This is a genomic window from Micromonospora craterilacus (assembly GCF_003236315.1).
GTDB lineage: Bacteria > Actinomycetota > Actinomycetes > Mycobacteriales > Micromonosporaceae > Micromonospora > Micromonospora craterilacus.
This window is the reverse complement of record NZ_POTY01000016.1, coordinates 1-47,293: the sequence shown is the minus strand read 5'-3', so window position 1 is coordinate 47,293 and position 47,293 is coordinate 1. Positions and strand designations below refer to the sequence as shown.

At 73.5% G+C, this 47,293-nt stretch carries 47 protein-coding genes and 1 pseudogene; 10 read left to right on the top strand and 38 right to left on the bottom strand.

All coding sequences use genetic code 11. The features are described 5' to 3' along the window. Window positions 1–24 precede the first annotated feature (24 nt). Complete coding sequence (gene trpC / locus C1I95_RS37430; RefSeq protein ID WP_199523608.1) at window positions 25–822, bottom strand: indole-3-glycerol phosphate synthase TrpC; 798 nt, start codon at window positions 820–822, stop codon at window positions 25–27. A gap of 443 nt (window positions 823–1,265) precedes the next feature. On the opposite strand from trpC, the gene C1I95_RS04855 reads away from it, so the two are divergent. Continuing rightward, window positions 1,266–1,517 carry a hypothetical protein gene (locus tag C1I95_RS04855; protein ID WP_111212558.1) on the top strand — a complete coding sequence of 84 codons (252 nt, stop codon included), beginning with the start codon at window positions 1,266–1,268 and terminating at the stop codon, window positions 1,515–1,517. 122 nt (window positions 1,518–1,639) lie between these two features. Here C1I95_RS04855 and C1I95_RS04850 read toward each other — a convergent pair whose 3' ends face one another. From C1I95_RS04850 to C1I95_RS36150, 4 genes and pseudogenes are all read right to left on the bottom strand, one after another. Then, on the bottom strand, window positions 1,640–2,200 hold the full coding sequence (locus tag C1I95_RS04850; protein ID WP_111212552.1) for a Trp biosynthesis-associated membrane protein: 561 nt from the start codon (window positions 2,198–2,200) through the stop codon (window positions 1,640–1,642). Window positions 2,201–2,375: 175 nt separating this feature from the next. Beyond that, complete coding sequence (locus C1I95_RS04845; protein ID WP_111212551.1) at window positions 2,376–3,929, bottom strand: anthranilate synthase component I; 1,554 nt, start codon at window positions 3,927–3,929, stop codon at window positions 2,376–2,378. Further along, on the bottom strand, window positions 3,926–4,357 hold the full coding sequence (gene hisI, locus C1I95_RS36155; RefSeq protein WP_111212557.1) for a phosphoribosyl-AMP cyclohydrolase: 432 nt from the start codon (window positions 4,355–4,357) through the stop codon (window positions 3,926–3,928). Before hisI ends, C1I95_RS04845 begins: the two co-directional genes overlap by 4 nt. A gap of 186 nt (window positions 4,358–4,543) precedes the next feature. Beyond that, a pseudogene (locus tag C1I95_RS36150) lies at window positions 4,544–4,861 on the bottom strand (phosphoribosyl-AMP cyclohydrolase); the annotation flags it as partial. Between the two features lie 594 nt (window positions 4,862–5,455). Here C1I95_RS36150 and C1I95_RS04835 point away from each other — a divergent pair. The 3 genes from C1I95_RS04835 to C1I95_RS04825 all read left to right on the top strand — a co-directional run bounded on the left by C1I95_RS04835 (window position 5,456) and on the right by C1I95_RS04825 (window position 7,609). Continuing rightward, a complete protein-coding gene (locus C1I95_RS04835) occupies window positions 5,456–6,193 on the top strand; it encodes an ABC transporter ATP-binding protein (RefSeq protein WP_111212550.1) in 738 nt (245 codons plus the stop codon). Next, the gene (locus tag C1I95_RS04830; protein WP_111212549.1) at window positions 6,190–6,945 is read left to right on the top strand and encodes an ABC transporter permease; all 756 of its coding nucleotides are present in this window, start codon (window positions 6,190–6,192) and stop codon (window positions 6,943–6,945) included. The genes C1I95_RS04835 and C1I95_RS04830 overlap by 4 nt, the downstream gene beginning before the upstream one ends. Window positions 6,946–7,012: 67 nt before the next feature. After that, a complete protein-coding gene (locus C1I95_RS04825) occupies window positions 7,013–7,609 on the top strand; it encodes a TetR/AcrR family transcriptional regulator (RefSeq protein WP_111212548.1) in 597 nt (198 codons plus the stop codon). Window positions 7,610–7,622: 13 nt separating this feature from the next. On the opposite strand, the gene C1I95_RS04820 is transcribed toward C1I95_RS04825, so the two are convergent. The 3 genes from C1I95_RS04820 to C1I95_RS04810 form a co-directional block, all read right to left on the bottom strand. Beyond that, on the bottom strand, window positions 7,623–8,363 hold the full coding sequence (locus tag C1I95_RS04820) for a DUF2470 domain-containing protein (protein WP_111212547.1): 741 nt from the start codon (window positions 8,361–8,363) through the stop codon (window positions 7,623–7,625). Between the two features lie 64 nt (window positions 8,364–8,427). Continuing rightward, on the bottom strand, window positions 8,428–10,212 hold the full coding sequence (locus tag C1I95_RS04815) for an ABC transporter ATP-binding protein (RefSeq protein WP_111212546.1): 1,785 nt from the start codon (window positions 10,210–10,212) through the stop codon (window positions 8,428–8,430). Then, window positions 10,209–12,077 (bottom strand): ABC transporter ATP-binding protein, encoded by a 1,869-nt coding sequence (locus tag C1I95_RS04810; protein ID WP_111212545.1) that lies wholly within the window; start codon window positions 12,075–12,077, stop codon window positions 10,209–10,211. Before C1I95_RS04810 ends, C1I95_RS04815 begins: the two co-directional genes overlap by 4 nt. A gap of 114 nt (window positions 12,078–12,191) precedes the next feature. Between C1I95_RS04810 and C1I95_RS04805 the strand changes: the two genes are divergently transcribed. The 3 genes from C1I95_RS04805 to C1I95_RS04795 all read left to right on the top strand — a co-directional run bounded on the left by C1I95_RS04805 (window position 12,192) and on the right by C1I95_RS04795 (window position 15,846). Continuing rightward, the gene (locus tag C1I95_RS04805; RefSeq protein ID WP_111212544.1) at window positions 12,192–12,821 is read left to right on the top strand and encodes a TIGR03085 family metal-binding protein; all 630 of its coding nucleotides are present in this window, start codon (window positions 12,192–12,194) and stop codon (window positions 12,819–12,821) included. Window positions 12,822–12,943: 122 nt separating this feature from the next. Beyond that, window positions 12,944–13,882 (top strand): terpene synthase family protein, encoded by a 939-nt coding sequence (locus C1I95_RS04800; RefSeq protein ID WP_111212543.1) that lies wholly within the window; start codon window positions 12,944–12,946, stop codon window positions 13,880–13,882. A gap of 140 nt (window positions 13,883–14,022) precedes the next feature. After that, window positions 14,023–15,846, top strand: a complete 1,824-nt coding sequence (locus tag C1I95_RS04795) for an AMP-dependent synthetase/ligase (protein ID WP_111212542.1) — start codon at window positions 14,023–14,025, stop codon at window positions 15,844–15,846. A gap of 80 nt (window positions 15,847–15,926) precedes the next feature. Here C1I95_RS04795 and C1I95_RS04785 read toward each other — a convergent pair whose 3' ends face one another. Beyond that, window positions 15,927–17,237, bottom strand: coding sequence for a low temperature requirement protein A (locus tag C1I95_RS04785; RefSeq protein ID WP_233513365.1), 1,311 nt, complete (start codon window positions 17,235–17,237; stop codon window positions 15,927–15,929). Window positions 17,238–17,306: 69 nt separating this feature from the next. Then, a complete protein-coding gene (yczR, locus tag C1I95_RS04780) occupies window positions 17,307–18,764 on the bottom strand; it encodes a MocR-like transcription factor YczR (protein WP_111212541.1) in 1,458 nt (485 codons plus the stop codon). Window positions 18,765–18,822: 58 nt separating this feature from the next. Between yczR and yczE the strand changes: the two genes are divergently transcribed. Both yczE and C1I95_RS04770 read left to right on the top strand, forming a co-directional pair. Continuing rightward, window positions 18,823–19,533 carry a membrane protein YczE gene (gene yczE / locus C1I95_RS04775; protein WP_233513364.1) on the top strand — a complete coding sequence of 237 codons (711 nt, stop codon included), beginning with the start codon at window positions 18,823–18,825 and terminating at the stop codon, window positions 19,531–19,533. A 168-nt stretch (window positions 19,534–19,701) separates the two neighbouring features. Next, a complete protein-coding gene (locus C1I95_RS04770; protein WP_111212539.1) occupies window positions 19,702–20,163 on the top strand; it encodes a hypothetical protein in 462 nt (153 codons plus the stop codon). A 20-nt stretch (window positions 20,164–20,183) separates the two neighbouring features. Here the strand turns inward: C1I95_RS04770 and hisF are convergent, their stop codons facing one another. The 8 genes from hisF to hisD all read right to left on the bottom strand — a co-directional run bounded on the left by hisF (window position 20,184) and on the right by hisD (window position 26,081). After that, window positions 20,184–20,951, bottom strand: coding sequence for an imidazole glycerol phosphate synthase subunit HisF (gene hisF, locus C1I95_RS04765; RefSeq protein WP_111212538.1), 768 nt, complete (start codon window positions 20,949–20,951; stop codon window positions 20,184–20,186). A gap of 28 nt (window positions 20,952–20,979) precedes the next feature. Next, a complete protein-coding gene (priA, locus tag C1I95_RS04760; RefSeq protein WP_111212537.1) occupies window positions 20,980–21,705 on the bottom strand; it encodes a bifunctional 1-(5-phosphoribosyl)-5-((5-phosphoribosylamino)methylideneamino)imidazole-4-carboxamide isomerase/phosphoribosylanthranilate isomerase PriA in 726 nt (241 codons plus the stop codon). Between the two features lie 22 nt (window positions 21,706–21,727). Further along, window positions 21,728–22,048: a hypothetical protein gene (locus C1I95_RS04755; RefSeq protein ID WP_111212555.1), complete on the bottom strand. Its 321-nt coding sequence runs from the start codon at window positions 22,046–22,048 to the stop codon at window positions 21,728–21,730. 84 nt (window positions 22,049–22,132) lie between these two features. Then, window positions 22,133–22,810 (bottom strand): imidazole glycerol phosphate synthase subunit HisH, encoded by a 678-nt coding sequence (gene hisH, locus C1I95_RS04750; protein WP_233513363.1) that lies wholly within the window; start codon window positions 22,808–22,810, stop codon window positions 22,133–22,135. After that, window positions 22,807–22,980 (bottom strand): CG2302 family histidine operon protein, encoded by a 174-nt coding sequence (locus tag C1I95_RS35690; protein WP_171023236.1) that lies wholly within the window; start codon window positions 22,978–22,980, stop codon window positions 22,807–22,809. Before C1I95_RS35690 ends, hisH begins: the two co-directional genes overlap by 4 nt. Window positions 22,981–23,038: 58 nt before the next feature. Next, window positions 23,039–23,650, bottom strand: coding sequence for an imidazoleglycerol-phosphate dehydratase HisB (gene hisB, locus C1I95_RS04745; protein WP_111212536.1), 612 nt, complete (start codon window positions 23,648–23,650; stop codon window positions 23,039–23,041). Next, a complete protein-coding gene (locus tag C1I95_RS04740; protein WP_111212535.1) occupies window positions 23,647–24,765 on the bottom strand; it encodes a histidinol-phosphate transaminase in 1,119 nt (372 codons plus the stop codon). Before C1I95_RS04740 ends, hisB begins: the two co-directional genes overlap by 4 nt. After that, window positions 24,762–26,081: a histidinol dehydrogenase gene (gene hisD / locus C1I95_RS04735; protein WP_111212534.1), complete on the bottom strand. Its 1,320-nt coding sequence runs from the start codon at window positions 26,079–26,081 to the stop codon at window positions 24,762–24,764. Before hisD ends, C1I95_RS04740 begins: the two co-directional genes overlap by 4 nt. A 107-nt stretch (window positions 26,082–26,188) precedes the next feature. Between hisD and C1I95_RS04730 the strand changes: the two genes are divergently transcribed. Then, on the top strand, window positions 26,189–26,890 hold the full coding sequence (locus C1I95_RS04730; RefSeq protein ID WP_111212533.1) for an LON peptidase substrate-binding domain-containing protein: 702 nt from the start codon (window positions 26,189–26,191) through the stop codon (window positions 26,888–26,890). On the opposite strand, the gene C1I95_RS04725 is transcribed toward C1I95_RS04730, so the two are convergent. The 20 genes from C1I95_RS04725 to C1I95_RS04630 form a co-directional block, all read right to left on the bottom strand. Next, window positions 26,802–27,611: a DUF2567 domain-containing protein gene (locus tag C1I95_RS04725; protein WP_111212532.1), complete on the bottom strand. Its 810-nt coding sequence runs from the start codon at window positions 27,609–27,611 to the stop codon at window positions 26,802–26,804. The genes C1I95_RS04730 and C1I95_RS04725 overlap by 89 nt on opposite strands. Window positions 27,612–27,680: 69 nt before the next feature. Next, window positions 27,681–29,063, bottom strand: a complete 1,383-nt coding sequence (locus tag C1I95_RS04720) for a MinD/ParA family ATP-binding protein (protein WP_111212531.1) — start codon at window positions 29,061–29,063, stop codon at window positions 27,681–27,683. 96 nt (window positions 29,064–29,159) lie between these two features. Then, complete coding sequence (locus tag C1I95_RS04715) at window positions 29,160–30,179, bottom strand: hypothetical protein (RefSeq protein WP_111212530.1); 1,020 nt, start codon at window positions 30,177–30,179, stop codon at window positions 29,160–29,162. A gap of 43 nt (window positions 30,180–30,222) precedes the next feature. Then, window positions 30,223–31,167 carry an RluA family pseudouridine synthase gene (locus C1I95_RS04710; RefSeq protein WP_111212529.1) on the bottom strand — a complete coding sequence of 315 codons (945 nt, stop codon included), beginning with the start codon at window positions 31,165–31,167 and terminating at the stop codon, window positions 30,223–30,225. Then, window positions 31,164–31,799: a signal peptidase II gene (lspA, locus tag C1I95_RS04705; RefSeq protein ID WP_111212528.1), complete on the bottom strand. Its 636-nt coding sequence runs from the start codon at window positions 31,797–31,799 to the stop codon at window positions 31,164–31,166. Before lspA ends, C1I95_RS04710 begins: the two co-directional genes overlap by 4 nt. Before the next feature lie 66 nt (window positions 31,800–31,865). Beyond that, window positions 31,866–32,285 (bottom strand): TraR/DksA family transcriptional regulator, encoded by a 420-nt coding sequence (locus tag C1I95_RS04700; protein WP_111212527.1) that lies wholly within the window; start codon window positions 32,283–32,285, stop codon window positions 31,866–31,868. A 275-nt stretch (window positions 32,286–32,560) separates the two neighbouring features. Beyond that, on the bottom strand, window positions 32,561–32,866 hold the full coding sequence (locus C1I95_RS04695) for a DUF167 domain-containing protein (RefSeq protein ID WP_111212526.1): 306 nt from the start codon (window positions 32,864–32,866) through the stop codon (window positions 32,561–32,563). A gap of 11 nt (window positions 32,867–32,877) precedes the next feature. Further along, window positions 32,878–33,477: a hypothetical protein gene (locus C1I95_RS04690; RefSeq protein WP_111212525.1), complete on the bottom strand. Its 600-nt coding sequence runs from the start codon at window positions 33,475–33,477 to the stop codon at window positions 32,878–32,880. 77 nt (window positions 33,478–33,554) lie between these two features. Next, window positions 33,555–34,361, bottom strand: coding sequence for a DivIVA domain-containing protein (locus tag C1I95_RS04685; RefSeq protein ID WP_111212524.1), 807 nt, complete (start codon window positions 34,359–34,361; stop codon window positions 33,555–33,557). 44 nt (window positions 34,362–34,405) lie between these two features. Further along, the gene (locus tag C1I95_RS04680) at window positions 34,406–34,711 is read right to left on the bottom strand and encodes a YggT family protein (protein ID WP_111212523.1); all 306 of its coding nucleotides are present in this window, start codon (window positions 34,709–34,711) and stop codon (window positions 34,406–34,408) included. A gap of 29 nt (window positions 34,712–34,740) precedes the next feature. Beyond that, complete coding sequence (locus C1I95_RS04675) at window positions 34,741–35,430, bottom strand: cell division protein SepF (protein WP_111212522.1); 690 nt, start codon at window positions 35,428–35,430, stop codon at window positions 34,741–34,743. Window positions 35,431–35,625: 195 nt separating this feature from the next. Then, on the bottom strand, window positions 35,626–36,372 hold the full coding sequence (locus tag C1I95_RS04670; protein ID WP_111212521.1) for a YggS family pyridoxal phosphate-dependent enzyme: 747 nt from the start codon (window positions 36,370–36,372) through the stop codon (window positions 35,626–35,628). A 9-nt stretch (window positions 36,373–36,381) separates the two neighbouring features. After that, window positions 36,382–37,497, bottom strand: coding sequence for a cell division protein FtsZ (gene ftsZ, locus C1I95_RS04665; RefSeq protein ID WP_111212520.1), 1,116 nt, complete (start codon window positions 37,495–37,497; stop codon window positions 36,382–36,384). Window positions 37,498–37,751: 254 nt separating this feature from the next. Continuing rightward, the gene (locus C1I95_RS04660; protein ID WP_199523607.1) at window positions 37,752–38,531 is read right to left on the bottom strand and encodes a cell division protein FtsQ/DivIB; all 780 of its coding nucleotides are present in this window, start codon (window positions 38,529–38,531) and stop codon (window positions 37,752–37,754) included. 32 nt (window positions 38,532–38,563) lie between these two features. Then, complete coding sequence (gene murC / locus C1I95_RS04655; RefSeq protein ID WP_111212518.1) at window positions 38,564–40,096, bottom strand: UDP-N-acetylmuramate--L-alanine ligase; 1,533 nt, start codon at window positions 40,094–40,096, stop codon at window positions 38,564–38,566. 58 nt (window positions 40,097–40,154) lie between these two features. Beyond that, entirely contained in the window at window positions 40,155–41,261 is a 1,107-nt protein-coding gene (gene murG / locus C1I95_RS04650) for an undecaprenyldiphospho-muramoylpentapeptide beta-N-acetylglucosaminyltransferase (protein ID WP_111212517.1), read from the bottom strand. Beyond that, window positions 41,261–42,679: an FtsW/RodA/SpoVE family cell cycle protein gene (locus C1I95_RS04645; RefSeq protein WP_111212516.1), complete on the bottom strand. Its 1,419-nt coding sequence runs from the start codon at window positions 42,677–42,679 to the stop codon at window positions 41,261–41,263. The genes murG and C1I95_RS04645 overlap by 1 nt, the downstream gene beginning before the upstream one ends. A gap of 396 nt (window positions 42,680–43,075) precedes the next feature. Next, on the bottom strand, window positions 43,076–44,209 hold the full coding sequence (gene mraY, locus C1I95_RS04640; protein WP_111212515.1) for a phospho-N-acetylmuramoyl-pentapeptide-transferase: 1,134 nt from the start codon (window positions 44,207–44,209) through the stop codon (window positions 43,076–43,078). Continuing rightward, on the bottom strand, window positions 44,206–45,627 hold the full coding sequence (locus C1I95_RS04635; protein WP_111212514.1) for a UDP-N-acetylmuramoyl-tripeptide--D-alanyl-D-alanine ligase: 1,422 nt from the start codon (window positions 45,625–45,627) through the stop codon (window positions 44,206–44,208). The genes mraY and C1I95_RS04635 overlap by 4 nt, the downstream gene beginning before the upstream one ends. Continuing rightward, complete coding sequence (locus C1I95_RS04630; RefSeq protein WP_111212513.1) at window positions 45,624–47,183, bottom strand: UDP-N-acetylmuramoyl-L-alanyl-D-glutamate--2,6-diaminopimelate ligase; 1,560 nt, start codon at window positions 47,181–47,183, stop codon at window positions 45,624–45,626. Before C1I95_RS04630 ends, C1I95_RS04635 begins: the two co-directional genes overlap by 4 nt. Window positions 47,184–47,293 lie beyond the last annotated feature (110 nt).

The window sequence follows — 47,293 nt, the reverse complement described above, 5'->3', positions numbered from 1 at the left end:
ACACTTCTGCGATCGTCGGCAGCGTCAGATGTGTAGAAGAGACAGGTGGTTGCCGGCGTTGACCAACTCGGCCACTGCCTCCCGGGGGCTCTTCTGGGTGACCAGGCCCTCGCCGACGAGCACCGCGTCGGCGCCGGCCGAGGCGTACCGGATGAGGTCGTGCGGGCCACGCACGCCGGACTCAGCGATCTTGACGATGCTGCTCGGCAGACCGGGCGCGATCCGCTCGAACACGGACCGGTCGACCTCCAGGGTACGCAGGTCACGGGCGTTGACCCCGATCACCTGCGCGCCGGCCTCCAGGGCCCGGTCGGCCTCCTCCTCGTCGTGCACCTCGACCAGCGCGGTCATGCCCAGCGACTCGATCCGCTCCAGCAGGCCGACCAGCGCGTTCTGCTCCAGCGCGGCGACGATCAGCAGCACCAGGTCGGCGCCGTGGGCGCGGGCCTCGTGCACCTGGTAGCTGGAGACCACGAAGTCCTTGCGCAGCACCGGGATGTTCACCGCGGCCCGTACGGCGGCGAGGTCGTCCAGCGAACCGCCGAACCAGCGCCCCTCGGTGAGCACGCTGATCGCGCGGGCGCCACCGGCGGCGTAGTCGCCGGCCAGGTCCGCCGGATCGGCGATCTCGGCCAGCTTCCCCTTGGACGGCGAGGAGCGCTTCACCTCGGCGATGACGGCGACGCCGGGCCGGCGCAGCGCCGCGTACGCGTCCAGCGGCGGTGGAGCGGCGGCGGCCAGTTCGCGGATCCGCTCCAGCGGAACCTGCTCCTGCCGCCGGGCCACGTCCTCCCGGACGCCGGCCAGGATCTCGTCGAGCACGCTGACGGGCGCCGACGGGCCGGCCTCGTCCCCTTCCGCGTGCGCATGCTCAGCAGTCACCAACGGACTCCCCTCTCCGGGTGTCATGGGCCGATGCTAGGGGGCCCTACCTGGCACCGACCGCCGGGGGTATGGCGCTCCTCACGAAATGGGCTGCGGCATAATGGCCGACTTGCGCGAACGCGTTGTGACTCTGCGTCACTGCGCCATCGACGGTCGCTCATATAGATGATTATCCGGAGGCGACCGGTCGATCGCGACTCGACCGGCGTCGATGCTGTGAGCAAGCTCAAGGACGAAGGTCCCTTTGCCTGCTCAGGGGGCCTGCCGGAGAGTTGATGGCGCGGTCATCACCACGAAACGTGAGCCGGGCAGCATCTTCCTCGGGCAGACTCGATGGCGCGCCTGCCCGACCACCACGACGATCTCTCCCCGGGGTGATCATGAATTCCTCCGCGTCGCACCAAACCATCGGCCTCACCACCATCTCCCGCACCGTCGCGTCGCTCGCCGTCGGGGTCGTCCAGACGCTGGAGCGCGCCGTGGTCGGGCCGGCCCGGATGCGGACCGCGCAGGGCAACGCCTGGGAGGCCATCTGCGCCGACCGCGCCCGGGCCGACCAGCGGGTCGCGCTGGAACGACTCGTGGCGGAACTCGCCGCTGCGGGCGCCCGCGACCGCCAGCCGGTCAACTGACCGTCACACCCCGCCCGCACCCGCCACCGCCCCATGATCGCGCTCGATCTGTGATCGAGTGGTCTCGGGGCGGTTGCCAGGCCACTCGATCCCGGATCGAACCCGATCCGGCGCAGGCGGCCTCAGCGCACCGTCGGGTCCTCGCCCCGGTCCAACGCGTCCCACGCATCCACCGTGCCGGCCCCCTGGATCGGGCCGGCCGTCTCGACCGGCTGCCGTGACCGGCGCTCGTATCGGGCGCTCATCGCCGGCCAACGCTTCCCGCGCACCGCGGTGAACAGCCCACCGGCCGCTGCGATCAGGCCACCGACCAGCGTGAGCGCCGGCCACTGCCGGCTCACCTGGTCACCGATCTCCGCCACCAGCCCGTAGCCCCCGCCGGCGGCGAGAGCCAGGCCCAGCAGCGCCAGCAGCCCACCGAGCACCCGACGAAGCCAGCCACCGGTGGCCAGCACCGCACCGCCGCCGGCCAGCCCCACCAGGGCGAGCGCCGGCAGCCACGGCAGCAGTCGCGCGCCGGTCCGCCCCTCGTCGAGGGTCGACGCCGCGGCGGCGTCGACCACCCAGGTGCGGGTCGCCGCCCACAGCGCCAGGCCCGCGCCGGCCAGGCAGAGCAGCACGGCGTACGCCAACTCGCGCCGACCGGCCGCCGGCCGCGGCTCGGTGCCCGACCCCTCGCTCACCGGGTCCGCCTTCCGCTCGCGACCGCGGCACTCCGCAGCCCTGCGTTCCTCGCGCTCACCGAGCCCGCCCTCCGACCGGCGACCGCGGTACCCCGCCGCGCTGCGTTCCTCGCGGTCACCGAACCCGCCGTCCGACGGGCGACCGCGGGACTCCGCAGTGCTGCGCTGCTCGCGTTCATCGGGCTGGCCGGAGGGTCTCGGCGGCGGCGATCGCGGCGAGCACCGCGGCGGCCTTGTTCCGGGTTTCCTGGTCCTCCGCGGCCGGGTCGGAGTCGGCCACCACCCCGGCACCGGCCTGCACGTAGGCCCGGCCGGCGCGGATCAGCGCGGTCCGGATCGCGATGGCCATGTCCAGGTCGCCGCCGAAGCCGAAGTAGCCGACCGTGCCGCCGTAGAGGCCCCGGCGGACCGGCTCCAACTCCTCGATGATCTCCATGGCGCGGACCTTCGGCGCCCCGGAGAGGGTGCCCGCCGGGAACGTCGCGGCGAGCGCGTCGAAGGCGGTGCGGTCGGCGCGCAGCGTGCCGACCACCGTCGAGACGATGTGCATCACGTGGCTGTACCGCTCGATGGTGGCGAACTCCGGCACCTCGACGGTGCCCGGCCGGCAGACCCGGCCCAGGTCGTTGCGGCCCAGGTCGACCAGCATCACGTGCTCGGCGCGCTCCTTGGGGTCGGCGAGCAGTTCGGCGGCGAGCCGGGCGTCGGCCTCCGGCGTCGCGCCGCGCGGGCGGGTGCCGGCGATCGGGTGCAGCAGCGCCCGCCGCTCGCCGTCGACCTCGCCGGTCACCTTCAGGTGCGCCTCCGGCGACGAGCCGACGATGTCGAAGTCGTCGAAGCGCAGCAGGTACATGTACGGGCTGGGGTTGGTGGTCCGCAGCACCCGGTAGACGTCCAACGGGTCGGCGTCGGTGTCGCGTTCGAACCGCTGGGCGAGCACGATCTGGAAGCACTCGCCGGCGCGGATCGCCTCCTTCGCCGCCTCGACCGCCTTCGGGTAGCCGCCGTCGGGGGTACGGCTGCGTACCTCACCGGCCGGTGGGCGGCGGACCGTGGCGACCATCGGCGGGATGGGCCGCGACAGCGCCGTGGTCATCGCGTCCAGCCGGCCCACCGCGTGGTGGTACGCGGCGGTGACCATCGCGTCCCGGCCCGGCTCGTCCAGCGGCGGCAGGATCGCGTTGGCGACCAGGATCGCCGACCCGTCGAAGTGGTCCAGCACCACCAGGTCGGTGGCGAGCATCATGCCCAGCTCGGGCAGGTGCAGGTCGTCCTCGGTGAGCGCGGGCAGCCGCTCGAAGCGGCGGATCAGGTCGTAGCCGAGGTAGCCGACCATGCCCCCGGTCAGCGGTGGCATTCCGCCGTCCGGGTCGGCGGGTGGGCCGGCCAGCGCCGTCACCGTCTCGCGCAACACCTGGACCGGGTCGCCGGTGGTCGGCAGTCCGGCCGGCGGGGTGCCGAGCCAGGCCGCCGCGCCGTCCCGCTCGACCAGCGTGGCGCTGCTGCGCACCCCGACGAAGGAGTACCGGGCCCAGGCCAGGCCCGAGGAGCCGACGCCCTGCTCGGCGGACTCCAGCAGGAAGGTGCCGGGGCCACCGGCGAGCTTGCGGTAGACCCCGACCGGGGTCTCCGCGTCGGCGAGCAGCCGCCGGGTGACCGGCACCACCCGCCAGCGTGCGGCCAGTTCGGTGAAGGTGGCCGCGTCCGGGCTGACCCTGCCGTCGGTCATGACGAGACCTCGTCGGAGGTGAGGGGAAGTTCGGTGAAGAAGCAGGTGCGCTGCCCGGTGTGGCAGGCGGCGCCGACCTGGTCGACGCTGACCAGCACGGCGTCACCGTCGCAGTCGAGCGCCACCGAGCGCACGTACTGGTGGTGGCCGGAGGTGGCCCCCTTGACCCAGTACTCGCGGCGGCTGCGGGACCAGTAGGTGGCCCGGCCGGTGGTCAGGGTGCGGTGCAGGGCCTCGTCGTCCATCCAGGCCACCATCAGCACCTCGCCGCTGTCGTGCTGGCGGACCACGGCGGCGACCAGGCCGTCGGGGGTACGCCGCAGCCGGGCGGCGATCGCCGGGTCGAGCTGCGACGGCCGGTCCGGGCCGCCGGGCGGCTCCGGCTGGTCGAGGTGGGCGCCGGTCACCGGCGCGTCAGGTACGGGCACAGTGACCCATTGTCCCGTACGCGGCGCGGGTACCTCAGCGGACTCCCGGCTGGCGGACGGCAGCCCGCCGGCGGGCCGGCCCAACTGGGCCACGTAGCGGTCCAGGCGCCCGTCGAGCAGGGCGTCGGCGAGATCCGAACCGGCGGCGTCGGCCACCTCGGCGATGTACGGGCGGATCAGCGGGAGGGTGCCGGACACCAGGCGGGCCGCCGCCGCCCACAGCTCGCCGGTCGACCCGGGCCGCAGCCCGAGGCAGCGCAGCATGTCCTCCCGGTAGCCGACCGGCGCCACCGGCAGGTCGAGCGCGGCGGCGAACGCCGAGCGGCGGGACACCACCCGGACCGAGGCGTTCGCCGGCCGCAGCACCGACGGGCAGAGCCGGGCCAGGTCGGCGGCGGCCAGCCGGGCGCCGAGCGGGTCGTCGGCGTCCCGGGCGGCGGCCACCTTGCCGAGGGTGGCGATCAGTTCCTCCAGCCGCGGCTCGTCCGCCGGTTGGCAGAGCACCGGCAGGTCGATCTGGTTCCGCCAGCGTGGATCCGCCCAGAGCAGGCGGGCCGGGGCGGTCACCGGCAGGCCGAACGCCCAGTCGGCCGGCTCACCCAGCCGGCTCACCCAGGACCGTACGTCCCGAGCGGCGACCGAGACGTGGGTCAGCCGGCCGGAGTGCTCCGCGAAGTACGCCCGACGGGCCGCGTACGGGGCACCACCGACCAGCACGTCGACGTCGACGTCGCTGTGTGCGGTCGCGGCCCGGCGGGCGTGGCTACCGCGCAGCAGGATGCCCACCACGGGCCGATCGGCGGTCGCCCGCAGCCGTGCTGCCCAGTCGTCGAAAAACCCACTGTCCGGTGACGGAGCGTGATCCACTAAGCCATCCTGCCGCAGGTCCGATCGGGGTGCAATGACCGATGACGGACCCGGTGTCCGGTCTGAAGCGCGACGCCCGTGCTATGGGGATGTCACCCCGGAGCCCGTTTCGTCCGGCCGCACCGCTCCGTCGCAGCCTCTGCTCCACCGCCGCCTGCTCCGCCCTTGCTTCCCCGCCGGTATTTCATCTACCGTTGATTTCAACACTCGATGAGTTTTTGGAGGTACGCGATGGGCGACGCGATCGCCGTCCGGGGCCTGGTGGTGAACCGGGGCGGACGGCGAGTGCTGGACGGGATCGACGCCGCAGTGCCGCGCGGCTCGGTCACCGGGCTGCTCGGGCCGAGCGGCAGTGGCAAGACCACGCTGATGCGCGCGGTCGTCGGGGTGCAGGTGATCGCCGCCGGCACGGTGACCGTGCTGGGCCAGCCGGCCGGAGCGGCGCAACTGCGCCACCGGATCGGCTACCTGACCCAGGCGCCGAGCGTCTACGCCGACCTCACGGTCCGGGAGAACGCCCACTACTTCGCCGCCCTGCACGGCCGCGGCCGGGCCGAGGCCGATCGGGCGGTGGCCGACGTCGGGCTGGCGGACGCGGCCCACCAGTTGGTGGGCACCCTCTCCGGCGGGCAACGCAGCCGGGCGTCGCTGGCCTGTGCCCTGGTCGGCGAGCCGGAACTGGTCGTGCTCGACGAGCCCACGGTCGGCCAGGATCCGGTGCTGCGGGCCGATCTCTGGGCCCGGTTCCACGAGCTGGCCGCGGCCGGGACCACCCTGCTGGTGTCGAGCCACGTGATGGACGAGGCGGCCCGCTGCGACCGGCTGCTGCTCATCCGCGAGGGGCGGCTGGTCGCCGACGACACTCCGGACGCGATCCGGGCCGCTGCTGGGGTGGACGACCTCGACGAGGCGTTCCTGAGACTGATCAGAGCGGGCGAATCCGGCCCTGCCGGGCGGGAGGCGTCATGAACCCACGGATCCTGTCCGCCACCGTCGGCCGCATCCTGCGCCAGCTGCGCCACGACCGGCGGACCGTGGCCCTGCTGGTGGTCGTGCCCACGGTGCTGCTCACCCTGGTCTACTACATGTACAACGACCAGCCCACGCCGCCCGGCCAGCCGTCCGCCTTCGACCAGATCGCGCTGGTGATGCTCGGCTTCTTCCCGTTCATCATCATGTTCCTGGTGACCAGCATCGCCATGCTCCGCGAGCGGACCACCGGCACGCTGGAACGGCTGCTCACCACCCCGCTGGCCAAGGCCGACCTGCTCTTCGGCTACGGCATCGCCTTCGGGCTGGCGGGCGCGGTGCAGGCCGGCGTCGCCTCGGCCGTGGCGTACTGGGTGTTCGGCCTGAACACGGCCGGCAGCAGCGGGCTGGTGATCATGATCGCCGTGCTGAACGCGGTCCTCGCGGTCGCGCTCGGGCTGCTCTGCAGCGCCTTCGCCCGCACCGAGTTCCAGGCCGTACAGTTCATGCCGGTCGTGGTCGCCCCACAACTGCTGCTCTGCGGGCTCTTCGTGCCGCGTGACCAGATGGCCGGCTGGTTGCAGGCGATCAGCGACGTGCTGCCGCTGTCGTACGCGGTCGAGGCCCTACAGGAGGTCGGCGCGCACACCGAGCCGACCGCGACGATGTGGCGCGACGTGGTCGTCGTGGCGGGCGCGGCGGTGCTGGCGCTGCTGCTCGCCGCGGCCACCCTGCGACGGCGCAGCAGTTGACGGGTCGTCCGTGCCCCGGTGCGTACCGGGGGCACGGACGTCCCACGGGAACGAGCGAGGGAGGGCGATGGCGCGGCGGACCGGACGACGCCCCGGCAACCCGGCAACCCGGGACGCGATCCTCGACGCGGCCCGCGCCGCCTTCGCCCAGCGGGGCTTCGACGGCACCACCATCCGGGCCATCGCCGCCGACGCGGGCGTGGACCCGGCGCTGGTGCACCACTACTTCGGCAACAAGGACCAGCTCTTCCTGGCCGCCATGCAGGCGCCGGTCGACCCTCGGGAGATGCTGCCGAAGGTGCTCGCCGGTGACCGCGACGGTGTCGGCGAGCGGCTGGTGCGGATGTTCGTCTCGGTGTGGGACTCACCGGCCGGCACCGCCGGGGTGGCGCTGCTGCGTTCCGCCGTCAGCAACGAGTGGACCGCCCGGCTGCTGCGCGAGTTCCTGACCACCCAGGTGCTGCGCCGGGTCCTCGACCACCTGGAGATCGACCCGGCGGAAGTGCCGCTGCGCGGGTCACTGGTGGCCAGCCAGCTGATCGGGCTGGCTCTGATGCGGCACGTCGTCCGCCTGGAACCGGTCGCCTCGGCCGCCCCGGAGACGCTTGTCGCCATGGTCGGCCCGACCATCCAGCGCTATCTCACCGGCGAACTGCCGGGCTGAGCCGACGCCCCGCTCAGTTGCTGGTCCGGGGATAGAGCAGCGAATACAGCAGCCGGGCCAGCTCGTCGTGACCGGCCAGCGGCCGGCCGAACGGGAGCCGGGCCCGCTGCCGGGCGCCGGGCCGCCCGAACGAGACGACCATGCCGTACCGGTCGAGCCGCTCCACCCGGGGCGCCTCCTCGGCCGGACCGGCGGCGAGGCCGAGTCGCTGGCGCAGGTAGCCGGCCATCCGGTCGGCGTGGTGGTCGGCGAGATCGGCGAGCAGTACCGCCTCGACCGGGTGCAGCGGATCGGGTTCCGCCTCGGCGTACGCCTCCGGGTCGACCCGGCGGAGGACGCCGGCGCGGTCCCAGCGGGCCTCGGCGACCTCGAACCGGAACAGCCGGAACCGGGTGCCGACGTCGAGCAGATCGCCGGTGGGCTCCACTGCGGCGAAGTCCAGCGCCGCAGCGCGGGCCTCGTCGCCGTCCAACTGCCGCACCCAACCGGAGACCAGCGCCCGGCCGAGCGAGGGCGCTCCGGCGGCGGGTGGCAGGTCGAGCACGTCGAGCACCACGGCGAGGGGTCGGTCGTCGCCGGCGGCACGCAGCGCGGCGGCGAGGTCGCTGACCACGGGCACCAGCAGCAGCACCCGCCCGTCCGGGTCGGTGACGTGGCGGACCTGGTGCAGGCCGGGCCAGCAGGCCAGGTGGACCAGGCCGGTAAGCCGGCCGGCGACGAGGGTCCGGACGATCTCCGCAGGGCTGGGCCGCATGACACCACCTCCATTGAGGTTAGCCTTACCTAACTCGAAGAGTAGGGCATGGGCCCAACCGCGTCTACCGGGTCTGCTCCAACCACGACGCGTAGAGCAGGCCGTAGACCGAATCCGGGTCGCGGATCAGCTCGTCGTGCGGGCCACGCTGCACGATCCGGCCCCGGTCGACCACGATCACCTCGTCCGCGCCCTGCGCGGTGGAGAGCCGGTGCGCGATGGCGAGGGTGGTCCGACCTCGGGTGACCGCGTCCAGGGTCCGCTGTAGTCGCACCTCGGTCGCCGGGTCCACCGCGCTGGTCGCCTCGTCGAGCACCAGCAGGTCCGGATCGGCCACGTACGCCCGGGCCAGCGCGACCAGTTGCCGCTCCCCCACGCTCAGCGCCTCGCCGCGCTCCCCCACCCCGGTGGCCAGCCCGGCCGGCAGCCCGTCCAACCAGTCGGCCAGCCCCAGCTCGGTGAAGGCGGCGGTGAGCTGCTCGTCGGTCAGCTCCGGACGGCCGAACCGGACGTTGTCGGCGACCGTGGCGTCGAAGAGGAAACCGTCCTGCGGGACCATCACCACACGCGAGCGCAGCGAGTCGAAGCGGACGTCGGTCAACGGCACCCCAGACAACAGCACCGCGCCCGCGGTCGGGTCCATCAGCCGGGTGAGCAGCTTGGCGAAGGTGGTCTTGCCGCTGCCGGTCTCCCCGACCACCGCCACCCGGCTCTTCGCCGGGATCTCCAGGCTGATGTCGTGCAGCACAGCCGAGCCGCCCGGGTAGGCGAAGCGCACCCCGGCGAAGCGGATGTCCAACGGGCCGGCCGGCAGCTCCCGCCCCCGCTGGCCCGGGTCGGCCACGTCCGGGGCCACGTCCAGCACGTCCAGCACACGACGCCAGCCGGCGATCGCGTTCTGCGCCTCGTTGAGCACCTCGGTGGCGATCTGCACCGGCTGGATGAAGAGCGTGACCAGGAACAGGAACGCGGTGACCTCACCGATGCTCAGCGTCCGGTCGGCGCCGAGGAACACCCCGAGCACCACCACCCCGGCCAGCGCCAACCCGGCGGCCAGCTCGCCGACGGAACTGCCCACGATGCTGATCCGGATCGCCTTCTGCTGAGCCCGCCGCTGGCCGTCGATCGCCTCGTCCAGCCGCCGGGCGGTCCGCCCGGCGATGCCGTACGCCCGGATCACCGGCGCGCCGACCACGCTCTCCCCGACCGCCGCCAGCAACGCGCCGGTGCGCTGCCGGACCACCCCGTACGCGGCGGCGAGCCGGCGCTGGAGCAGCCGGATCACGAAGACCGCCGGCACGAAGGCGACGAAGACCACCAGGGTCAGCTGCCAGGAGTACGCCAGCATCACCGCGGTGGTGACCGCCAGCTGCCCGAGGTTGACCAGCAGGATCACGCCGCCCCACTGGAGGAACTGGGTGATCTGGTCGACGTCGCTGGTAACCCGGGAGACCAGCGAGCCACGCCGCTCGGACTGCTGGTGCAGCATGGACAGGTCGTGCACGTGCCGGAACGCCCGCACCCGTACGCCGGCCAACGCCGTCTCGCTGACCGTGAACAGCCGACGCATCATCAGGTAGCCGCAGACGGTGGTCACCACCAGCACGGCGGCGGTGACCGCCACCACCGTGAACAGCACGCCGAAGTCGAGCCCACCCACGATGCCCCGGTCGATGCCCTGCTGCACCGCCACCGGTACGGCCACCCGGCCCACCATGTAGACCAGCGCCAGGCCGAGCGTGCCGGCCAACCCGACCCGCAGCTCCGGGGAGAGCGCCAGCCCGCGGCGCAGCGTACGCCAGGTCGACTCGACCCGCCCCGCCTCGTCCTTAGCAACATCCGCGCTCACCGGTCAACCTCCAGGCCGGAGGTCAGCGGGGTGACCTCGTCGTACGTACGCTGCCGGTCGTGGTCGACCTCGGCCTGCTCGTAGGCGGTGACCAGGTCGGCGTAACCGGGCACGGTGGCCAGCAGGGTCGGGTGGGTACCCCGGGCCACCACCCGGCCCCGCTCCAGGTAGATCACCTCGTCGGCGAGCGCGATGGTGGCCCGGCGGTACGCCACCACCAGGATCGACGCGCCCGGCCCGCCGTTCCCGGACGAACGCAGCCCGGCCAGGATGGCGGCCTCCACCCGGGGGTCGACCGCGCTGGTCGCGTCGTCGAGCACCAGCAGGCGGGGGCGTCCGGCCAGCGCCCGGGCCAGGGTGAGCCGCTGCCGCTGCCCGCCGGAGAGCGAGGTGCCCCGCTCGCCGACCATGGTGTCCAGCCCGTCGGGCAGGGCGGCGACGAACCCGTCGGCCTCGGCCAGCCGCAACGCGGCCCACACCGCCTCGTCGCCGATGCCGGGCCGGTCCAGCGAGACGTTGGCCCGGACGGTGTCGTCGAAGACGAACGGCACCTGCGCCACCAGCGCGGCGGTGGCCGCCAGCGAGTCCGCGGCCAGCTCGCGTACGTCCACCCCGTCGATGCCGACCGTGCCGGAGCGCGGATCGACCAGCCGGACCGCCAGCGCCGCGACGGTGGACTTGCCGGACCCGGTCGGCCCGACCAGGGCGACGGTCTTCCCGGCCGGGACGGTGAAGCCGACCTCGCCGAGCACCTCGGCACCGGGCAGGTGCGCCTCGGCCGGCTCGTAGGCGAAGTTGATGTCGGCGAAGGTGAGCGTGGCCGGCGCGGCCGACGCCGGGTCCAGCCGGGTGTCGCCGTACGGCATCTCACCGGTGGCGTCGAGCACCCGGCGAACCCGGTCCCAGCCGGCGACGCTGCGCGGCAGTTCGGCCAGCACCCAGCCGATGGCCCGCACCGGGAAGGCCAGCACGGTGAACAGGAAGGCGACGCTGACCAGCTCGGCGACCGAGATGGCGCCCTGCCGCAGTCGGAACGCGCCGACCACCAGCACGGCGAGGGTGCCGAGGCCGGGCAGGGTCTCCAGCATCGGGTCGAAGACGCCCCGCAGCCGGCCGACGGAGATCAGCGCGTCCCGCAGCTGGCCGGCGCGGTCCGCGAACCGGGCGGTCTCCTGCGCCTCCCGGCCCATCGTCTTGACCACCAGCGCACCGTCGAAGCTCTCGTGCGCGATGCCGCTGACCTCCGCCCGCAGCCGCTGGGCGCGGGCCTGGCGCGGGGCCATCCGGCGGGAGTAGGCCACGTTCAGCGCGAACAGCCCTGGGAAGACCGCCAACCCGACCAGCGCGAGCGCCCAGTCGGTGACGAACAGTGCCGCCACCGCACCGACCAGCATCACCAGCGTGCCGACCGCGAAGGGCAGCGGGGCGATCGGATGCCAGGCGGCCTCCACGTCCGAGTTCGCGTTCGACAGCAGGGTGCCGGTGGCGTTGCGGTGATGCCAGGACAGCGGCAGCTCCAGGTAGCGGCGGGTGACCCGGCGCCGGTAGTCGGCCTGGAGGCGGAACTGCATGTATCCCGCGCCGAGCCGCCGCCCGAAGATGCCGACCACCCGCAGCACGCTGATCGCGAACAGCGCCGTGGCCGCCAGGGTGAGTGCGCCCATCGCGACCGAGCCGGTCTCGATCGACGGAACCACCACGTCGCCGACCACCCGACCGACCACGAACGCGCTGGCGACCACCATCACGCCGAACAGCACGCTGCCGGTGACCGCGACCGCGAAGATCCTCGGTTGTTCCCGGATGGCCTGCCCGAGAACGGCCAGCCCGCGACCGAGCACATCCCGACTAGTCCCGCTCGCCACATTCTCCCCCGCCGTAAGCCACCGCAATCCTCCCTCATCCTTACCGCTACCGGCCGGTCCCGCCGAACGGCGGTGATATGTCCGACGTCACCCCGCCGGCATACGATCGCTGTCATGTCGCGGTACGCCCGAACGGAGCGCGAGGCGCTCACCGACCTGATGTCGACGCTGGGGCCGGACGCCCCGACGATCAACGAGGGCTGGACCACCCGTGATCTCGCCGCGCACCTGGTGGTCCGGGAACGGCGGCCGGACGCTGCGGCGGGCATCGCGCTCGCGCCGCTGCGCGGGTACGCCGAGCGGGTCCGGCGCGAGATCGCGGCCGGCGACTGGGCCGACCTGCTCGGCCAGGTGCGGCGGCCTCCGGTGTGGAGCCCGGTGAGCAATCCGCTGGCCGACGAGCTGGCCAACACGTTGGAGTTCTTCATCCACCACGAGGACGTACGCCGGGCCCAGGCCGGGTGGCAGCCCCGCGAGTTGCCCGCCGGGCTGGACCGGGCGCTGTGGCGGCGCAGCTCGACGCTGGCCCGGCTGGCGCTGCGCCGCTTCCCGGCCCAGCTGCTCGTCCAGGCGCCCGGTCACGGCGAGGTCGCCACCGGCCGGGGCGGCGAACCGCTGCGACTGGTGGGCGCGCCGGGCGAGCTGGCCCTGTTCCTGTCCGGACGGCAGCGGGTGGCGCGGGTGCAGTTGGACGGGGCCCCCGGGCCGGCGGAGCGGTTGCGCGGTGCCAAGCTGGGCTTCTGACCCGTTGCGCAGAACCGGTCACGGCAGAATCCGAAACGTTATCCGCCCGGCGGTCCGGCACCATCACCGCTCCCGTACGCTTGCCGCGCCGCTCTGTGGGGGGCGGCGCGACAGGGAGCGCGATGCGGAGCTTTGCGGTCTCGGCCCTGCAGGAACCCCCGTTCGCCGGTGCCCGGCACGACGACACGGAGCGGGTAGCGCGGGAGAGCACGGACTGGGCGCAGGGGCTGGGGCTGATCAGTAACAGCCAACGCCTGCGCCGGGCGGACGCGGCCGGGCTCGCCGGACGAGCCTGTCCGCAGGCCCCGCTGGCTCGTCTGCGCCTGCTGGCCGACCTGATCTCCTGGCTGTTCGTGATGGACGACGCCTGCGACGAGGACGGTCTGGGCGACGACCCGACCCGGCTCGCGCCCACCGTGGCCGCCCTGCTCGACGTGCTGGACCGCCAGGGCGCGCCGGGCGAGGTGCCGGCCGGCGTGGCCGGGCCGCTGGGTCGTGCGCTGGCCGACCTGTGCCGGCGGGTCCGCGGCCACCGCCACCCGGCGGTGCTGCTGCGCTTCACCGCCGCGATGCGCACGTACCTGCTCGCGCTCCTCTGGGAGGCGGCCAACCGCGAGCACGACCGGGTGCCTCCGGTGGACGAGTACGTGCAGATGCGCCGGCACACCGGCGGCGTGTACCCCAGCCTCACCCTGACCGACCTGGCGCTGGGCGGATTTCCGCCGGCCGCCCACCGGGCCGACCCCGGCTGGGCCGCGCTGGACCTGCTCGCCGCCGATCTGGTCTGCTGGTGCAACGACGTCTTCTCCTACGGCAAGGAGCACCGGGTCGGGCCGGACGCGCACAACCTGGTCACCGTGCTGGCCCGGGAGACCGGCGACGAGTCGGCCGCTCTGCGGGCCGCCGCCGACCGGTTCAACGACGGGCTCACCGCGTACCTGACCACCGAGAGTGACCTGCTGGCCAGCCACGGCGACGCGGTGCGGCCGGCGCTGGCGGCGCGACGGAACTGGATCCGGGCCACCTACGACTGGTCACGGGCGGCGGAGCGGTACGCCTGAGACAACCGTTCCATTTGCCGGGACGGGAGCGGCGGTTGATCGTCAGGGCTGGCCGATGCAACCGACGCAGGCAATACTCTTCGGTAACGAATACCGACGTGACGACCGTCACGCCTCCACCCCCGAAGGCGGCTACAGCGATGGCTCTCGATGTACCGTACCGTTCCATCCCTGACATGTTCCTCAAGCGCGTGGCAGCGACCCCCGACCGTCACGCTTTCGCCCACCCCGGGCCGGACGACTCGCCGGTCTGGCTGACCTGGGCGCAGGTCGCCGACCGCGCCAAGGCGGTCGCCGCCGGCCTGCACGGCCTCGGCGTCGGCTCGGAGGACCCGGTGGCGATCCTGGCGAGCACCCGGATCGAGTGGGTGATCGCCGACTTCGGCATCATGTGCGCCAGCGGCGCCACGACCACCGTCTACCCGACCACCGAGCCGGAGGACGCCACCTACATCATCACCGACTCCGGCTCCAAGGTGCTGTTCGCGGAGAACCCGGTGCAGGCGGCGAAGATCGCCGGAGCGGACCTGCCCGCGCTGACCCACGTGGTCCTCTTCGACGGCGACGCCGACCCGTCGGCGGCGGTGCCCCAGCTGACCCTCGCCGAACTGGAGGCGCAGGGCGCCCAGCGGCTCGCCGAGGACCCGGAGCTGATCGACCGCATCGTGGCCGGTATCGACCCGGAACACCTGGCCACCCTGATCTACACCTCCGGCACCACCGGCCGACCCAAGGGCGTCGAGCTGCTGCACGCCGGCTGGTGCTGGGAAGGCGTGGCGCAGGAGGACGTCGGGCTGCTGCGCGACGACGACCTGCAATACCTCTGGCTTCCGCTGTCCCACTCGTTCGGCAAGACGCTGCTCTGCGGCGCCACCCACGTCGGCCTGCCGACGTACGTCGACGGTCGGGTCGACAAGCTGGTCGAGCTGCTCTCGGTGGTCCGGCCGACGCTGATGTGCGGGGCGCCCCGGGTCTTCGAGAAGGTCTACAACAAGTCGGTGACCACCGCACGGGACGCCGGCGGCGCGAAGGCGAAGATCTTCGCCTGGGCCGTCGGCGTCGGCAAGGAGAAGGTCGCCCTGGAGCAGGCCGGCAAGCCGCTGCCCGGTGGGCTGAAGGTCAAGTACTCGGTGGCCGAGAAGCTGGTCTTCAGCAAGCTCCAGGCCCGCCTCGGCGGGCGGATCCGGGTGCTGGTGTCGGGCGCCGCCCCGCTCAGCCCGGAGATCGCCACCTTCTTCGCCGCGGCGAACCTGCCGATCTCCGAGGGCTACGGGCTGACCGAGTCCAGCGCCGGCAACTTCGTCAACCCGCCGGACGGGCTGCGCATCGGCACCGTCGGCAAGGCGATGGGCGACCTGGAGTGCCGGATCGACACCGACGGCGAGATCCTGGTCAAGGGCCGGCCGGTGATGCGGGGCTACCACAACCTGCCCGAGGAGACCGCCGCCGCGTTCACCGAGGACGGCTTCTTCCGCACCGGTGACATCGGCAGCCTCGACGACGACGGCTACCTGCGCATCACGGACCGCAAGAAGGACCTGGTCAAGACCTCCGGCGGCAAGTACATCGCGCCGTCGTACATCGAGGGCATGTTCAAGGCGACCTGCCCCTACACCTCGCAGGCGATGGTCGTCGGCCAGGCGCGCAACTACTGCACGATGCTGGTCACCCTGGACCCGGACGCCATCGTCGGCTGGGCGACGGGCACGCCGCTGGAGGGCCGCCCGTACGCCGAGATCGTCGCCTCGCCGGAGGCCGAGGCGATGGTCCAGGAGTACGTCGACCAGCTCAACAGCAAGCTCAACCGCTGGGAGACCATCAAGAAGGTCACCATCCTGCCGCGTGACCTGACCATCGAGGACGGCGAGATCACCCCGTCGTTGAAGATCAAGCGCCGCGGGGTGGAGAGCAACTTCTCCGCCGAGATCGACAAGATGTACGCGGGCAGCGTCGCCGAGATCTGACGGTACGTGCCGCGCCGCCGGCCCCGCTCCCAAATCCTGGGGGCGGGGCCGGCGCGTATCGGGCAGGGAACGCGCCGGCGTCACATGTGGCGCCCACGCCAGTCGGTCTGCTCGGCTTCGGCGGCGAGCTGCTCGGCCCACGCCACGTCCCGCACCTGCCCGCGCAGCCGCGCGTCCATCAGCGTCTGCACCACGGTCACCGTCAGCACGACCACCGTGAGCAGGCCCAGGGCGACCAGTTCCGGCACCCGGGCAGCGACCGGGACCAGCACCGCCAGCAGGGCCAAGCCGGCGACCGTCGGCCAGCGCAGCACCCGCAGCACCCGCCAACCGAGCGCCACCAGCGCCAGCAGGTAGAGCGCGACCCCGCCGTGGAGGACCAGCAGGTCGAACCCGGGCAGCACGCTCCCGGCCGACGTGGCCGGTTCGGTGGCCTCGTGGATCAGCCGTTTGAGGCCCAGGGCGAACAGGATCGGTCCGGCGATGAGCGGCAGGTGCAGGTAGGTGTAGGCGTCGCGGGCCAGCACGGCCCGGGCCCGCTGGTCCCGGGTACGATGCAGCGCCTGCTCCACGGCCAGGGCGAGGGTGTCGAAGTACGCCCACCAGAATCCGGCGACCACCGCCACGCCGAGCGTCGCCGCGACGATCACCGGCCAGGTCAGCGGCAGCTCGACCACGAAGCCGGCACCGAGCCCGAGCGCGATGATCGTCTCACCGAGTGCCACCAGCACGATCAGGGCGTGCCGCTCCGCCCAGTGCCCGGCCGACAACACCGTCCAGCCGCTGCCGCCCAGGGCCAACGCGGCACCGTACTCGACGGCGACCGCAGCGACCCACAGCCCCAGCCGCAGGCCGATCTGCTCCTGCTCGCCGGCCAGCCGCTGCGGCAGCAACGCGGCGGCGAGGATCAGCGCCCCGACCGGCAACCCACGACCGATCACGAACAGGAAGCGGCGGCGCAGCTCCCGCTCGCCCCGGGCGAGCCAACCGAAGACCGCCACCTGGACGGCGCGGACCAGGAAGTAGCAGACCGCGAAGACCAGCGGGCCGGGCAGCCCACCGGGCAGGTCGCGGAAGGCCCGCGGCATGGCCAGGGCGAACACGAACGCCGCGGCCACGGTGGCGAACGCGAGGAACGGCAGGACGCCCTGGTCGGTACGGACCACGTTGCCGAGCACGGCGAAGCCGGTCCACGCCCACCAGAGCAGGGCCAGCACGACCAGGCACTGCACCAGCCCGCGCGGGGTGGGTGTGTCGGCGGTGAGCGTGGTCACCTGGATGAAGGCGAAGACGAAGACCAGGTCGTAGAAGAGTTCCAGGCGGGTGGCGCGGGAACCAGGTGCGCCCGGTCGCAGGCCGCGCGACCACCGTAGCCCCCGGACGCTGTCCACCCCGGCAGTCTGCCCACCACCGCCCGCTGGTCGCGGTGGAAAGCCGGATCCCGGCCCGCCGGGTCACGATCAGGCGATGACGCTGGGCTCCCGCCACCGGGGCAGCCCCGCCCGGTCCAGGTCGTAGCGGACCGCGGCGATCCGCCCGACCGCCTCGACCAGGTCGGCGGCCGGCAGAGTGAACGGCAACCGCAGGAAGCGCTCCAGGGTGCCGTCCAGGCCGAACCGGGGCCCCGGCGCCAGGCGTACGCCGACCTCCTCGGCCGCCCGCGCCAGCGCGCTGGAGATCGGCCCGTCCAGCTCGGCCCAGAGGGTCACCCCGCCGCGGGGCACGGTGACCCGCCACTCCGGCAGCCGGGCGGCCAGCGCGCCGAGCAGCGCGTCGCGCTGGGCGGCCAGCTGCGCCCGCCGGGCTGTCGCGATGGCCGGCGCGGCGGCCAGCAGGTGCACGGCGACCAACTGGTCCAGCACCGGGCTGGCCATGTCGACGCCGACCCGGGCGGCGGCCAGCCGCTGCACCTGCGGCGCGGAGGCCCGGATCCAGCCGATCCGCAGCCCACCCCAGAACGGTTTGCTCATCCCGCCGATGCTGACCACCCGGGAGTGCCGGTCGAAGCTCGCGGTCGGCGGCGGCAGCACGGTGCCGTCCAGCGGCAGGTCCACGAAGGACTCGTCGATCACCAGGTCGGTGCCGACGGCATGCGCGGTGGACACCAGCCGCTCACGCAGCTCCGCCGGCATCAGGTGGCCGGTCGGGTTCTGGAAGTCGGGGATCAGGTAGCCCACCCGCGGGCGCACCTGCCGGAGAGTGCCCAGCAGCAGGTCGGCGTCCCACCCGCTCTCGTCGGCGGCCAACCCGTAGGTGGTGATCCGGGCTCGCCGGGCGGACAGCGCGGCAAGGGCGTTGGGGTAGCTCGGCGACTCGACCAGCACGCCGCCGCCGGGGGCGAGGGCCAGCCGCAGCACCAGGTCCAGGGCGTGCTGCGTGCCGTTGGTGACCATGATCTGGTCGGGCGAGGTGGGCAGACCCCGATCGGTGTATCCCTGGGCGACCGCCTCGCGCAGCTCGATCAGCCCGATCGGGTGGTACCCGGCCCCGCCTAGGTAGCGGGGCAGGTCCTCGGCCGCCGCCCGAGCGGCCGGCAACAGCTCGGGCGGGGCGGCCAGCGCCGCCACCCCGAGGTCGAGCATGTCCCGGTCGTCCAGCGGGATCCACAGCCCGTTGCTGGCCACCCGGTGGGTCCCCGGCAACATGGTCCAGCTCCCCGCGCCCCGCCGGCTGGCCAGATGCCCGCTGTCGCGCAGCTCCCGGTACGCGGCGGTGACGGTGGTCCGGCTGATCCGCAGCGCCTCGGCCAGATCGCGCTCGGCCGGCAGGCGTACGCCCAGCGGCAGCCGGCCGTCGGCGAGCAGACCGCGTACCGCGCCGGCCAGCGCCGCGTAGTCGGGGCTGCGCCGCCGACCCGGAAGGGCGTGCCACTGCCCGAGCAACCGGGCCAATTGCACTCCCCGCACCTGACTTCCCATGGCCACTCCCCCGATATTGGCTCTTTATGGGTGCCAATTGGCCCCTAGGGTGGCATGCGTGACAATGATTGGCAACCTTCGGCACCGGCCGGTCCGGCGACTCACCCAGTTGTTCGTCGGGCTCTCCCTCTACGGGATCAGCATGGCGCTGATGATCCGCTCCGGGCTCGGCCTGAACCCGTGGGACGTGTTCCACCAGGGGCTCGCCCAGTTGACCGGACTGACCATGGGGACCGTGGTGATCGCGGTCGGGGTACTGGTGCTGCTGGCCTGGATCCCGCTGCGGCAACGCCCCGGCATCGGCACCCTGGCCAACGTCGTGGTGGTCGGTCTGGCGGTCGACGCGACCCTGGCCCTGCTGCCGCCCGGTGGGCCGCTCGCCGCCAGGATCGCGCTGCTGGTCGGTGGCATCGTCGGAAACGGCGCCGCCACCGCGCTCTACCTCGGCGCCCGGCTCGGCCCCGGCCCCCGGGACGGTCTGATGACCGGCTTCGTCGCCCGCCGGCCCGGCCGGTCACTGCGCCTCGTCCGCACCCTCATCGAGATCGCGGTGCTGGCGGTGGGCGCGCTGCTCGGCGGGACGATCGGCATCGGCACGATCGCCTACGCGCTGACCATCGGACCGCTGGCACAGCTGTTCCTGCCGATCTTCGACGTGCCCGAGCCAACCCGCTCACCAGCACCGCGTCCCGAGCCGACGCCCGATCGGGGTGAGTCGACGCCGGAGCCGAGCGGGCCGACGGCGGGCAGGTCGACGGCGACCAGCTGAGCCCGACCAGCTACGGCCGCCGCCCACCCGCGCGGCCGCGCACCCTCACCGGCCCGCCGCCGGCACGGCGGAAACCACCCGGCAACCCTGCGGAGCCATCGCGTCACGACAAGTAACAGTGGGGCGGGTGGTGTTTTCTTGAGCCGGGTCGCCCGGCAGAATCTCCGCATGGGGGAGAACGCCTGGCGGCGCACCGACGCATGGATCTTCGTTTCGTTGGTGATCGCCAGCGGCGCCGGACGGCACCGACGCTCCCCGACCACCCGCCGCCCCGAGGGCGTACGGCTCGCCGACGTGCTCTCCACCGCCGACCACCTCGACCACACGATCCCTGAGCGGCACGACATCGAGGAGGCGATCCGGCGGCTGCTCGGCGCCGGCCTGGTCGACGTCTCCGACGGCTGGTTCCGGATCACCCCCGACGGGGAACGGCTCTGGCGGTCACGACCCAGCGCCGGCCTGGCCACCACCGTCGACACCGTGCAGGGCGTGCTCAGCCGCCGGCACACCCCGGGCACCGCGGAGTGGCACCTCGACGAGGCCGAGCACACCGCGGCCGTCCAGGAGTATCTGGTGCGGTCCATCCCGATGCCCCGGCGCTCCCCGGAGGGCCACTCCGGCCGGGGCTGAGCGACCGACCTGGTCGCCGATCAGCGGACGGGGTGACCCGCGCCGCGCAGCGCGTCCTTGACCTGGGCGACGGTCAGTTCCCCGAAGTGGAAGACGCTGGCGGCGAGCACCGCGTCGGCCCCGGCGCCGATCGCCGGGGGAAAGTGGGCCACCTCGCCCGCGCCGCCGCTGGCCACCACCGGCACCTCGACCACCCGGCGCACCGCGTCGATCAGTTCCAGGTCGAAACCGGCCTTGGTGCCGTCCGCGTCCATCGAGTTCAACAGGATCTCACCGGCGCCCAGCTCGGCGCCGCGCCGCGCCCACCGCACCGCGTCCAGCCCGGTGCCCCGTCGGCCGCCGTGCGTGGTGACCTCGAAGCCACTGGGGGTGGTACCGGCCGGGGCCCGCCGCACGTCCAACGAGAGCACCAGCACCTGCCGGCCGAACCGGTCGGCGATCTCCGCAATCAGCTCGGGCCGGGCGATCGCCGCCGTGTTCACCCCGACCTTGTCGGCGCCGGCACGCAGCAGCGTGTCCACGTCGGCCACCGTGCGGACCCCCCCGCCGACGGTGAGCGGGATGAAGACCGACTCCGCCGTACGCCGGACCACGTCGAGCATGGTGCCCCGGTCGCTGGACGAGGCGGTGACGTCGAGGAAGGTCAACTCGTCCGCGCCGGCCCGGTCGTACGCCGCCGCCAGCTCGACCGGGTCACCGGCGTCGCGCAGGTCGACGAAGTTGACCCCCTTGACCACGCGACCCGCATCCACGTCGAGACAGGGGATCACCCGAACCGCCACCGTCATGCCGAAAGCCTATCCCTGCCTCCGCCGGTCACGCCTCGGCGAGGGTGGCCAGGGCCTCGGCGACGGTGAACGCCCCCGCGTAGAGCGCCTTGCCGGCGATCACGCCCTCCACCCCGATCGGTTCCAGCGTGGCCAGCGCGCGCAGGTCGTCCAGCGTCGAGACGCCGCCGGAGGCGATCACCGGCGCGTCGGTACGGGCGCACACCTCCCGCAGCAGGTCCAGGTTCGGCCCGCGCATGGTGCCGTCCTTGGTGATGTCGGTGACCACGTACCGGGCGGCGCCGGCCTTGTCGAGCCGCTCCAGCACCTCGTACAGGTCACCGCCGTCCCGGGTCCACCCCCGGGCCGCCAGGGTGCGACCCCGCACGTCCAGCCCGATCGCGACCCGGTCGCCGTACTCGCCGCAGATCCGGTCGCACCACGCCGGATCCTCCAGCGCGGCGGTGCCGATGTTGACCCGGGCGGCGCCGGTGGCCAGCGCGGCCCGCAGCGACGCGTCGTCGCGGATGCCGCCGGACAGCTCCACCCGCACGTCGAGGCGGCGCACCACGTCGGCGAGCAGCTCGGCGTTGGAGCCCCGACCGAACGCCGCGTCGAGGTCGACCAGGTGGATCCACTCGGCGCCGTCGCGCTGCCACGCCAGGGCGGCGTCCAGCGGGTCGCCGTAGGTGGTCTCGCTGCCCGCGGCGCCCTGCACGAGCCGGACGGCCTGGCCGTCGGCGACGTCCACGGCAGGCAACAGGGTGAGGCTCACGTGTCTTGTCCTCTCGCGTTCATCAACGGCGGTCCAGGGCGATCACCACGATCACCGGAAGCACCAGCAACAACAGTGCGACCAACCCGATGCGCAGCCCCGGGTCGGGCACGAGCATCCAGATCAGGATGATCGCCGCCAGGGTCAGCGCCACGATCGCGGACCGTTCGCCCCGGGAGTACCTCCGCAGGCGTCCGGTCCGGCCGCGTCGTACGGTCGGCGTCAGCCGGCGGACCAGCGCCCGGCGCCGGGCCCGGCGGGCGAGCGAGCGTTCCCGGACCACCTGACGCCGGGCCGCCTCCGCCTCGCGGGCCGCCCGGCGCTGAGCCCGTTCCTTGCTCATCGCGGCCTCCGACCCGACCGGCCCGACGGCCCAGCCGGCCACGACCGGCCCGACGGCCCAGCCGGCCACGACCGGCCCGACGGCTCAGCCACGGGCGGGCACGGTGGCCAGCCAGTTGCGCAGCAACGCGGCACCGGTGTCGGCGGACTTCTCGGGGTGGAACTGGGCGGCCGACAGCGCGCCCCGTTCCACCGCGGCGACGAAGTCGGTCTCGTGGTGCGCCGTGGTGACCTTGGCGCCGGCCCCGGCCAGGGCGGCGGCGTCACTGTGGGCGTACGAGTGGACGAAGTAGAACCGGCTGTCCGCGGGCAGCCCGGCGAACAGCACCGAGTCCACCGGCGGCTGCACCGTGTTCCAACCCATGTGTGGCAACCGGGCGGCGGCGAGCCGGGTGACGCTGCCGGGCAGCAGCCCCAGGCCCTTGGTGACCAACCCGTGCTCGTCACCGAGTTCGAAAAGGACCTGCATGCCCACGCAGATGCCGAGCACCGGGCGGCCGGCGGCGACCCGCTCGGCGATCACCGGCCCGGCACCGATCGCGTCGATGCCGGCCATGCAGGCGGCGAAGGCGCCCACCCCGGGCACCACCAGCCCGTCGGCGTCGGCCGCGGCGACCAGGTCGCCGGTGACCAGCACGTCGGCACCGGCGGCGGCCAGCGCCCGTTCGGCGGAGCGCAGGTTGCCCGAGCCGTGGTCCAGCACCACGACCCGGCGCCGGTCACCACCGTCGCCGGAGGGCCGGCCAATGGTCCGGTCCGTCACGACCCCTCCCCGGGCAGCAGCCACAGCACCCCGGCGACCGTGGCCAGCACGGCCAGCAGCGCGGTGACCACCACCGCGCCGCGCGGCGCCCCCTGCCGGTGCAGGGACAGCGTCCCGCCGACCAGGACCCCGGCCAGGATCAGCAGCAGTGTGGGCAGCGCGCCACTCATCGGTGCCACCCCCGCCCGGCGGGCGGCACGGCACGACGTACGGCGTCGACCCGGCCGGTCACAGCGCCCCCTTGGTGCTGGGGATCGCGCCGGCTGCCCGCGGGTCCACGGCGGTGGCCTCCCGCAGCGCCCGGGAGACCGCCTTGAACTGCGCCTCCACCACGTGGTGGGCGTCCGGGTGGCCGCCCGGACGGGCCGCCCGCAGCACGTCCACGTGCAGGGTGATCCGGGCCGCCTGGCCGAAGGACTCCCAGATGTGCCGGGTCATGCTGGTCGGGTAGACCGGCCCGATGTACGGCGCCAGCGGCGGCTCGTCGTGCACCACGTACGGCCGGCCGGACAGGTCGACGGCGGCCCGGACCAGCACCTCGTCCATCGGAACGGTGGCCGAGCCGTACCGGCGGATGCCGGCCTTGTCCCCCAGCGCCTGGTCGAACGCGGCGCCGAGGGCCAACGCCGTGTCCTCCATCGTGTGGTGGGCGTCGATCTCCAGGTCGCCCACCGTCTGCACGGTCAGGTCGAAGCCGCCGTGCCGGGCGATCTGGTGCAGCATGTGGTCGTAGAAGCCGACCCCCGTGCTGATCTCGGCCACGCCGGTGCCGTCGAGGTCGATCTCGACCAGGACCTTGGTCTCCTTGGTGATCCGCTCCACCCGGGCGGTCCGGCTCATGCTGTGCCTTTCGGTCGCGGCTGCGGGGCGGGCGGGCCCTCGCGCTGAATCCTGTCGATGGCGGCAAGGAAGGCGTCGGTCTCGGCCGGGGTGCCGGCGGTGACCCGCAGCCAGCCGGGCAGACCGACGTCGCGGACCAGCACGCCGTGGGTCAGCATGGCCTGCCAGGCGGCCGCCTGGTCGCCACCGACCTCGTACAACACGAAGTTGGCGTCGCTGTCGGCGACCCGCAGGCCGCGGCGGCGCAGCTCGGTGACGATCCGGTCGCGCTGTTCCATGATCGCGGTAACCGTACCGAGCAGTGCGTCGCGGTGCGCCAGGGCGGCCCGGGCGGCGGCCTGGGTGAGCGCGGAGAGGTGGTACGGCAGGCGGACCAGCTGCACCGCCGCCACCACGGCCGGGTCGGCCGCCAGGTAGCCCAGCCGCCCGCCGGCGAACCCGAACGCCTTGCTCATCGTGCGGGTCACCACCAGCCGCAGCTTCCCGGGCAGCACCGCCAGCGCGCTCACCGTGCCCGGGCGGGCGAACTCCGCGTACGCCTCGTCGACCACCACCATGCCCGGCGCGACGTCGAGGACCGCGGTGATCACGGCCGGGTCGAGCGCGGTCCCGGTGGGGTTGTTCGGCGAGCAGAGGAAGACCACGTCCGGGCGATGCTCGCGGACCTGGGTCACCGCCTCGTCGGCGGTCAGTCCGAAGTCGACGCCCCGGCGGGCGGGCACCCATCGGGTGCCGGTGCCCAGCGCCAGCAACGGGTGCATCGAGTACGCCGGGGTGAACCCGAGCGCGGTGCGCCCGGGACCGCCGAACGCCTGGAGCAGCTGCTGCTGGATCTCGTTGGAGCCGTTGGCCGCCCAGACCGCGTCGACGGTGAGCCGGTGACCGAGGTACCCGGCCAGGTCGGCGCGCAGCGCCACCGCGTCCCGGTCCGGGTAGCGGTTGAGGTCACGCAGCTCGGCTGCGAGGGCCTTGCCGATCGCCTCGACCACCGGCTCCGGCACCGGGTAGGAGTTCTCGTTGGTGTTCAGCCGCACCGACACGTCCAGCTGCGGCGCCCCGTACGGCGACAACCCGCGCAGGTCGTCGCGGAGCGGCAGGTCGTCCAGAGTGGTCATGCCGTCGCCTCGAACCGGGCGGTGACCGCCTGGCCGTGCGCCGGCAGGTCCTCCACTCCGGCCAGGGTGACCACGTGCGAGGCGACCTCCCGCAGCGCCGCCTCGGTGTACTCCACCAGGTGGATGCCGCGCAGGAAAGACTGCACCGACAGCCCGGACGAGTGCCGGGCGCAGCCGCCGGTGGGCAGCACGTGGTTGGAGCCGGCGCAGTAGTCACCCAGCGACACCGGCGAGTACGCGCCCACGAAGATCGCGCCGGCGTTGCGTACCCGCATCGCCCACTGGCGGGCGTCGGCGGTCTGGATCTCCAGGTGCTCCGCCGCGTACGCGTCGACCACCCGCAGCCCCGCCGCCAGGTCGTCGACCAGCACGACGCCGCTCTGCTCACCGCGCAGGGCGGTGTCGACCCGCTCGGCGTGCTTGGTGGCCGGCACCTGCCGGGCCAGCTCCCGGTCCACCGCGTCGGCCAGCTCGACCGACGGGGTGACCAGCACGCTGGCGGCGAGCGGGTCATGCTCGGCCTGGCTGATCAAATCGGCGGCGACGTGCACCGGGTCGGCGGTGTCGTCGGCCAGGATGGCGATCTCGGTCGGGCCGGCCTCGGCGTCGATGCCCACCACGCCGCGCAGCAGCCGCTTCGCGGCGGTGACCCAGATGTTGCCCGGGCCGGTGATCATGTCGACCGGGTCGCAGTACGCGCTGCCCGTGGCGTCGACGGCGCAGCCGTACGCCAGCATCGCCACGGCCTGGGCGCCGCCGACGGCGTAGACCTCGTCGACGCCGAGCAGCGCGCAGGCGGCGAGCACCCGCGGATCGGGCAGGCCGTCGTTGTCCCGCTGCGGCGGGCTCGCCACCACCAGCGACCGGACGCCGGCCGCCTGGGCGGGCACCACGTTCATCACCACGGTCGACGGGTACATCGCCAGGCCACCCGGGACGTAGAGGCCGACCCGGTCGACCGGGACCCAGCGTTCGGTGACGGTGCCGCCCGGCACCACCTGGGTGGTGTGGTCGGCGCGCCGCTGGTCGTCGTGCACCTTACGGGCGCGGGCGATCGACTCCAGCAACGCGGCCCGGACCTGCGGATCCAGCATGCCCTCCGCCGCGGCGATCACCTCGGCGGGCACCCGCAGCACCTCCGGGGCCACCCCGTCGAACCGCTCGCTGGCCTCGCGGACCGCCTGGTAGCCATGCTCGCGGACCGCCGCCACCAGGGGACGGATCTGCTCGACGGCCACCGAGACGTCGAGCTGGGCGCGAGGCAGCAGGTGACGCGGGTCGGACGCGCCACCGCGCAGGTCGATGCGGTTCAACACCCCTGCGAGTCTAGGCGGCCCGGCGTCGGGCCGGACCGCGCCGCCCGCAGGCCGGGACGGTGAGCCGGGACACGCCGTAGGCCGCCGGTGGAGTTACGCTCGATCACGTGACCCCACGGCTGCCGGTGTTCCCGCTCGCCATGGTGCTCTTCCCCGGGTTGGTGCTGCCACTGCACATCTTCGAGGAGCGCTACCGGGCCCTGGTCCGGCACCTGGTCGGGCTGCCCGAGGGTGCGCCACGCGAGTTCGGCGTGGTGGCCATCCGCAGCGGCTGGGAGGTCGAGCCCACCGCGGGGCGGACCGCCCCCGGCACCGGCGAGGTGACCCTGCACGAGGTGGGCTGCACCGCGGAGCTGCGGCAGGTCACCGAGCTGGCCGACGGGGGCTTCGACATCGTCACCGTGGGGCGGCGACGGTTCCGGTTGGCGGAGCTGGACCACCACTCCGCGCCGTACCTGACCGCCGAGGTGCGGTGGCTGCCCGAGCCGACCGGCCCGGACGAGGCGGCCGGCCTGCTGGCGGCGCGGGTGATCGCGGTCTTCCGCCAGTACCTCGGCCTGATCCAGGTCGAGTCCGGCCAGCTGACCGAGCAGCTGCCGGAGGATCCGACCGTGCTCTCCCACCTGGTGGCCGCGACCGCGGCACTGACCGTGGCGGACCGGCAACGCCTGCTCGCCATCGACGACACGGCGGCCCGGCTGCGTGCCGAGCTGAACCTGCTCAACCGCGAGGCGGCTCTGCTGCGCCAGGTACGGGCGGTTCCGGTGCCGCTGGCGGAGCTGGCCAAGGCGCCGCCGACCCCGAACTGACCCCATCCGCGCCCGGCCCGACACCGAGGGGCGGGTAACCGCCGGGCCCCGGACCGCCCGGCGGGTAGCCGACGGGCGGGCCGAACCAGGTGGGGTCGGGCTCCGGCTCGGGGCGCAGCGACGGCCACCGCGACCAGCCGGCCAGCATGGTGTACGCCACCGCGGCGCCGAACGACGGCAGCAGCAGGTTGCCGTGCGGCACCGGCAGCACCCCGAGGATCAGGTCGATGCCGCCCGCGCGCAGGTCGGCCGGCTTGGTGAAGGTCGTCCCGTCCGGTGCGGTCTCCAGCAGCCGCTGGTAGGTGCTCAGCCCGACCCGGCGCCCGACCTGCCAGGCGACCGTCGCGGTGGCGAGCGCGCCGGCCACCACGACGACCAGCCCGACCGGCCCCCGGTGGCGGCGCAGCACGAACCACACCGCGAGTGCGGCCAGCACCCCGAAGCCCAACCCGAGCAGGCTGAACCAGCCGTCGGCGGCGATCGGCTGCTCCGGCTGGGCCTGGCCGTAGACCGCGCCGTCGGCCGTCTTGACCACCGGGGTGGCCGGGGCGAGCGCCGCCCAGAGCAGCCCCAGCGGGGCACCCAGCAGGCCCAGGACGAGCACGGTCGCCGCTCCGGCCGCCGCAGTGCGGGCGGGCCTGCGCGGCGGGTCCGCCGGCACCGGCGGGACGGTCGGCACTGCCGGTACGGGTGGTTCGGCGGCGGGGGTGTCCGGGCTCACCCGATGATCCTCGCAGTTCCCGGCGCGAGCCGTGCACGGTGTCGCCAGTCAGGCAATGTTCGCAATCGCTCAGCGGGCGAAGGGCTCCAGCATCGCCGACGCCGCCCGCAGCCACGCCTGTCGGGTCTCGGCCTGGAGCTGGTGGTATTCGATCGAGGATCCGGTCTCCAGGGCCGGGTCGTACGGCACCACGGCCACCGCCCGGGTACGGGTGGCGAAGTGGCGTTCCAGGTCGTCCTGCAACGGCAGGCGGCCCGGGGTGGGGCAGGAGATCAGGGTGACCGCGTTGTCGGCCAGCTCACCCATTCCCTCCTCGTGCAGCAGGTCGAGCATCCAGTCCGCACTGAACGCGGCGTCCTCGCGGGGCACGGTGGTGACCACCAACTGGTCGGCGGCCTGCATCACGGTGCGCCAGTTCGGACTCTCCACGTTGTTGCCGGTGTCCACACAGATCACGTCGTGGGTGCGGCGCAGCAGCTCCAGCACCCGCTTGACGGTGAACTGGTCCAGCCGCTGGGCGAACCGGGGGCTCTCCTCGCCGGCCAGCACGTCGTACGAGCCGTCGGAGGCGTGCCGCAGGTAGTCGTCGAGGATCTCCAGCAGGTCGGCGCCCTCCCGGATCTCGATCTGGACGAGATCGGCGACCAGATGCCGGATCGTACGGGCGTGCCGGGCGCTGCCGGCGCGCAGCCCGAGGGTGCCGCGCAGCTCGTTGTCGTCCCAGGCCAGCACGCCACGCCCGCGCACGCTGCCGACGGTGGCCGCGGCCAGGACGGTCGCCGTGGTCTTGTGCACGCCGCCCTTGGGGTTGGCGAAGGCGACCACCCGCGGGGTGCCCAGTTCCCGGCGGAGCACGCCGGCGGCCCGTTCGAGTTCGCTCTCGGCGCTCTGCGGGCGCCACTCGATCCGCCCCGGCCGGCCGGCCACCGTCGCCGATGGTGGCGCGGGCGGCGCCGGGGGTGCGGGCGCAGCTGGCGGCGCGGGCGGCTGGTAGCCGCCGTTGTCGAGCAGCGCGTACCGGGACTCCACCGGCGGCGTGGCGTGCCGGTAGCCGTTGTCCAGCAGGGTGTACCGGGACTCCACCGGCTCGGGCCGGCGCGGCTCCGGCACCGCCGGGTAGGTCGGCTCCGCCGGGTACCCCGACTGCCCGCGGTACGCCTGTGCTGGGCGCTGGGGCTCGACCCGGTAGCTCGCCTCGGCCCGGTAGCCCGGCTCGGTGCCGTACGGCCGCTCGGCCGGCTGACCGACGGCCGGGGCCCGCCCCGCGTAGCCGGAACCCGCCCCGCGTCGCGGCAGCGGCGGCTCGGGCGGCGGTGGCAGTTCTTCGTCGGGCCGCCGCTCGGTTGGCACCTGTTCGGCGCCGCGAGCGCCGAGGCGGGCACGGTCGAGCAGCGCCCGCCACCGCGGTGCCGGTTCGGCGGGCCGTCCCCAACCGGTCTCGCTGCCGTCCACGGCTCGCCTCCCCAGCGCCTCGGTTTCCGTCTGACAGGCTACGAACGAAACCCTATTCAGGCCACACCGGGCCACGTACCGATGTGTCCCGAACCGTCACGGTGTCGGGCTCACATCACTCTCCATGACGGTGTCTGCCGAGGTGGGAGGCATCAATGGGGTGGCGGCCGGTGGTGCGGACGAGGATACCGCCGGTGATGGTGACGAATCTGTCACGTTCGACGGCGCCGGCGAGCGGTCCTCCGGTACCGGATCCGGCGTCGGCGAGGCGGATCCCGGGGTCGGCGTCGGGTCCGGCGTCGGGGCGAGGTCGCGGTCGACCGGCGGCCGGACCACATCCCACTGCTCGGGCAGCGGCGGGGTGAACACCGTACGTTCCAGCCGCCGGACCTCCGGCGCCGGGTCGACCACCCGCACCCCGGGTCGGGCCGCCACGCCGCGCAGCGCCGCCGGTGCGGCGCGCACCACCAGCGCGTAGACGCAGGCGCAGCCCGCGCGGTAGGCGGCTGCCTCCTCCGCCGCGACCCGCGCGCCGCTCTCGTACAGCTGGCGCAGCTCCCGCTCCTGCGGCCCGCCGCCGCCCAGCCCGGCGGCCCGGGACCGGTAGTCGGCGGCCTCCAGCTCCTTGCGCTCGGCCAGCTCGACCATGCCGGCCGTCACGTCCTCGGGAATCCGTTGCGCGGGTATCCGGACGATCTCGGTCTGCCGGCCCGGCAGCGGTACCCGGCCGATGACGGCCGCCACGCCCACGTCGCCGACCACCGCCGCGAGCGACTGCGGGGCGAGGTACTCGGTCAGCGAGACCAGGGCGTAGGTGCCCTCGCCCAACGCGCCGCCGGCCAGTGCGGCCAGGTCGGCCGCGGCCGTCCGCTCATAGCCGGGGATCGACTCGCCGTCGGCGACCCCCACCCGGGTCACCTCGCCGACGGTCCGGTCCGGAACGGGCGGGCCACCGGTGGCGAGCACCGCGGTGAACAGCACGGCGGCGCAGGACAGCACCGCCACCCAGCCGAGCAGCGGGGGCCGGGCCGAGCCCTGGCCGAGTCGGGTCACCGCGGCGGCGAGCCGGGGCAGCAGTCGCTGGTCCAGCTGCCGCAGCAGATCGCCGGCGCGCACGGGCGAACCCCCTCGTCGGATCGGTCGGGACGGGCAGGGCGCGTCAGTCGCGGAGGATGTCCAGTGCGCGTCCCAGGTCGTCAGGGTAGTCGCTGACGAAGCGGACCTCGTCCCCCGTACGGGGGTGCTGGAAGCTCAACTCTCTGGCGTGCAACCACTGGCGGTCCAGCTTGAGCCGGGCGGCGAGCGTCGGATCCGCACCGTACGTGAGGTCACCCACGCACGGGTGCCGCAGGGTGGAGAAGTGCACCCGGATCTGGTGGGTACGACCGGTCTCCAGCCGCACGTCGACCAGGCTCGCCGAGGGAAACGCCTCGATGGTGTCGTAGTGGGTGATGCTGGGCTTCCCGCCGGAGACCACCGCCCACCGGTAGTCGTGATGGGGGTGCCGGTCGATCGGGGCGTCGATGGTGCCGCTCAGCGGGTCCAGGTGGCCCTGCACCACGGCGTGGTACCGCTTCTCCACCTCGCGGTACTTGAAGGCCCGTTTCAAGGCGCTGTACGCCTGCTCGCTCTTGGCCACCACCATGATCCCGGTGGTGCCCACGTCGAGCCGGTGCACCACTCCCTGGCGTTCGGCGGCGCCACTGGTGGCGATGGTGTGCCCGATCGCGGCCAACCCGCCGATCACGGTCGGGCCGGTCCAGCCCGGGCTGGGATGCGCGGCTACCCCGACCGGCTTGTCGACCACCACGATGTCGTCGTCGGCGTAGACCACCTGGAGCCCGGGCACCGCCTGGGGCACCACCCTCGGCGCCGCGGCCGGCGCGGGCAGCGTCACCTCCAGCCAGGAGCCCGCCCGGACCTTGTGCGAGTTGGGCCGGACCGCACCGTCGACCAACGCCGCACCGGCGTCGACGAGGGCGGCGGCCGCCGTCCGGGAGAGGCCGAACAGCCGGGCCACGGCCTGGTCCAGCCGCAATCCGTCGAGACCGTCCGGCACCGGCAGGCTGCGGTGGTCGCCGCCGGCGGCGAAGGTGGCCGTCATGCGCGCTCCCGCCGACCGCCGTCGGTGGCACCGGGCTCGTCGGCGGTGGCGCTCTCCTTGGCCGGGCGCTCCTCGCCGGGAGCCCGGGTGCCGTCCCGCTGACGGCCGGTGAACTCCAGCGCGACGGCCAGCAGCACACCGCAGACCAGGGCGCTGTCCGCGACGTTGAACACCGGAAATACCCGACCGTACGGGTCGAAGACGCTGACCATGTCGACCACGTGCCCCACGAACCAGCCCGGGGCCCGGAAGATCCGGTCGATCAGGTTGCCCAGCACACCGCCGACCACCAGGCCGAGCGAGATCGCCCACGGCACCGAGCGCAGCGTGCGGGTCATCCAGGCGATCCAGCTCAGCACGCCGATCGCGATCACCGGGAAGATGAAGGTGTAGTCCTTGCCGATGCTCCACGCGGCCCCGCTGTTGCGGGTCAGCGTCAGGTAGACGGCCCCGCCCAGCAGCCGCACCGGCTCACGGTCACTCAGCTCGACCAGGGCCAGGTGCTTGGTGAGCACGTCGAAGGTGAGAGCGAACGCCGCAAGGCAGAGCAGGATCGTGACCGGCCGACGCCGCGACTTCGTGGCGGTGCCCGACTCGGCGGTGCCGGATCCAGCGGGCGGTGCTGCGCTCATCTGCTCCCCATCGACAATCGCGGCGGTGCCGTCGCACCGCCGCGTACGAGTGCCGGGGAGCGCGCCTCAGCGCCGCTCCTCCAGCTGCTTGCATGTCACGCAGAGGGTGGCCGACGGGAAGGCGGCCAGCCGCTCCACCGGAATGGGGTTGCCGCACCGCTCGCACCAGCCGTAACCACCCTCGTCGAGACGCTCCAACGCGCGCTCGACCTGCGTGATCCGTTCCAGAATGCTGTTGGCGAGGGAGATCTCCTGCTCCCGCTCGAACGTCTTGGTGCCGGTGTCGGCCTGGTCGTCCCCGGCCGAGTCGGTCAGGCGGTCGCGCTGCAGCTCGGTGATCTCGCTCAGCGTCTGATCGTACTCGGCTCGCAACTCGTCATGCCGCGCCGCCAGCGCGGCCCGGATCTTCTCGGTCTCCGCGGCACTGCGGGTGGACTTCGCCGTCGGCTTGCGGCCTGCGGTCCTGGTGTCGGCTGGCTTGGCCATCGTCGCTCCCTCGGCCACGGAGCCGCGGTGAGTCCGCGGCGCCTGGACAGGGGCCGCCAACATCGGCCGCCCCGGGTACAAAACGGGCGCGCGGCCACGAGGCCGCGCACTCCGGAGGTTGGCAAGGATACGGAACGTACAGGCGTCCGACAACGTGCCGCACCGGAGCGCCCAGTCCGCCCCGATTCATGCCATATCGGGGCAAATGGAAACGCTAGCAGATCAGCCGCGCCAGTCCGGCGTACTCGGCCAAGGACTCCGGTTGGATCCGTCCGTCAGCCGGTCGGCTCGGCGCCGTCGCGCAACCGGCTCAGCCGGTGGGCGAGTTCCGGGCCGGCGGAGGCGACCAGGAAGAGTTTGTCCCGGCTGGCCGCGCCGGTACGCAGCGACACGGTGGTCGGCCGGACGCCGAGTGCATCGGCCAGGGCCCGTCGGGCGGCCTCGGTGGCCCGCCCGTCGACCGCCGGAGCATTGACCGCGATGACCAGCGCCGGCCCGTGCGGGCCGTCGAACCGACCACCCACCCGGGCCCGGGACGCCCCCGGTTTCACCCGCACGGCGACGGTGAGCGCATCGTCCATGGCGGGTCGGCTCAGCGCCGTCCGGATTCCGACAACAGGGTGGTGCCCGGCGCGCAGTGCGCACAGGGGGTGAAACCGAGCTCGACCGCCTCGGCGACCGGCAGCGGCTCGTGCTCCCGCCCGACCAGGTGCGGGCATTCGACGAGGTGGTAGCGCGGTCGCCCGTCGACCACCCGGACCTCGTCCGCGAGGCGGGCCACCCGGGCCGCCTGCTCCGGGCTGATCTCCTGGGCCGCGGGCTCGTCGTCGTACCCGTCGGCGTCGTCACCGGCGTCGACCGGCTTCCGCGGGTCCGCCACCGGCGAGCCGGGTGGTTGCCGCCACCCGGAATCGCCGGTGTTCACGTTCGGTGGGATGTGCTGTGCCGGGATGCTCTCGCCGCCGGCGGCCGGAGTGGCCGCGCCGGAGATGTCCCATGGCTGGCGCCCGGGTGACCCGCGGTGCCCCGAGGCCCGGCCGGCGGCCGCCTGCCGGGCGCCCGCGACCAGCGCGACGGCGGCCAGCAGGCTGGCTGCGATGGAGACGACCAGCAGGAGGCTGGACCCTCCGGCCAGGCCGAGCACCAGCAGTACCACCGCGACGAGGATGAGCACGAGACTGATGACTATCACGGCTCACCCCCGCCGCGTCGTACCGATGGGCAGGGTGGGCGACCGCAGCACTGACGACGGTCGCCGACCCGGTTGGTTCAGCGGCCGGCCTCGAGCGCGCCGGAGCGACCGCCGCCGCCACCGTAGGAACCGGCGAGGCCGGCAGCGGCCAGCCCGTTGCCGGCGGCCCGGGTGCCGTCCCCGCGGGTCATCTCGGCCTCCAGGCCCTGGCCGCGACCGTCGAGGTCACGCAGCTGGCTCTCCAGGTACGCCTTGAGCCGGGTGCGGTACTCCCGCTCGAACTGCTTGAGTTCCTCGATGTGCTTCTGCAGCGCGGTGCGCTTGGCGTCCAGGCCGCCCATGGCCTCCTGGTGCCGCTGGCGGGCGTCGCGCTCGAGCGCGTCGGCCTTGGCCCGCGCCTCGCGGGTGACCTCCTCGGCCTTCGAGCGGGCCTCGGAGAGCAGCTGGTCGGCCTCGCGGCGGGCGTCGGAGACGTGGTCGTCCGCCGTCCGCTGGGCCATCATCAGCACCCGCAGCGCCTGCTGCTCGCCGTCGGGGCCGGTCACCGCGCCGCCACCGGCGGCCCGGACCTGCTCCAGCTCGGCCTGCATGGCGCGGGCGGCCTGATCGGCGGCGGCCTTGTCGCGCTGCACGCGGTCGAGCTGGGCCTTGACGTCGTTGAGCTCGGCCGCCAGGCGAGCGTCGCCGCCCGGGCCGGCGGGGGCGCCGCCCCGCCCTCCGCGCTCCACCTGGGCGCGCAGTTCGTTGTTCTCCTCGATCAGACGGGCGAGTTCGCGCTCGACCTCGTCCAGGAAGGCGTCGACCTCCTCCTCGTCGTAGCCCCGCTTGCCGATCGGCGGCTTCTTGAAGGCGACGTTATGGACGTCGGCCGGGGTCAGCGGCATCGAAACTCCTCGGGTCAGTTGCGGCCGCGATAGCGCGTCGGTCATCAGGCGGTCCTGATGATCGCCGGCTCTAACACAAACCTCATCAGCACGAACAGGATAACCAGGAGCACAAGGGAGGCCAGGTCGATGCTCACGGTACCAATTCGCAGCGGAGGGATCACACGCCTCAACGCCCAGAGCGGGGGATCAGTGACGCTCCACACGGATTCCAGTCCGGCCGATGCCCCGCGACCGGGCTGCCAGCGCCGCCCGTACTGCAGAACCGCGCTTAGTACGAAACGGGCCAGAAGAACGATAAGGAAGACATAGGTGATCAGGTACAGGACCTGAAGCAAGATCGACAACACGGCAGGCGACGTCCCTCGGGTCGGGCGGGTCAACTCAGGCTGAAGAACCCGCCCTCGGCAATCTTGGCCTTGTCCTCCGCGGTGACCTGGACATTGGCCGGTGAGAGCAGGAACACCCGGTTGGTCACGCGCTCGATCGTACCGCGCAGCCCGAACGCCAACCCGGCGGCGAAGTCCACCAGACGGCGGGCATCCGCCTCGTCCATCTCGGTGAGGTTGATGATCACGGGAACCCCGTCCCGGAAGTGCTCGCCGATGGTGCGGGCCTCGCGGTAGGTGGTCGGGTGCAGCGTGGTGATCTGGTAACGCTGCTCCTCCTCGGGCACCACCGCGCGCTCGCGGGGCTGCACCTGCGGCGCCAGGGCGAGATTGTCCCGGCTGTGGTAGGTCAGCGCGCCCGAGGGCTCACCCGTCGACCGGGTGATCGACCGCACGCTGGACCGCTCGACCCGCTCCGGGCGCTCGGACTCCAGGCGCTCGGACTCGCTCAGTCGGCCACCGGATCGCTCGCTCAGCCGACTGCGGTCACCCAGCCGGGGACGAGGAGCGGGCGGCTCCTCCGCCTCGTCCTCGTCGTCCGCGAACTCCTCGGCGTACCGGCTCTGCCGGTAACGCGAATCGCGGTAGCCACCCTTGTCGTAGCCACCGTCGTCATAGGCCCGCTCGTCGTCCTCTTCGACCAGTCCGAGCCAGACCCCCGCCTTGCGCAGTGCACCCATCCCCGCGCCCTTCCCGTCCGCCGTGCGGCACACGCCCCCGCCGTGTCGCCCTGTCGCGAGTGGACCATTACTGCCCACCGGACCGGAACGGCAATCCCCTGACGTGCAATTCGCGTTGCACGCCACGCCCCCCGGTCGCCGGGAAGGCCGTTCCCACAAACAACACTGATGTAATTTGCTTCTCTCGCGGTCAGGCTACCGCAGCGTGGGACGCATTCCGAGCAACGCGCTGCCGACGCGGACATGTGTCGCGCCGTGACCGATCGCCGCCTCCAGGTCACCGCTCATGCCCGCCGACAGGGCCACCGCCTGCGGATGGTCCGACCGGAACGCCGCAGCGACCGCCGCCAGCCGGTCGAACGCCCGCTCCGGCTCCCAGCCGAGGGGCGCCACGGCCATCAGACCGGCCAGTCGCAACCCCGGCGCGGCGGCCACCGCGGCGGCCACCGGGCCGAGGCCGACGTCCGGATCGGCGGAGTCCGGCACCGTCCCGCCCCGCGCCGGGTCGGCGTCGATGCTGACCTGCACCAGCACGTCCAGTGGGCGGTCCCGGCCGGCGGTCGCGGCCACGTCCAGCGCGGACGCCAGCCGCACGCTGTCGACGGACTGCACCACGTCCGCGTACCGGATCACCGACTTCACCTTGTTGCGTTGCAGCCGGCCGATGAAGTGCCAGCGCGGCGTGACCCCGGCGGCGGCGACCTCGCCGGCCTTGGCCGCCGCCTCCTGGTCGCGGTTCTCCCCCACGTCGGTCACGCCGAGGCCGGCCAGCGCGACCACGTCGGCCGCCGGGTAGGTCTTGGTCACCGCGATCATGGTCACCTCGGCCCGGTCGCGGCCCGCCGCGGCACAGGCGTCGGCGATGCGCGCGCGTACGCGGGCCAGCCCGGCGGCGAGTTCGGCACGCCGGTCGGGGCGTACCAGAGCAGCACTGTCGGTCATCGGCGGTGTTCAGGACCCGTTCTTGAGGAAGTCGGGCACGTCGACGTCGTCGAAGAGCACCCGACGCGGCGACTGCGGAGCAACCGGCGGGGCGGGCGACGGCACCACCGGCGTGCTCGGCTGGGCGGCCTGGTTCTGGTTGGTCTTGCGGGCCGGCTCGGCCGCCTTGTAGGCCGGCGCACCCCCGTCGAAGCCCGCCGCGATCACGGTCACCCGCACCTCGTCACCGAGGGCGTCGTCGATGACCGCACCGAAGATGATGTTCGCGTCCGGGTGCGCCGCGTCGGTGACCAGCTGGGCCGCGTCGTTGATCTCGAACAGACCCAGGTCGGACCCGCCGGCGATGGAGAGCAGCACACCGCGGGCGCCGTCCATGCTCTGCTCCAGCAGCGGGCTGGAGATGGCCGCCTCGGCCGCCTCGACCGCGCGGTTCTCGCCACGGGCGCTGCCGATGCCCATCAGCGCGCTGCCCGCGCCGCTCATCACGCTCTTGACGTCGGCGAAGTCCAGGTTGATCAGACCCGGCGTGGTGATCAGGTCGGTGATGCCCTGGACACCGGAGAGGAGCACCTGGTCGGCCGTCCGGAAGGCGTCCATCATGCTGATGTTGCGGTCGCCGAGCGCCAGCAGCCGGTCGTTGGGAATGACGATCAGGGTGTCGCACTGGTTGCGCAGCTCGTCGATGCCGGCCTCGGCCTGCACCTGGCGGCGCTTGCCCTCGAAGGAGAACGGTCGGGTCACCACGCCGATGGTCAGCGCACCCAGCTTGCGGGCGATGTTCGCCACCACCGGCGCGCCGCCGGTGCCGGTGCCGCCGCCCTCGCCGCAGGTCACGAAGACCATGTCGGCGCCCTTGAGCACCTCCTCGATCTCGTCGCGGTGGTCCTCGGCGGCGTTCTTGCCGACGTCCGGATTGGCGCCGGCGCCCAACCCCCGGGTCAGCTCGCGGCCGACGTCGAGCTTGACGTCGGCGTCGCTCATCAGCAACGCCTGCGCGTCCGTGTTGATCGCGATGAACTCGACGCCCTTGAGCCCAACCTCGATCATCCGGTTGACGGCGTTGACGCCGCCGCCCCCGATGCCGACGACCTTGATGACCGCCAGGTAGTTGTGCGGAGGTGTCATCTCCGGTCCTTTCCCTTCGAGATTGGCTACTCCCCGACCGGCTACGGCGTGGCCAGACCGGCGGTCGACGCAGCTGTCACCAGCGAGGTCGAGAGGTAAACCTTCACCCTCTACTAGAGGGTTACGGTTATGTCAACCACTGATCCTCTTCCGGGCAACGTAGGCGCACCCGAGCGATGAGCCAAGGACCTGCCCGGCGTGTCGCCGGTGGAGCGCAACGCCTCACCACCAACGCCCCGCCGGCTGACGCCCGCTCACTTGAAGGTGACCACGTCCGGCGCGCTGACGTCGATCCGCGCGGCCTCCTGGTCGAGCAGGGCGGTGGCCACCCGGGCCTTGTCCGCCCCGCGCGTCGCGTCGCCCCAGAACACCGTACGGTCGCCGCGCAGCCGCACGCTGATCCGGGCCAGGCCCTCGACCGTGACCTCCACCAGTTCGGCGCGCAGCTGCGGGGTGAGCACGGCCAGCACCGCCAACCCGGCCTGGGTGTCCGGGTCGTCGGCGCCAGGTTCGGCCAGCCGTAGCAGCGGCAGGCCGTCCGGGCGCTGCGGCAGCGTCCGGAACGCCACTCCGCCGGCGTCGAGCACGACGAACTGCTCGCCGTGCGGCACCACCGCCACGCCGGTCCGCTCGGTCAGCCGGACCACCAGCGCGTCCGGCCAGTCCCGGTGCACCGTCACCCGCTCCACCGGCGGCAGGGCGCCGATCCGGCCGGCCAGCGCGGCCAGGTCGACCCGGGCCAGCGGGGCACCGTCCGGCACCCTCGCCGCGTCCCGCACCTGCACCGCCGTGACCAGCTCCGCCCCCTCCACCCGCACCTCGCGCACCCCGAACAGGCCGGTGCCGAGCAGCGTCCACGCCACCAGCCCGGCCAGGGCGAGCACCCCGCCGGCCACCGCCCACGGCAGCGCCGCACGCATCCGGCGACGCCGGGCCCGGGCCATGAACCGCCGAGTGGAGGCGGGCACCGCGTCGCGGCCGGCGCGGACCAGCTGCCAGCGGCGGGTCGGACGGCGGCCCCCGCCGCCGTCCACCCCGGTGCCGCGCCCGCGGGCCGGGCCGGGACTCATTCCGCCGCGGGCGCCGCGCCGTCCACGCCGACGCCGCCGGGGACAGTGCCGCCGATGCTCGTCGCCCCGCCGGCCAGACCGCCGGGAACGGTGCCGGTCGGCTCCTGCGGGTCGGCGGTACGCGTGGTCAGCGCGGTCAGCAGCTCGTCACCCATCAGCGAGATCGGCGGTGCGCCCATCGTCACCACCACGTCGCCGGAACGGGCCCGCCGGGCCACCTCCGCCGGCGCGGCCTCCCACGAATCGACGAAGACCTTCCGCTCCACCGGCAGCGACACCGCCTCGACCAGCGCGGTCGACCCCTCGCCCGGCCCGCGCAGCTCGCCCGGCCCGAAGACCTCCAGCAGCACCAGCTCGTCGGCGATCGCGAGCGCCTCGGCGATCTCCGTCTGCAGGTCCCGCGTGCGGTAGAGCCGGTAGGGCTGGAAGACGACGATCAGCCGGCCGTCCCCGGCCACCTCGCGCAGCGTCTGCAGGGCCAGGGTCATCGAGGTCGGGTGGTAGGCGTACTCGTCGTAGACGAGCACCCCGTCGGCGACGCCCTTGCGCTCGAAGCGTCGGCGCACGCCCGGGAAGGCCGCCAGCGCGGCCTCCGCCGCGTCCAGCGGCAGCCCCAGCAGGTACGCGGCCAGCACCGCAGAGGCGCTGTTGAGGCCCATGTGCCGGCCCGGCACCGGCAGCCGGAACTCGCCCAGCGAGCGGCCGTCGATGTGGGCGAGGTAGCGCACCCCCCGGGCCGACGAGGCCATCCCGCTCAGCCGCAGGTCGGCGTCGGACGCCTCGCCGTAGGTGTACACGCGGCGCCCCTCGGCGCGCAGCGTGTCGGCCAGCCGCCGGCCGCCCGGGTCGTCCGCGCAGGTGATGATGAAGCCGTCCGGGTCGGTGAGCCGGGCGAACTCGGCGAAGGTGGCCTCCAGGTTGGCCAGATCACCGTAGGTGTTCAGGTGGTCCGCCTCGATGTTCGTGATGATCGAGACGAACGGGCGGTAGATGAGGAAGGACCGGTCGCTCTCGTCCGCCTCGACCACGAAGTACTCGCCGGTGCCGTGGTGCGCCCCCGAGCCCACCTCGGAGATCTCCCCACCGATCACGAAGGACGGATCCGTCCCGGCCTGCTGGAGCACCATGGTGACCATCGAGGTGGTGGTGGTCTTGCCGTGCGTACCGGCGACCGCCACCGTGCGGCGCCCGGTCATCGCGGCGGCCAGCGCCTCCGAGCGGTGCAGCACCCGCAGGCCGCGCTCGCGCGCCTCGACCATCTCCAGGTGGTCGGCGGGGATGGCCGAGGAGTAGACCACGGTGTCGACCCCGTCGAGGTTGGCCACCTCGTGGGTCATGTGGATCGTCCCACCGAGCGCCCGCAGGCCGGCCAGGGACGGCCACTCGCGCAACTCGCTGCCGGAGACCGGCAGGCCCCGGGTGAGGAACAGCCGGGCCAGGCCGCTCATGCCGACCCCGCCCACCCCGATCAGGTGGATGTGGCCCAGGTCCTCGGCGGTCAGGGTGCCAGCCGGGCTGAACGTGGTCATCGGGACCAACCTTTCGTTCGCGACTGCGGGGCTCGCAGACCCGGCTCACTCCTCGCGCTCACCGGGACACCGCCTCGTAGACGAAGTTGAGCAGCGCCTCGTCGCCGTCGCGGCGCCCGTATCCGGCTGCGGCGGTGCCCATCGCGTGCAGCCGCTGCGGGTCGCGGATCAGCGGGATCACCGTCCGCTCGATCCAGTCCGGGGTCACCTCGGCGTCGTCGACCAGCAGCCCGCCGCCGGCCTCGACCACCGGCAGCGCGTTGCGCTTCTGCTCCTGGTTGCTGTGCGGGTACGGCACGTAGATGGTCGGCAGGCCGATCGCGGCCACCTCCGCGCAGGTCATCGCCCCGCCCCGGCCGAGCATCAGGTCCGCCGCGGCGTAGCCGGCCTCCATCTCGGACAGGTAGGGCAGGGTCACGTACGGCACCGGTAGGTCGGTGGGGATCGGCACCGGCTCGTTGCGGGCCCCGATGACGTGCAGCACCTGGATGCCGTTGCGGGCCAGTTCCTTGGCCGCCCCGGCGACCGCGAGGTTGATCGACCGGGCGCCCTGCGAACCGCCGGCGACGAAGAGCACCGGCAGGTCGGGGCGGAGCCCGAAGTGGGCGCGGGCGGCGCTGCGCATGGCCGACCGGTCCAGCCCGGCGATGCCACGGCGCAGCGGTACGCCGACCACCCGCGCGTCGCGCAGCGACTCGGCCTGTGACGGCTGGTGCGGGAAGCCGACCGCGACGTGCCGGGTGAACTTCATGCCCAGCCGGTTGGCCACACCCGGCGGCACGTTGACCTCGTGGATCACGATCGGCAGCTCCCGCCGCCAGGCGGCCAGGTACGCCGGCACCGAGACGTACCCGCCGAACCCGACCACCACGTCGGCGCGTACCTCCTCGATGACCTTGCCCGCCGCGCGGGCCGCGGTCCACATCCGGCCCGGGGTGCGGACCAGGTTCATGTTGATCGACCGGGGCAGCTGGTAGGCCGGGATGTTCCGCAGGTCGTAGCCGGCCGGCGGGATCAGCTCGTTCTCCAGGCCCTTGGGTGTGCCGAGACAGGTGATCCGGACGCCGGGGTCGTGTCGGCGCAGGCAGTCGGCGAAGGCGAGCAACGGGTAGATGTGCCCCCCGGTGCCGCCTCCTGCGAGCACCACCGAACGCAGCGGACCCATCAACGTCTCCTCTCGTCCGCCGACCCGCCGCGGCCCCGGTCGTCCCGGGGGCCACGCGGTGCGGCCTGGTCGTCCCTGCGCCGCTTGCGCGCCTCGGGGACGGATCCCCGGGCAGCCGGCGGCGGCGCCGCACGGCGACGCCGGCCGGGAAGCGGCGGCAACGGAGCCCACACTAGTCGGACCCACCGGGCCGGTGGACGGGCATGCAGGGCCCGGGCCGCATCGGGTTCCGCACGGGCGAAGGAGGCCAGCATGCCGACCGCCGCCAGGGTGACGACCAGGGCGCTGCCGCCGACCGAGATGAACGGCAGCGGCACCCCGGTCAGCGGCAGCAGGCCGATCACGCCACCGATGTTGATGAACGCCTGACCGACCAGCCACGCGGTGGCGCCCGCGGCGGCCAGCCGGCGGAACGGGTCCTCGACCCGCCGGGCGATCCGCAGGCCGGTGTAGGCGAGCACGGCGAAGAGGGTGACCACCACCGCGCAGCCGACCACCCCGAGTTCCTCGGCGATCACCGCGAAGATGAAGTCGTTGTCCGCCGCCGGCAGCCAGTCCCACTTGGTCCGCCCCTGACCCAGCCCGGTGCCGAACCAGCCGCCGTTGGCGATGGCGTAGCGGGCCTGGGCGATCTGGTAGCAGCCCTCGAGCTTGCAGTCGTCCGGCGGCGGCGGATTGAAGAACATGGTCAGCCGGGCCAACCGGTAGTTGTCCTCGCCCTTCACCCCGGAACCGGCGCCCAGCGAGGCGACCGCGACCAGCAGGCCGATGCCGACCAGCCCGATCGCGCTGAGCGCGGCGAAGACCCGCAGCCGCACGCCCGCCGCCCAGAGCAGGCCGACCACCAGGGCGAGCAGGCAGAGCATGCTGCCCAGGTCGTTGTAGCCGACCAGGACGAACATCAGGCCCACCACCGGGAACAGCGGGGTGACCAGCTCCCGCCACCAGCCCAGCGCGGCGCCCTTGCGGGCGAGCACGTACGCCCCCCACAGCGCCAGCGCGAACTTGGCCAGCTCGGAGGGTTGCAGGCCGATGTCGCCGACGAACAGCCAGAGCAGTTCGGCCCTCAACGGGCCGATCTTCGCCGGGCCGTCGGTCAGCCGCCCGTACGCCACCAGCAGGTTCAGCAGCACCAGCAGCCCCACCGCGACGGCCAGTGTCGGCCGGCCGAGCGCCCGGTAGGTGCTGGCCGGCAACCGTTGGCAGGCCCAGAACACCACGATGCCGATGACCGCGAAGATCGCCTGCTTGGTCAGCGACGCCGAGGCGTTGCCACCCTGGGCGTAGTCGCGCACGCTGGTGGCCGAGAAGACCATGGTCAGGCCGATCAGCAGCAGCAACCCGGCGCTGGCCAGCAGCAGGTGGTAGGAGGCCAGCGGCCGGGCCAGCAGTCCCCGCAGCGCGGCCAGCCCGCCCATCGCGTCCAGGCCCCGCCATGGGCCATCGGTCGCCGGTGCCGCGCCCGACCCGCCTGGCCGTTCGGCACCGGATCCGCCGGATCGCGCCGGACCGGTCGGCCCCGAACGGGCGGACCGTGCGCCGTGGCCGGCCGCCGACCCAGCGGTTTCCGCCGCGCCGGCCGCCCCGCTGGCGCCGGGCCGCGCCGCGGCGGCCACCCCGGCGCTACCTGCGCCGCGGGCCGGCCGCCGGGTGCTCGACTCCGAGCCGTCTTCTTCTCGCGCCTCCCCCACAGCGCCATCATCGCGGTTGCCGGCAGCTCACACCGGCGGTACCGGCCGGTCGGCGTGTCGGACTTGCGCTAGGTCACACCCCGCTGCCACACCGTCACATCGCCACCCCGTCAACGGCGGGGATCAGCCCATGTTGGCGAGGAAGTCGCTGTAGAAGAGGCCGAGCGCGATGGCCACGCCGATGCCGGCGATGATCCAGAACCGGACCACGATGTTGACCTCGCTCCAGCCGGCGAGTTCGAAGTGGTGCTGCAACGGCGACATGCGGAACACCCGCTTGCCGGTGGTCTTGAAGGAGATGATCTGGATGACCACCGACATCGTGATGATCACGAACAGCCCGCCGATGATCGGCAGCAGCAGGATGGTGCGGGTGGACATCGCCATACCGGCGATCAGGCCGCCCAGGCCGAGCGCGCCGGTGTCGCCCATGAAGATCCGAGCCGGCGACGTGTTCCACCACAGGAAGCCGACACAGGCCCCGGCCGCGGCACCCGCGATCAGGGCGATCTCCAACGGATCCCGGACCGTGTAGCAGTAGTTGTTCGGGTTGGCGGTGTACGCCGGGTCGGCGCACCAGTGCCGGTACTGCCAGAACGCGATCACCGCGTACGCGCCGAGCACCATCACCGAGGCGCCGGTGGCCAGGCCGTCGAGCCCGTCGGTGAGGTTGACGCCGTTCGTCGCCGCCATCACCACGAAGATGAAGATGATCACCGCACCGATCTTGCTGACGTCCAGCGCCGGAATGTCCCGGATGAAGCTGAGCGTGGTGCTGCCGACCGTCTCGGTGTTGGTCACCGCGCCGGAGGCGTCCGTCATGGTGGACGGGAAGTAGAGCGCGATCACCCCGAACACCGCGCCGACCAGGATCTGGCCGAGCAGCTTGCCACGCGCGCTCAGGCCGCCGCTGTGCCGCTTGCGCACCTTGAGGAAGTCGTCGATGAACCCGACGGCACCGGCGAAGACCATCAGGCCGAGCAGCACCAGCGCGGTGATGGTCGGCTCGACCTGGGCGATCTGGGCGTCCGGCAGGGTGGTCAGGGCGAGGTGCCCGGCCACGTACGCGATGACCGTGGCGAGGATGAACACCACGCCACCCATGGTCGGGGTGCCCTTCTTGCCCTGGTGCATCTGCGGGCCGTCGGTCCGGATGGGCTGACCGGCCTTCAGCCGGGTGAAGACCTTGATCGCGATCGGGGTGCAGAACAGCGAGACGAGGAAGGCCACCCCGATGGCCACGATGACCGCTCTCACGCCGCGCCACCCCCGGCCGCCGGACCCGTGCCGTTGCCCGCGGCGTCGGCCCGCAGCGCGTCGGCCACCTCCCAGGTCCGGTAACGGGACCCCTTCACCAGGACGACGTCGCCCGGCCGTAGCTCGCTACGCAGCACCTCGACGGCCGCCGCCTGATCGGTGAGCAGCACCGACTCTCCTCCCCAGTTACCTACCGATGTCGCCCCGTGGTGGATCGGCGCCGCCGCGTCGCCGACCACGAGCAGCCGGTCGACGCCCAGCTCGGCCGCGAGACGGCCCACCTCGGCGTGCCCCGGCACCTCGAACTCGCCCAGCTCGGCCATGTAACCGAGCACCGCGACGGTACGCCCTCCGCGCCCGATGCCGGCCAGCGCGCGCAGCGCCACCGCCATCGACGCCGGGTTGGCGTTGTACGAGTCGTCGATCACGGTCACCCCGTCGGCGCGCTCGAACACGTCCATCCGACGGGTCGAGACCAACCCCAGCGCGCCGAGCGCGATGGCCAGTTCGGCCAGCGGCATGCCCAGCTCCCGGGCCACCGCCGCGGCGGCGAGAGTGTTCCCGACCTGATGCCGCCCGGTGAGCCCGAGTCGCACCGGGGCGCTGCCCTCCGGCGTCACCAGGGTGTACGCGGGCCGCCCCCGCTCGTCCACGGTCACGTCCACGGCCCGGACGTCGGCGTGGGCCGCCTCGCCGTACCGGACCACCCGGGCCACCGTACGGGTGGCCATCGCGTCGACCAGCGGGTCGTCGGCGTTCAGCACGGCCAGGCCGTCGGCCGGCAGCGCCTCGACCAGCTCGCCCTTGGCCAGCGCGATGTTCTCCTGCGAGCCGAACTCGCCGATGTGCGACACCCCGACGTTGAGCACCACCGAGATGCGCGGCGGCGCCACGTCGCAGAGGTACCGCACGTGACCGATGCCCCGCGCGCCCTTCTCCATCACCAGGTAGCGGGTGGACGGCCCGGCCTGCAACGCGGTGTACGGGTGCCCCAGCTCGTTGTTGAACGACCCGGGCGGCGCCACCGTCTCCCCGAGCCGCGCGGTGAGCTGGGCGATCAGGTCCTTGGTGGTGGTCTTGCCGGACGAGCCGGTCAGCCCGATCACGGTCAGCTCCGGCAACCGGTCCACCACCGCCCGGGCCAGCCGGCCCATCGCGGCCAGCGCGTCGGCTACCAGGATCATCGGCACGCCGGGCACCTCGCGGGTGCCCAGCACCGCCACCGCACCGGTGTCGACGGCCGCGGCGGCGTAGTCGTGCCCGTCCACCTTCTCCCCGTCGAAGGCGACGAAGAGCCCGCCCGGGGTGACCTTGCGCGAGTCGAACTCCACGCTTGCGGTGACCAGCGTGGCGGGATCTGCGGCGACCAGTCGCCCGTCGACGGCCGACGCGACCTCGGCCAGGCTCAGCGCGATCACTGCTGACCCGCCAGGTCCCCGAAGCGGATCCGCAGCGCGTCGGCGAGTTCGGTGACGTCGTCGAACGGGTACACCTCGCCGGCGATCTCCTGGCCGCGTTCGTGGCCCTTGCCGAGTACCGCCACCACGTCGCCCGACGCGGCCAGCCGGACCGCCTCGTCGATCGCCGCCCGCCGGCCGGCCACCTCGACCACCCGGTCCGGCGCCGCGGCCTGGTAGGCGCCCGCGAGCACCTCGGCGCGGATCACCCCGGGATCCTCGGTACGCGGGTTGTCGTCGGTCACCACCACCACGTCGGCCCCCTCCGCGGCGGCGGCGCCCATCACCGGCCGCTTGTTCCGATCCCGATCACCACCGGCACCGATCACGCAGATCAGCCGGCCGGTACTGAGTTCCCGCAGGGCGGCCAGCGCGGCCACCACGGCGTCCGGTTTGTGCGCGTAGTCGACCACCCCGCGCACGCCGCCGGCCACCCCCACCGACTCCAGCCGGCCGGGTACCCCGCCACAGGCGGCCACCCCCTCGGCGGCGGTCACCGGGTCGACCCCGGCCGCGACCAGGGCGGCGATGGCCAGCAGGGCGTTCGCGACGTTGTGCCGGCCGGGCAGCGCCACCCCGGCGGGGAGGACCAGCCCACCCGGGCCGTGCGCGGTGAAGCGCTGGGCGTACCCCTCGCCGTCGGCGTCGTCGGCCCACCAGGTGGCGGCCGGGTCGCCGGACGCCGAGAAGCTGACCGTCGCCGGCTTGAACAGCGCCTTCAGCGCCGGGTCGTCATGGTTGAGCACCTCGACGGCGCAGCGGCCGTCGAACAGCCGCGCCTTGGCCGCGAAGTAGTCGGCGGAGTCGGCGTGGAAGTCGAGGTGGTCGGAGCCGAAGTTGGTCCAGCCGCCCACCGTGAAGCGCACCCCGCCGACCCGGCCCATCGCCAGGGCGTGGCTGGACACCTCCATGACCACCGCGGTCACCCCGCGTTCCCGGGCGGCGGCCAGCATCGCGTGCAGGTCGGTGGCCTCGGGCGTGGTCCGGACGCTGTCCACCACCAGGTCGCCGAGACGGGTTTCCACGGTGCCGATCAGGCCGGTGGTGTGGCCGGCGGCGCGCAGCCCCGACTCGACCAGGTACGCGGTGGAGGTCTTGCCGGCGGTGCCGGTCACCCCGATCACGGTCAGCTCCGCGGTCGGGTCGCCGTAGACGGCCGAGGCGAGCGTGCCGAGCACCGCGCGGGGGTCGGCGACCACCAGGGCCGGCAACCCGCTGGCCGCGGCCAGCTCGGCACCGGCCGGGTCGGTCAGCACGGCGACCGCACCGGCGGCCGCCGCACCGGCGGCGAACTCCGCGCCGTGTCGGCGGGCGCCGGGCAGGGCGGCGTACAGATCGCCGGGGTGGACCTCCTGGCTCGCGTGGGTCACCCCGGTCACCACCGGATCGGCGCTGGTGGGGGGCGCCACGGCGAGCCGGGCGGCTAGGTCACCGAGCCGGATTCCGGTCACGGTACGGGGACGAGGATTGCCGCGCACGGCGTCAGACCCTACCCGGTCGCCCGGTCCGGGCCGCACGGCGCGCCTGAATCTCCGCCGCAGGGAGTCGAACCGCAGGTGGGGACACGCTCGCGAGTACCAACCACCGCCCCCACCCCATCCTTGCCGTCGGTCACGCAGTTGTGGTG

What these genes read in the sequence shown, in the direction of transcription:
- C1I95_RS04855 (WP_111212558.1), top strand. Translation starts at nt 1,266, where the DNA reads ATGAATTCCTCCGCGTCGCACCAAACCATCGGCCTCACCACCATCTCC.
- C1I95_RS04845 (WP_111212551.1), bottom strand. Translation starts at nt 3,929, where the DNA reads ATGACCGACGGCAGGGTCAGCCCGGACGCGGCCACCTTCACCGAACTG.
- C1I95_RS04835 (WP_111212550.1), top strand. Translation starts at nt 5,456, where the DNA reads ATGGGCGACGCGATCGCCGTCCGGGGCCTGGTGGTGAACCGGGGCGGA.
- C1I95_RS04830 (WP_111212549.1), top strand. Translation starts at nt 6,190, where the DNA reads ATGAACCCACGGATCCTGTCCGCCACCGTCGGCCGCATCCTGCGCCAG.
- C1I95_RS04825 (WP_111212548.1), top strand. Translation starts at nt 7,013, where the DNA reads ATGGCGCGGCGGACCGGACGACGCCCCGGCAACCCGGCAACCCGGGAC.
- C1I95_RS04820 (WP_111212547.1), bottom strand. Translation starts at nt 8,363, where the DNA reads ATGCGGCCCAGCCCTGCGGAGATCGTCCGGACCCTCGTCGCCGGCCGG.
- C1I95_RS04805 (WP_111212544.1), top strand. Translation starts at nt 12,192, where the DNA reads ATGTCGCGGTACGCCCGAACGGAGCGCGAGGCGCTCACCGACCTGATG.
- C1I95_RS04800 (WP_111212543.1), top strand. Translation starts at nt 12,944, where the DNA reads ATGCGGAGCTTTGCGGTCTCGGCCCTGCAGGAACCCCCGTTCGCCGGT.
- C1I95_RS04795 (WP_111212542.1), top strand. Translation starts at nt 14,023, where the DNA reads ATGGCTCTCGATGTACCGTACCGTTCCATCCCTGACATGTTCCTCAAG.
- yczR (WP_111212541.1), bottom strand. Translation starts at nt 18,764, where the DNA reads ATGGGAAGTCAGGTGCGGGGAGTGCAATTGGCCCGGTTGCTCGGGCAG.
- C1I95_RS04770 (WP_111212539.1), top strand. Translation starts at nt 19,702, where the DNA reads ATGGGGGAGAACGCCTGGCGGCGCACCGACGCATGGATCTTCGTTTCG.
- hisF (WP_111212538.1), bottom strand. Translation starts at nt 20,951, where the DNA reads ATGACGGTGGCGGTTCGGGTGATCCCCTGTCTCGACGTGGATGCGGGT.
- C1I95_RS04755 (WP_111212555.1), bottom strand. Translation starts at nt 22,048, where the DNA reads ATGAGCAAGGAACGGGCTCAGCGCCGGGCGGCCCGCGAGGCGGAGGCG.
- C1I95_RS35690 (WP_171023236.1), bottom strand. Translation starts at nt 22,980, where the DNA reads ATGAGTGGCGCGCTGCCCACACTGCTGCTGATCCTGGCCGGGGTCCTG.
- hisB (WP_111212536.1), bottom strand. Translation starts at nt 23,650, where the DNA reads ATGAGCCGGACCGCCCGGGTGGAGCGGATCACCAAGGAGACCAAGGTC.
- C1I95_RS04740 (WP_111212535.1), bottom strand. Translation starts at nt 24,765, where the DNA reads ATGACCACTCTGGACGACCTGCCGCTCCGCGACGACCTGCGCGGGTTG.
- C1I95_RS04710 (WP_111212529.1), bottom strand. Translation starts at nt 31,167, where the DNA reads ATGACGGCCACCTTCGCCGCCGGCGGCGACCACCGCAGCCTGCCGGTG.
- lspA (WP_111212528.1), bottom strand. Translation starts at nt 31,799, where the DNA reads ATGAGCGCAGCACCGCCCGCTGGATCCGGCACCGCCGAGTCGGGCACC.
- C1I95_RS04700 (WP_111212527.1), bottom strand. Translation starts at nt 32,285, where the DNA reads ATGGCCAAGCCAGCCGACACCAGGACCGCAGGCCGCAAGCCGACGGCG.
- C1I95_RS04695 (WP_111212526.1), bottom strand. Translation starts at nt 32,866, where the DNA reads ATGGACGATGCGCTCACCGTCGCCGTGCGGGTGAAACCGGGGGCGTCC.
- C1I95_RS04685 (WP_111212524.1), bottom strand. Translation starts at nt 34,361, where the DNA reads ATGCCGCTGACCCCGGCCGACGTCCATAACGTCGCCTTCAAGAAGCCG.
- C1I95_RS04675 (WP_111212522.1), bottom strand. Translation starts at nt 35,430, where the DNA reads ATGGGTGCACTGCGCAAGGCGGGGGTCTGGCTCGGACTGGTCGAAGAG.
- C1I95_RS04670 (WP_111212521.1), bottom strand. Translation starts at nt 36,372, where the DNA reads ATGACCGACAGTGCTGCTCTGGTACGCCCCGACCGGCGTGCCGAACTC.
- ftsZ (WP_111212520.1), bottom strand. Translation starts at nt 37,497, where the DNA reads ATGACACCTCCGCACAACTACCTGGCGGTCATCAAGGTCGTCGGCATC.
- murC (WP_111212518.1), bottom strand. Translation starts at nt 40,096, where the DNA reads ATGACCACGTTCAGCCCGGCTGGCACCCTGACCGCCGAGGACCTGGGC.
- murG (WP_111212517.1), bottom strand. Translation starts at nt 41,261, where the DNA reads ATGGGTCCGCTGCGTTCGGTGGTGCTCGCAGGAGGCGGCACCGGGGGG.
- C1I95_RS04645 (WP_111212516.1), bottom strand. Translation starts at nt 42,679, where the DNA reads ATGGGCGGGCTGGCCGCGCTGCGGGGACTGCTGGCCCGGCCGCTGGCC.